The sequence below is a fragment of the Spirillospora sp. NPDC000708 genome (assembly GCF_040299565.1).
Taxonomy (GTDB): Bacteria; Actinomycetota; Actinomycetes; order Streptosporangiales; family Streptosporangiaceae; genus Spirillospora.
Genome location: NZ_JBEPCJ010000015.1, coordinates 55,662 through 113,332, shown reverse-complemented (window position 1 = coordinate 113,332; position 57,671 = coordinate 55,662). Strand labels below are relative to the sequence as shown.

Genomic DNA, 57,671 nt, shown 5'->3' with positions numbered 1-57,671 from the left:
CCCTGTGGGCGGAGCACACGCTGTCGTCGCTGCGCTCCCTTCTGCACCGCCTGCCCGAACCCCCGCCTCCGGCGGAATCGCACGCCCAGGACCCGCTCGACGAGCCTCCGGCCGTCCCGTCCCCCCGTCCCGCCGAACCGGCCGACGACGAGCCGGCTTCGGCCGCGGAGCCTTCGGCACCGGGTAGTGAACGTGCGTCATCCGCGCCTCCTGTGGTGTTCAGGTCACCTTCCGTGAACGAGCCTGCCGCGCCCCCGGCACCGGCGGCGGAGAAATCTCTTTCTGTGGATAACTCGCCGCCGACCGGCCCCGACGAGGCCGAGCCGGACCCGGAAGACGGCCCACGGGCTGCACGCGAGGACGCGTCGCGTGAGGAAGGTCCGGGGAGCGGCGGTGAGTGAGCTGTTCGAGGGCCTGCTGCGCGGCTATGACGAGCGGCGGCGGGCGGAGCTGGTCGCGGCGTACATGGCGGTGGAACACGCCGCCGAGCCGGTGCCGGAGGTGCGGTTCCCGGCGCTGCGGGAGCCGGCGCTGCGGCGGACGGTCGAGGAGATGCTGGCGCTGAGCGGCCGGACGCTGGTCCGGTCGGAGCAGACGTCGTGGATCTCGGGGTACCGGGACGACGTCGCGGCGGAGCTGGCGAAGGACGAGGAGTGCGTGCCGCCGCTGCAGGAGCGGGCGGTGCTGACGCTGGTGCTGATCCATTCGGTGGCGATCCCGCGCGCGGCGGGGCTGCTGGAGGACGACTCGTGGCTGTCGCCGTACCCGACGCCGGTGGAGGAGCTGAGGCGGCGGACGCAGCTGCCCGTCGGGGAGCTCGAGGCGGCGCTGCGGCGGCTGCGGCTGGCCGGGCTGGTGGCGCAGGTGAAGGCGGGCGCCGACCCGGCCGACCCGGCGCAGGCGGGCGGTTTCGTGCCGGGGCCGCAGTTCCACCGGCTGACGCCGGCGGCGCGCAGGCGGCTGCAGGAGGAGCTGATCCTGGCCGCGGGGCCGGACTCGCCGCTGGCGGCGGCGATCCGGGCGCGGCGGCGGGGGCGGGAACGCGAGCAGGGGGAGAGCGAATGACGGCCGTGCTGGAACCGCTGGTGCCGGGGCCCGTCCGGGACGCGGAGAACCTCGTCGGCGACCGGACGCTGGTGGCGGTGCAGGCGGTGAACATCTCGCGGCTGTCGACGCATCCGGTGCCGACCGTGCCGGGCACGCTGATCGTGGTGGCGGGGCAGGGCCCGAAGGACTCCAACGGGGCGGGCAAGTCGTCGTTCATCGCGGCGATCACGGCGCTGCTGGGCGACGAGCAGTGGCGGTTCGCGTCGGGTGCGCGGGCCGTGGCCGAGCTGCTGTTCAACGCGGAGCTGGCGGCGCAGGGCGACAGCCAGTGGGCGAGCGCGGACCACGGGTACATCGTGGGCGTCTTCGACTACGCCGAGGCCGCCGACCCGGACGGCCAGACCGAGGACGGCCAGGACGAGGACGGCCAGGACGGGGACGACGACCGCGAGACCGCGCTGACCGTGTGGCTGCGGGTGAACGTGGACGCGCCGCATCTGGAGATCCGCTGGCAGGAGGGCGTGTACCTGGCGTCGGCGCCGTCGGAGGCGGGACGGGTCGGGCTCGCGGACCGGCTGTGGGCGAGCCTGCCGCGCAGCGCCGGCCGCCGCGACCTGGTGGCGAAGGACCTGAGCCGCGTCCTGTACGGCGGGCAGGTGCGGTGCGTGTCGTTCCTGTCGACGTCGGTGCGGTCGAAGGTCGCGACGAACCTGCTGTCGCAGCCGCTGAACGAGATCAGCCCGGAGCGGATCTTCAGCGCGATCGCGGCGCTGACCGGCCTCGACCGGGAGCTGGAGGCCGAGCGCAAGTCGCGGGCGGAGGAGCACCGGGAGCGGGCGAAGGCGGCGGAGGCGGCGGACCGGCTCGCGGAGTGGGAGCGCGAGGCGGCGGCGCTGCTGAAGACGTTCGACCGGCGCGACCGGGCGCGCGAGGAGGTCGCGGCGGCGCTGCGGCACTGGCGGACGCGGCAGGCGCGGCTGCTCGGGGACGCGGCGGAGTCCGACGCGGCGCTCGCCGCCGAGCAGGAGGGGCTGCGGGCCGAGGCCGAGGAGCTGGCGGCGGCGGCGAAGGCGGCGGAGCGGGAGATCGAGCAGCTCACCGGCGGCGCGCTGGACGCGCGGCTCGGCGAGGCGAGCGCGGCGCTGGCCGAGCTGAAGGGGCAGGCCGACAAGCTCGGCGCGGACAAGGCGGTCGCCCGCAACCGCATGGAGGAGCTGCGGCGGCAGGTGTCGGCGCTGGAGGAGCGGCGGCGGGAGGCCGACGGGCGGGACGGCGCCGCCGCGAAGGCGGAGCTGGCGGACGCGGAGGCGCGGCGGGACGAGGCGCAGCAGGAGTTCGGGATGGCGCGCGGCGCCGTCGCGCGCGCGGAGCGGTCGCTGGCGGAGGCGGAGGCGGGCGAGAGCAGCGCGCCCGCGCAGATCCGGGCGCTGGCCGCCGCCGGGATCGCGGCGGTGGGGCTGCTGGACGCGGTGGAGCTGGCCGAGGACGTCCGCGACCGGTGGGAGGCCGCGCTGTGGCCGTACCGGGAGGCCGTCGTGGTCGGGACGTCCGATCTGGACGCGGCGGCGGACGCGCTGAAGGGGCTGCCCGGCTCGATGATCGTCCCGGCGGACGGGGAGCTGAACCCGGGCGGCGAGCCGGTGCCGGGGCACCCCGAGGGGGTCCGGTGCGCGCTGCCGCTGACGCGCTTCTTCGGCGCCTTCGACGGCGACGGGAAGGGCGTCGTGATCGTCGGCGGGTTCCCCGAGCCGGTGACGGGGCGGGTGGCGCGCGTGCAGGCGGCGCGGGCCGCTCTGGAGGCGGCGAAGGAGGCGCTGGAGAGCGCGCGGCAGGCGACGTCCGACGCCGCCGCCGACGTGGCGCGCGCGGGGCGCCGCCTCGCGGGCGCGCAGGCGGCGGACGAGCTGGACGCCGTGCACGAGCGCATGGCGGAGCTGCGGGCGCAGCTGGAGGAGCTGGCGAGCAGCGAGTCGAAGCTCGGTCCCCGGCTGGGGTCGGCGGAGCAGGCCGTGCGGCGGCTCCAGGCGAAGGCGGACACGCGCGCGCTGGAGGTGGACCGGCTGCGCGGGCGCAAGGAGGCGCACGACCGCGACCGCGACCGGGTGCGGCGCAAGGCGGCGGAGCTGGCGGACAAGCGCGCGGCGCTCGGCCTGGAGGAGCTGGAGAAGGAGTGGGGCGGCTCCCGGGACGGCGCCGCCGAGTGGCTGTCCGGCCTCGACGACGACGAGGCGACGTGGACGCCCGCCGAGTGGTGGCACACCGCCGAGAAGCATCTGTCGGAGGCGCTGCGACGCGTCTTCCCGGACGGCCCGTCCGATGAGGACATGCCGGAGGAGACGCGGTTCCTGCTGCGGGAGCGCGCCGAGGGCGAGGGCCGCCGCACCGACCGGGAGCAGGCCACGTTCCTGCGGCTGGCGAAGTCGCTGGAGGGCTACCTGCGCCGCCAGGAGGACTACGAGAAGCACCAGCGGCGGCAGATCGAGGTGCAGATGTCCGAGCGCCGCGCCGACCTGGAGAAGGCGCGCAAGGGCGCGACGGAGGCGGCGGGCGCCGCGGAGGCGCACCGGACGGCGCTGACGGCGGCGATCCGGGCGCGGCTCCAGCGGGTGTCGGAGGAGTTCGAGAAGCTGGACGTGACGTACGGCGGGTACGGCGCGACGCTGGAGTTCCCGACGCCGGAGCAGCCCGGCGACCCGGAGCAGGAGTGGCGCTGGCGGGTGACGCCGAAGTGGCGGCGCTCGGACGGCCAGCGGTACGTCCCGTACAACCGGCGCGCGAACACGGCGCTGATGGACGAGAAGGCGGTCAAGCTGGTGTGCGCGGCGGCGCTGGCCAGTTCCGGCGGCGGGCGGCTGTGCCTGGTGCTGGACGAGCTGGGCCGCAACCTGGGCAAGGAGCACCGCAAGGAGGCCGTGGCGCTGTTCCGCAAGATCGGCGAGACGCACGGCATCACGGTGATCGGCGCGTTGCAGGACGACATGGAGCCGTACGCGATCGACGCGTGCGGGCAGTACGTGAAGCTGCGCCGCTCCTCGGACACGATGCCGTACAACGAGCCGCCCGTCGTCGTGGGGTACGACGAGCACGAGCCGCGGGTCCGGAAGCTGGCGGAGGCGGTCACCCGGGCGCGGGCCGACGTGACCGGCGCGACCGACGCGACCGGCACGACCAGTACGACCGGGACGACCGCCGGTACCGGCGAAGCGCCGTAAATCATGTGAAGGCGGGCGGCGATTCCGGCAGGATGCCCGGCATGCGTGCTGACGAGCTCCTGACCGAGGTCGAACCGCTGCCGTTCGGGGAGCGCTGCCGGCGGCTGGCGGACCTGCGCGGACGCGCCGGCACGCCGGAGCTGGCTGCGCTGCTCGGCGAGCTGGCGGACGGCGGCCACTACGAGCGGTCCGTGGGGCTGTTCGTCGCGTCGGCCGTGCGGGACGAGGCGTCGCTCGCGCACATCGCGCGCGCCATGGGCGACGCCGACGCGGAGCTGGCGTGCCGCGCGATCCGGCTGTACGTGCAGCACGGGAACGGCCCGGAGCCGTTCCTCGCCGGGCTCGACGACGCGCCGGCGGCGATCCGGTCGGAGATCTACGACGCCGTCCGCAGGCGGCGGCGCGCGGATCTGGCGGACGCGCTCGTCGGGCCGGTCGCGGACCGCTGGGGCGTGGAGGAGGCCGCCGCGCTGCTGCCCGCCTGCAGCCCGCCGGTGGTGGCGGAGCGGATCGACGCGTTCGCGCGCGCCGTCCCGAACTGGGCGTCGCTCGGCGGCGCGCATCCCGGCGTCGTGCTGGACCATGCGGAGCGGCGGCTCGCGGAGGCGGCCGACTGGCTGCGCGCGGGGCTGTGGGGGCTGTACGGGCCCGGCGTCGCGGCGGCGGTGGGGCACGACCCAGGACGTGTCGTCGGATTGCTGGAGCGGTTCGGCGGCGACCCGGGGCTGCCGTTCGCTCTGGACTCGAAGACCGGTGTCCTGCTGGAGGCGGAGCCGGTCCGGATGATCCGGCTGCTGACCTCCGAGCGGTACGAGCGCTCGCTGCGCCGGGTGCTGTGGCGCAGGTCCGTCCGGGACCGGCTCGCGGCGCTCGGCGACGGCGACGTGGCGCGGGTGGCGCGGGCCGTCCGCGAGGACGACAGTGCGCTCCGCCTGCTGCTGAAGGCGTTTCCGCCGTCCCGTCGCGAGCACGTGTTCGGCGCCGCGATGGCCGGGGTGGACCTGTCGGCCGTCGAGCTGGACGAGTCGCTCCTCGACGTCCTCCCGCGCGCGCTCCGGGTGAGGGAGGCGCGGCGGATGCTGCGCCTGCGCCGGGTCGCCGAGACGCCCGCGCGCTACTGGAGCATCAGCGCGTTCCTTCCATACGAGGAAGGGATGCCGGTCCTGGAGGCGCTGACCCGCCGCCCGGACGCCGACGACCGCGCGACCGGCTACGCGCTGCTGATCGCGTGCGCGGGGCGCAGCCGCGATCCGGGCACGCTGACCGCGATGCTGGAGTCGCTCGTCCGGCTGCGCAACGAGCAGGATCCCGTCCGGTACTCGGCGCTGGACGCGCTCGCGAACGTCCCGGAGGGCCTGCTGCGCGCCGAGCACGCGGCGGCGGTGGCGCGGTTCGCCGACGATGCGCTGGCCGCCCGCGACTGCTCGTACATGACCCGGCAGGCGCTCGGGCGGATCGCCGCCGCGTTCTGCCGGCAGGGCGCGATCCGCGACGACGCCGACCTCGTCGTGTTCGGGCTGGAGCTGGTCGAGCGGCTCATCGGCCACGCCGGCGCGGTGTTCCTCGGCCGCCTCGACCGCGTGCTGCGGCACGGCCAGGAGTTCCGGCTCGCCGACACGCTCGCGCCCCACCTCGACGCGGCCGCGCGCCGCGACGACCACCGCCTCGCGCTGGTGCTCGTGCGGGCGCTGGGCCGCCGCGCGCACCGCGTCCCGCGCCTCCAGGACGCGCTGGAGGCCGCCCTCGACGCGCGCAGCGACGACGTCCTCAAGCAGGCCATCGGGCTGTGGCTCGCTCCCCCGGGCACCCGCGCCGAACGGGTCGGGCGGGTCGTCGCGAAGGACCCGTCGGCCGTCGCGGTCCCGGCCGTCCTGGCCGCGGTCGCCCGCGAGCGCACCGACCTGCTGCACCTGGTCCTCGGCGGGACGACTCCGCCCGGACGGTTCCAGCGCGCGGACGTCACCTACGTCCCGCACATGGCCACGGCGTGGATGCGCCGGTGGACGTCCCGGCAGCGCGACGCCTACCTCGGCCTGCTCGCCCGCGTGGCCGGGAACGAGGAGCAGCCGGGCGACGCGCGGGCGAGCGCGATCCGGACCATCGGCACGGTCCCCGGCGTGGACGCGGCCCGGCTGCGCCCCTACCTCGACTCCGACGACGACCGGATCCGCCGCACCGCGCTGACCGCGGTGGCGTGGACGGCGTCCCCCCAGGCCGTCCTGCCGGACCTGCTCGCGCACGCCGCCACGGACCACGCGCACGTCGCCATGTACGCGATGACCCGTGCGGCCCGTTTCGTCCGACCCTCGGAGCTGGCGGCGATCCTCGGTCCGGCGCTCCGGGAGGGCAAGATCACCGCGCGCAAGGAGGCGCTGCGGATCCTGCTGCACAACCGGGTGCCGGACGCCCTGGACCTGGTCGCCGCCGCCTGGGACGACCCCGGCCAGCACCGGGACGTGCGCGCCGCGATCGCCTCGGCGGTCCGCCCGTACCTGGCCGAACCGGTGGCGCGGCGGATCCTGGGCGAAGCGGCGGACGGCCCGCGCGACCTGGCCCGCCAGGTGCTCGGCACGCCGCCGCTGGCCGTCGAGGAGCGGTTCCGCGGCTTCTACGCGTCGCTGGTCCTGCGGGTGGCGGGTTCCGACGACACCGAGGCGCGCGCCGCCGCGCTGCCGAACGTCCCTCAGTGGGCGCAGTGGGCACCGGACGCTCCGGCGGTGGTGGCCGGTCTCGTCACCGACCTCGCCGTGACCGAGGGCTGGAGGCCCGCCCTGGACGCGCTGGTCGGCTGCGTCGTCGCCGGTTACGGCGCGGCGGAGCTCGGCGCGACCGCGGCCGGCCTGGCCGCCGCGCCCGACGAGCCGAGCGCCGGCGCCGAACGGGACCTGCCCGCGTTCCAGCGGCTGACGGCGCTGGTCGGCGCGGTGCGCAGCGCCGCGGACCGCGACCGCGACACGGCCGAGCGGGCCGTCGCCGCCCTGGACGGCCGCCTCCCCGGCGACCTCGCCCGCGAGCTGGCCGCCGCGACGCTCCGCTGGGACGGCCCCGGCACGGCCGCCGCGCTGGACGCGCTCGCGGACGGGTGCGCCGGCGGGGTCCTCGCGGCCCGGGAGGTCGCCGAGGCCCTCGTCGCCTGGGCGGACGAGAGGTGGCTCGCCTACCCGGAGTACGTCACCCTCCCCGCCGGCACGCCCGATCCCGAGGCGGTCCTCCCCCACGCGGAACGGCTGGCCGGACGCGGCGACCTCGCGGGCGGGCTGTTCGCCGCCGCGCTCACCGGCGTCCACGCGCGCCGCGCGGGCTGGCCCGCCCCCTGGCGCGCCCTCCTGCGCACCCTGCGCGCCAACGCCCACCCCGACGTGGCCTACACCGCCCGCCGCATGCGCACCGCCGAGGAGTGACCAACCTTCCCCCGGTATGCCGCATCACAATGGTGGACCGATCGGGACGAACCCAAGGGGTGGCCGGTGACGCAGTGGCGGGTTTCGGGATTCGAGGAGGTGCGCGAGCTCGGCCGCGGCGCGCAGGGGCGGGTGGCGCTGGCCCGGCACGGCGGGACCGGCGCGCCCGTCGCCATCAAGTACCTGCCCGCCGACGCCGATCCGCGGGCCAGGGACGCCTTCCGCAACGAGGCGCGGATGCTCGGCCGGGTCGACGACCCGCACGTGGCGCGGCTCTACCGGCTCGTCGAGACCGAGAACGGCACCGCGCTGATCATGGAGGCGGTCGAGGGCGTCTCGCTGAAGCGGGTCCTGGCCGAGCACGGCGCCCTCGGCCCCGAGGCGGCCCTGCTGGTCCTGAAGGGGTCGCTGCGCGGGCTCGCCGCCGCGCACGCCGCCGGGGTCGTGCACCGCGACTACAAGCCCGCCAACGTCGTCGTCCGCGCGGACGGCCTCAGCAAGCTCATCGACTTCGGCATCGCCGTGTGGACGGGCGAGGGCGACCGGTCGGGCACCCCGGCCTACATGGCGCCCGAGCAGTGGCGCGGCGAACCCGCCACCCCGGCCACCGACGTCTACGCCGCCACGTGCGTCTTCTACGAATGCGTGACCGGTGAGCGGCCCTACCGCGCGGACGACCGCATCGGGCTGATGGGGCAGCACTCGAACGCGCCCGTCCCGGCGGACGCGGTCCCCGAGCCGCTGCGCGCGCTCGTGCTGCAGGGGATGGCGAAGGACGCCGCGTACCGTCCGCCGAGCGCCGCGCACTTCGCCGGCGAACTCGACCGCATCGCCGTCAATGCCTACGGCCCCGACTGGGAGCAGCGGGGCGTGCGCGCCCTGGCCATCGCGGCCACCGCCTTCGCCGCGCTGTTCCCGCTCGCCGCCGCGGGCCTGCTGCCCGGCGGCGCGGGCGCGGCGGGAGCGGCGGGCGCCGGTACGGCGGGAGCGGCGGGGACGAGCGGGGCCGCGACGGGCTCCGGCGGGCTCCTGTCGGCGGTCGGCACCAAGGCGGGCGTCGCGATCGCGGGCGCCGCCGTCGCCGGCACCGCCGCGGTCGGAGCCGGCGTCTACGCCGCGACCCGCCCCGACCGCGACCACACCCCCGTCGCCGCCACGGCGACGGCCAAGGCGACGCCGTCCGGGCAGCGGATGTCGTTCGGCACGTTCACCCTCACCACCCCCGTGGACTGGAGGCTCTCGCCGCTGACCGACCTTCCGGGCCGTCCCAAGGGCAACTACTGGGTGAACTCCCCCGGCGCATGCTCCCCGTCCACGATCGGCGCCCCGAAGGACAAGAACCGGAAGGCCTACGACAACAACTGCCCCGGATTCGTGGTGATCGGCGAACCGTGGCGCAACGACCAGGAGAACGGCTGGAAGGGCTTCACCACCGACCGCCCCTGGGGGCCGGAGACCGAAGCCTTCCGCACCTGCCCGCACCGCGGCGACCTCAACGGCATCGGCACCGACGCCGACCGGGCCAAGCCCGTGCGCACGGGCACCGCGAAGGTCGGGACGCGGACGGCCCAGTACCGCGAATGGCGCATCCACTGCCTCGTCCTGCAGGGCGCCGACCAGTTCAAGCCCACCAGCGTGACGTACGTCCAGCGGTACTGGTACCTGACGGAGCCGCGCCTCCTCATCCTCGACGAGTTCGACACCCCGGGCCTCGACGAGATCCTCGCGAAGGCGACCTGGACCTGACGGGAGGGACGTCCCATGGCGCAGTGGCGTGTTCCGGAGTTCGACGAGGTGCGGGAGCTGGGACGGGGCGCGCAGGGCCGGGTCGTGCTGGCGCGGCACGCGGTCCGCGGCACACCGGTCGCGATCAAGTACCTCGCGGCCGGCGCCACCCCGGAGGCGCGGGACAGGTTCCGGGAGGAGGCGCGGATGCTCGGCCGGGTCGACGACCCCCACGTGGCCCGGCTCTACCGGCTCGTCGAGCACGGCGACGACCTCGCCATCGTGATGGAGGCGGTGGACGGCGTCCCGTTCCGGGAGATCCTGCGCAGGTACGGGGCGCTGGAGCCGGAGGCGGCGCTCAGCGCGCTGAAGGGGTCGCTCCTCGGGCTCGCCGCGGCGCACGCCGCCGGGGTCGTCCACCGCGACTACAAGCCCGCGAACGTGATCGTCCCGGCGGACGGCCGCAGCAGGCTCGTCGACTTCGGCATCGCGGTCGTGGCGGGCGGCGCCTCCGCCGCGGGGACGCCGCTGTACATGGCGCCGGAGCAGTGGCGCGGCGAGCCCGCCACCCCCGCGACCGACGTGTACGCGGCGACGTGCGTCTTCTACGAGGCCCTGACCGGCCGCCGCCCGTACACCGGGGACCGCGCGTCGATCATGGCGGGGCATCTCGACGGCGCCGTGCCGGCCGAGCACGTCCCGGAGCCGCTGCGCCCGCTCGTCGCGCGGGGCATGGCCAAGGACCCGGCGGACCGTCCGGTCAGCGCGTCGGCGTTCGTCGGGCGGCTCGACGAGGTCGCGGGCGGCGCCTACGGGCCGGACTGGGAGTCGCGGGGCGTCCGCGCCCTGGCGGGCGCCGCCGTCGCGCTCGCCGCGCTGTTCCCGCTGGCCGCCGCCGGGCTCGTCCCGGCCGGTGCGGCGGGCGCCGCCGGCGCGGGAGCCGCGGCCGGAGCCGGAGCCGGGACGGCGGGAGCCGCGGCGGGGTCCGGCGGAGTGCTCGCGGCCGTCGGCACCAAGGCGGCCGTGGCCGTCGCCGCGACCGCCGTCGCGGGCACCACGATCGGCGGAGCCGCCGCCTACCGCGCCGCCCAGCCCGACCCGGCGCCCCACCACACCGCCGCGGCGGCAAGTCCCACGCCGTCCGGTGTACTGCTGCGGATCGGACCGCTGACGGTGCGCGCGCCCGCCACGTGGAAGGCGCATCCGGTCCCCCACACGCCGTCAGAAACGCACCCCGGGCGCAAGCCCGACAGCTACTTCGTGAGCACCTGGACGAAGTGCGGGAAACCCAATGCGCTCGAAGCGTCGCTCGCCGCCAGCCAGGCGTGGTGCCCGGGCTTCCACCTCTTCGGCGCGAGCCTGCTCACCGACCCTTCGGAGTACATCGCCGGCCCCTACCAGCGGACCGACACCTACGCCTCGATGTTCAACCAGGACGAGGGGATGAACTGCCCCGACCACGACGAGCTGCGCGCCGTCGGCGTGGCGGACGGCGCCGTGAAGACCGCCGACCGGCTCGCGCCCGTCGGGACGCGCAAGGCGGAGTACCGCGAATGGCGCGTCCCGTGCTATACGCGCGACGATCCGGACGGGTTCGGCCCCACGCGCCGCACGTCCGTCTCCTACACGGAGCGGCTGTGGTACCTGCCGCAGTCGAAGATCTTGATCGTCGACCAGTGGAGCACTCCCGGCCTCGACCGCATCCTGGCCGACGCCACCTGGAGCTGACCGGCGCACGGCGGGCCGCTCGTCCCACGGCCCGCCGTTTTCCGGAATCAGTCGGTCTTGCGGAGGTGGTCCGCGCCCTCCGCCAGTTCCCTCGCGGCGCGGCTGCCCGAGGCGGACACGGCGGCGTCCAGCTCGTGCGCGAGTTCCTCCAGTTCGGCGCCGCCCGCCATGAGGGCGGTCAGCTCCTCGCGGCTGATGTCGTCCTTGGTGCGGTAGCCGATCGGGCGGCCGCGGTTGAGGATCAGGAAGCGGTCGCCGACCGGGTAGGCGTGGTGCGGGTTGTGGGTGATGAAGATGACCGCGAGGCCCCGCTCCCGCGCCTGGACGATGTACCGCAGGACGGTCCCGGCCTGCTTCACGCCGAGCGCGGCCGTCGGCTCGTCCAGGACCAGGGCCTTCGCGCCGAAGTAGACGGCGCGGGCGATCGCCACGCACTGCCGCTCGCCGCCGGACAGGGTGCCGATGGGCTGGTCGACGTCGCGCAGGTCGATGCCCATCGCCGCCAGCTCGTCCTTGGCGGTGCGGCGCATGAACGCGATGTCCATGCGGCCGAACCCCTTGCGCTTCTCCGAGCCGAGGAAGAAGTTCCGCCACACCGGCATCAGCGGGACGACCGCGAGGTCCTGGTAGACGGTCGCGATGCCGCGGTCGAGCGCGTCGCGCGGCGAGGAGAACGCCACCGGCTCGCCCTGCACCTCGTAGGTGCCGAGGTCGTGCCGGTGCAGCCCGGCGACGATCTTGATGAGGGTGGACTTGCCCGCGCCGTTGTCGCCGAGCACGCAGGTCACCTCGCCGGCGGACGCCTCGAGGTCCACGTCCCGCAGCGCGATGACGTTGCCGTAGTTCTTGCCGACGCCCGCCAGCCTGACCAGCGGCGGCGCCGCCGCGTCCGCCTTCTCCGCGCCCGCCTTCTCCGGTTCCGCCGTCATGTCGACCGCTCCACTCTGCGCCGCACGATCAGGTTGACCACGGTGGCGATGAGCAGCATCGCGCCGAGGAAGAACCGGAACCAGTCGGGGTTCCACTCGGCGTACACGATGCCCTTGTTCACCATGCCGAAGATGAACGCGCCGATCGCCGCGCCGATCGCCGACCCGTAGCCGCCGGTCAGCAGGCAGCCGCCGATGACCGCGCAGATGATGTAGTTGAACTCGTTGCCGACGCCCTCGCCCGACTGGACGGTGGCGAACGCGAACACCAGGTGCATCCCGGAGAACCAGCCGCAGAACGCCACGCCCATGAACAGGCCGATCTTCGTGCGGGCGACGGGGACGCCGACCGCGCGGGCGCTGCCGGCCGCGCCGCCCACCGCGAAGATCCAGTTGCCGGCGCGGGTGCGCAGCAGGATCCAGGTCGCGACCGCGACGAACAGCAGCCACCAGAACACGGTGATCTTGACGTTGACGCCGGCGATGTCGACGTCGGACGCGAACACCTTCCGCGCGCTCTCGAACCCGTCCATGTCCCGGACGGAGTCGGACGCGACGTTCCCGGTGACCGCCTTCGTCACGCCGAGGTTCGCCCCGGCGAGCATGAAGAAGGTGGCGAGGGTGACGATGAAGCTCGGCAGGCCCGTCCTGATGTAGAGCAGGCCGTTCAGCGCGCCGATCGCCAGCGTCACGACGAGCGAGATCGCGACGCCGACCCACAGGTTCAGCGTGAGCTGGTAGCTGACCAGCGTCGCGACGAGCGCCGCCGTCGTCACCGTGACCCCGGCGGACAGGTCGAACTCGCCGCCGATCATCAGCAGCGACACCCCGACCGCCATGATCCCAAACGTCGAGCTCGCGTACAGCACCGTCGAGAACGAGTCGGCCTGCAGGAACGCGTCGGCGACCAGCGAGAAGAACACGAACACCGCGACCGCGCCGAGCAGCGCGCCGAACTCGGGCCGGCGCAGCAGCCGCCGCACGGGCGACTGCCGCGCCAGCCGTTCGTCCGGTACGGCCGCGGGCGGCTCGGCGACCGCCTGCGTCACCGCGTCCCCCGTACGGCGAAGCCCTCCAGCGAGGCGGCGTTGTCCTTGGTGACGATCGCGGGCCCGGTCAGCACCGGACGTCCGCCGCCGAGCACGTTGCCGTTGGTCTTGTAGAGCCACAGCCCGTCCACGGCCTCGTAGCCCTGCAGGTAGGGCTGCTGGTCGACGGCGAACTGGATGTCACCGGACTTGATCGACGCGATCAGGTCCTTGTTCAGGTCGAACGTGGCGACCTTGGCCTTGCCGCCCGTCTCCTTGACCGAGTCGACGGCGGTCGCGGCGAACGGGGCGCCGAGCGTCAGGATCCCGTCGATGCCCTTGTCCGACTGGAGCTTGGCGGTGATCGACGACTTGACCTGCGGCATGTCGCTGCCCTGCACGTACAGGTTCTGCAGCTGCCCGGAGAAGGTCTTCTTCGCGCCGGCGCAGCGGCTCTCCAGGCCGACGTTGCCCTGCTCGTGCACCACGCACAGCGCCTTCTTCACGCCGATCTTCGCCAGCTCCTGGCCGGCCGCCTCCCCCGCGATCGACTCGTCCTGCCCGAAGTGCGCGAGCGCGCCGAGCTTCGCCGAGTCCTCCGCGCCGGAGTTGATCGACACGACGGGGATCTTCGCGGCCGTGGCGCGGGCCAGCACGTCCTTCATCGCGTCGGGCTTGGCGAGGGTGACGATGATGCCGTCGACCTTCTGGTCGATCGCGGTCTGGACGAGCTGCGCCTGCTTGCCCCCGTCCGGGTCGGCCGAGTACAGGAACTGGACGTTGTCCTTGGCGGCGGCGGCCTTGGCGCCCTTCTGGACGATGTCCCAGAAGGTGTCGCCGGGCGCCGAGTGGGTGACCATCGCGATCTTCAGCCGGGGGCCGCTCCCGCCGGTCGCCTTCTCCTCGCTCTTCTTGCCGCCGGAGCTGCTGCACGCGCCGAGCGCCAGCACCCCCGCCAGGGTCAGCGCCGCCAGGCGGGTGACGGGCGCGCGGCCCCTGCCGGGTGCACGGCCCTTGAACGACGTTCGCGCGAACACGCCTTTCATACGGACGCTCTCCGATCTCCCCCGAGAAAGTGAGCCGGGACAGAGAGTTGATCACAGATGGCGGCGGCGCGACCAGACCTCCTTCTCATAGCGTCCGCGGGCCTCGCGCGTGGAGTCGAGCGCGGAGACCTCGGCGACCGGAACGTCCCACCACGCCTCGCTGCCGGGGGCGTCCGAGAGCGGGTCGGTCTCGATGTGCACCACGGTCGTCCGGTCGCTCTCGCGGGCCCGGCGCAGCGCGTCGCGCAGGTCCGCGGCGCCGGTCGCGCGGAGGACGTCGGCGCCGAGGCTGGCGGCGTTGGCGGCCAGGTCGACGGGGAGCCGCTCGCCGTCGAGCCCGGTGCCGGTGCGGGCGCGGTAGCGGGTGCCGAACCGCTGCGCGCCGACCGACTCCGACAGGTTCCCGATCGAGGCGAACCCGTGGTTCTGGACGAGGACGACGACGAGCTTGATCCCCTCGGCGACGGCGGTGGCGAGCTCCTGCGCCATCATCAGGTAGGAGCCGTCGCCGACCATGACGAACACCTCGCGCGAGGGGTCGGCCATCTTCACGCCGAGGCCGCCGGCGATCTCGTAGCCCATGCAGGAGTAGCCGTACTCGACGTGGTAGCCCTTGGGGTCGCTCGCCCGCCACAGCTTGTGCAGGTCGCCCGGCATCGACCCGGCCGCGCAGACCACGACGTCGCGCGGGCCGCTCACCTCGTTGACGGCGCCGATGACCTCCGACTGGGCGGGAAGGGGGCGCTCCTGCGGGGCGTACGCCCCGTCGACCGCGGCGTTCCAGCGCGCCATGAGAGCGGTGGCCTCGTGCTTGTACGCGTCCGGCACGGCGTAGCCGTCGAGGGCGGCGTTCAGGCCCCGGATGCCTTCGCGGGCGTCCGCCACGACCATGGTGCCCGCGAGCTTGGCTGCGTCGAACCGCGCGACGTTGACGTTGACGAACCGGACGTCGGGGTTCTGGAAGAGGCTGTGCGACGCGGTGGTGAAGTCGCTGTAGCGGGTTCCTATGCCGATGACGACGTCGGCTTCGCGCGCCAAGGCGTTCGCGGCGGTCGTGCCGGTCGCGCCTATGGCGCCCACGGAGCACGGGTGGTTCCAGGGGAGGGCGCCCTTGCCCGCCTGCGTCTCCGCGACGGGGATGCCGGTGCGTTCGGCGAAGGCGCGCAGGTCGTCGGTGGCGCCGGAGTAGATGACGCCGCCGCCCGCGACAATGAGCGGACGTTCGGCCGCTTGGAGGAGCGCGCATGCCTCATCGAGCGCGGCCGATTCCGGAAGCGCGCGCGGGATGCGCCAGACGCGCCGCGTGAACAGCTCGTCCGGCCAGTCGTACGCCTCCGCTTGGACGTCCTGGGGCAGCGCCAAGGTGACGGCACCGGTTTCCGCAGGATCGGTGAGGACGCGCATGGCCGCCATCAGGGCGCTGGGGAGTTGCTCGGGGCGGTTGATGCGGTCCCAGTACTTCGACACCGGCTTGAAGCAGTCGTTGACCGACACGTCATGGGACCGCCCGTCCTCCAACTCCTGAAGGACGGGGTTGGCCGGACGGGTCGCGAAGATGTCCCCCGGCAGCAGCAGCACCGGCAGCCGGTTGATGGTCGCCAGCGCCGCGCCCGTGACCATGTTCGTCGCGCCCGGCCCGATCGAGGTCGTGCACGCCAGCGTCGACAAGCGGTCGTTCATCCGCGCGAAGCCCGACGCGGTGTGCACCATCGCCTGCTCGTTGCGGGCCATGTAGTACGGCATCTCCTCGCCGTACTCCAGCAGCGCCTGCCCGATCCCCGCCACGTTCCCGTGCCCGAAGATCCCGAAGCACCCCGGGAAGAACCGCTGCTCGCGCCCGTCGCGCTCCGACCACTGCGCCGCCAGGAAGCGCACCAGCGCCTGCCCGACCGTGAGCCTCATGACCGTCCCTTCGCCGAGGTGAGCGGCAGCCGCGGATCGACGGCCTGCCCGGACCAGGTGCCGCGGACCCACGCGTGCGCCGGATCGTCGCAGATCCGCCACGCGCGCTCCGGCGACGGCCCGGCCATCACGTTCAGGTAGTACAGGTCGTGGCCCGGCGCCGCCATCGACGGGCCGTGCCAGCCGTGCGGGATCAGCACGACGTCCCCGCCGCGCACCTCCGCCAGCACGTCGATCGGCCGCTCCGGCGTGCCGTAGACGCGCTGGTAGGCCATGCCGCCGTCGCCGGACACCTCGAAGTAGTAGATCTCCTCCAGGACCGCCTCGTCCGGCCCCTCCTCGTCGTGCTTGTGCGGCGGGAACGACGACCAGCAGCCGCCGGGCGTGAGCACCTCGCACGCGATCAGCTTCTCCGCGAACGGGAACCCCTCGGGCGTGCCGAAGTTGTTGACCTGGCGGCTCGCCGGGCCCGCGCCGCGCAGCTCGACGGGGACGTCCTCGGCGGGGCCGTAGCGGGGCTCCAGGCGCGCCTGGCAGCGGGCCGCGGCCAGCGCGAACCGGCCCCGCCCCCGCACCGTCACCCGCGCGTCGCGCGGCACGTACGCGAAGTCGCTGACCCGGCTGAAGACGTCGGCGCGGCCCTCCAGCTCGAACCGCTCGCCGTCGCACTCCACCGCGCACGACCCGGCCAGCGGCAGCACGATCATCTCGAAGTCACCGGTGCCGAAGGTGTGGCCTCCCGGGTCGGGCAGGTCGAGGACGCGCAGCGCCGTGTGCGCCCAGCCCGCCGACTCCGGCGTCACGACCACCCCATACGGCCCCTCCACGGCGGATCCCGCCGGCAGATGGTGCTTCATCCGGCCCTCCTCTCCGCCAGCAGCGCGTCCACCTCGGCCTCGGTCGGCATCGCGGCGGAGCAGGCGATGCGGGAGGCCACGATGGCCCCGGCCGCGCCCGCGAACGCGATGACCCGCTCCAGGTCCCAGCCGGCGAGCAGGCCGTGGCAGACCGCGCCGCCGAACGCGTCGCCCGCCCCGAGCCCGTTCGCCACGTCCACCTTGACCGCCGGCGCACGCACCGTCTCCTCGCGCGTCGCGGCGAGCACGCCGTCCGGCCCCATCTTCACGATGGCGAGCCCGGGACCACGGTCGAGGATCGCGCGGGCGGCCGCCTCCGGCTCCCGCTCCCCCACCGCGACCGCGCACTCCTCGAGGTTGCCGACCGCCACCGTCGCCCGCTCCAGGGCCCGGCCCGCCCAGTGCGGCGCCTCGCCCGGGTCGTCCCACAGCATCGGCCGGTAGTCGAGGTCGATGACGGCGTGGCCGGTGCGCGCGCCGAGCGCGAGCAGCGTCGCCTCCCGGCTGGGCTCCTGCGACAGCCCGGTCACCGTCGCCCACACGATCCGGGCCCGCCCGATCGCGTCGAGGTCCAGCTCGTCCGGACGTATCTCCAGGTCGGGGGCCTTCGGATAGCGGTAGAAGTACAGCGGGAAGTCGTCCGGCGGGAAGATCTCGCAGAACGCCAGCGGCGTCGGCAGGCCCGGCACGGGCGTGACGAACCGGTCGTCCACCCCGTACTCCTTGAGCGCCTTGTGGACGTACCGGCCGAACGGGTCGTCCCCGGTCCGGGTGATGACCGCGGCGCGGCGCCCGTACCGGGCCGCGGCGACCGCGACGTTCGTGGGGCTGCCGCCGAGGTACTTCCCGAACGACTCGACGTCCTCCAGCGGCCGGCCCACCTGGTCCGGGTAGATGTCGACGCTCACCCGCCCCATCGTGACCAGGTCGTGGGGCTCGGTCATGAGGCCGCCTTCGCGAGGTAGTCGAGGCTGCGCCGGACGTCGTCGTAGGGTCCGGCGCCCGCCGCCGGCTCCTCCGTGAGGACGGCGTCCTGCTCCAACACGTACCAGCCTCCGTATCCGGCGCCCTCCAGGGTCGCGATGATGCCGGAGATGTCGACGTCCCCCTCGCCGAGCGGCCGGTAGAGGCCGTCGCGCACCGCGTCGGAGTAGGCGACCTCGCCGCCGAGCACCCGCGCGGCGAGCGCGGCGTCGACGTCCTTGAGGTGGACGTGCGCGATCCGCGCGGCGGCGAACCGCGTCAGCCACGCCGGGTCGGTGCCGCCGACGAGCAGGTGACCGGTGTCCAGGCACAGCGGGACCCCGGATCCCGACAGCACCCGCTCGACGTCCGCGCGGGTCTCCACGACCGTCCCGACGTGCGGGTGCAGCGCCGCGAGCCGGCCGCGCCGGGACGCCCGCGCCGTGATCGCGTCGAGGTTGGACAGCAGCGTCGCCCAGGCCCGGGTGTCCAGCGCGGGCCGCCCGTCGTAGCCGGCCAGCCCGGTCGCGGCGGCCAGCACGAGGACGCCGCTCATGGCGTCCAGCGCCCGCTCGATCTCCGGCATCGGGTCGTGGTCCGGGTCGTGCAGGACGACCGGGACGAACGCCCCGACGAGCCCCAGCCCGTAGGACGACAGCAGCGCCTCCCGCTCCTCCCGCGCCGCCGGCAGGAACCCGTCCGGGCCGAGCTCGGTCGCGGCGAGCCCCAGGTCGCGCATCTCCGCGAGCACGCGCGCGGGCGCCATCTGGTGGCCCCAACCGGGCACCTCGCACACGCCCCACGAGATCGGCGCGCCGGCGATCCTCATCGCCGCACCTCCTCGGCCTCGACGACGCGGCCCTCGCGCATGGACAGCTCGCAGGCCTCGGCGAGGTAGAACGCCTCCAGGGCGTCCTCCGGCGGGCAGGGGTTGGCGCGCCGCCCGGCGACGACGTCGACGAAGGCGCGCAGCTCGGCGTCGTAGGCGTCGGAGAACCGTTCGAGGAACCCGGCGTAGGGGTCCCGGGGCCCGTCGCCGTGCTCGGGCACCGCCGTGACGGGCGTCCGCTCGTCCAGGCCGGCGACGATGCTGTCCTTGGAGCCGAACAGCTCCAGGCGCGCGTCGTACCCGGCGGCGTTGTAGCGGGTGGCCGACACCTGCGCGAGCGTCCCGTCGTCGAGGACGAGCAGCGCCGACCCGGTGTCGACGTCGCCGTTCTCGCGGAAGAAGTCCTCGCCGCGGTTGGCGCCGGACGCCATCACCCGGACGACGTCGCGGCCGGTGACGAACCGGATCAGGTCGAGGTCGTGGATGACGCAGTCGCGGAAGAGGCCGCCGGACGTCGGGACGTACTCGGGCGGCGGCGGCGCGGGGTCGAAGCTGCACGACCGGACGGTGTGCAGCCAGCCGAGCCGCCCGGACGCGAGGGCCTCGCGGGCCGCCGCGTTCCCCGCGTCGAAGCGGCGCTGGAACCCGACCTGCACCGGGACTCCGGCCTTCTTCGCGGACGCCACGATTTGGAACGTTCCATCAACATCGGACGCAAGGGGCTTCTCGCAGAAGACGGGCAATCCGGCCGCGAGCGCCCGCTCGACCAGATCGGCGTGCGCGTCCGTCGCGGCGGCCACGATGAGGCCGTCCAGCCCGGCGGAGAACAGGTCCGCCACCTGGTCGGCGGCCCGGACGTCCACGGCCCGGCCTTCCGGCGAGACCGGAGGGCGGTCGATCAGCGTCTCTGCGGGAGGACGACCCCCCGCACTCCCCGGCGAAGGCGGCCTGTCCGGCGCCTTACGCTCCGCCGGCGCTCCGCTCCAGGCGCCGGTCAGGCGGGCCGCCAGGGCCCGAGCGCGCGCGGCGTCCGCGTCGGCGACGACCAGCGCCTCCACCTCGGGCAGTTCACACAGGGCCGCGGCGTGGCGCGCACCGATGCGCCCCGCGCCGGCCAGTCCGATCCTCATGGAACCCCTCCCCGCTCGGCGGTCAGGTGAGTCCCGAGTGTGCTGGAGCGTTCCAGGGGCGTCAACGGCCGGGCGTGCGCGCCGCCGGGAAATGAGGTGTCCGAAACCCGGCGGACTAGGCTGGCGGCGGCACCGCCCCGGGCTGTCGCACCAGGAACACCAAGCGCTAGTTTGATGCCATGCGGGTCCTCGTCACCGGCGCCTCCGGGTTCGTCGGCTCTCACACCGTCCGCGCCCTGCTCGCCGCGGGCCACCGTCCGCGCGCGCTCGTCCGCGACCCCGGCAAGACCGCCAAGGTGCTCCAGGCCATCGGCGTCCAGGCGGAGGAGGTCGAGCTGCTCCCGGGCGACATGCTCGACGCCGCCGCCGTGGCCGGCGCGCTGGACGGCTGCGACGCCGCGATCCACGCCGCCGCCGCGATCGGCGTCACCGGCCCGCACCGCGACCTGGTCGAGGTCAACGTCACCGGCACCCGCAACGTGGTCGGCGGCGCGGTCGACCGCGGCCTGGCGTCCATCGTGCACGTGTCGACGATCGGGGTCTTCGTTCCGCCGTCCGGTCCGGTGATCACCGCCGACGCGCCGCTCGCGAGCCCCCGCACCGGCTACGGCCGGTCGAAGCTGGCCGCCGAGACCTACGTCCGCGGCCTCCAGGACGACGGCGCCCCCGTGACGATCGTCTACCCCGGCGGCGTCTGCGGGCCCGACCAGCCCCACCTCGACGCGCTGAACGAGGGCCTCGCCGCCGCGCTCGGCAAGCTGTGGCCGCTGCCCGGCGGGGGCGTGTCGGTCATCGACGTCCGCGACCTCGCCACCGCCCTGGCCCGTGCCGTCGAAGCAGGGCGGGGCCCGAGCCGCTGGGTGCTCGGCGGCCGCTACCTCACCTGGCCGCAGTACGCCGACCTCTGCGACGCGCTGACCGGCGTGAAGTGCCGCCGCGTCCGGGTGCCGAGCGGCGCGATGCTCGCGCTCGGCTCCGCCCTCGACGCCGCCAAGCGCGTCCGCCCGTTCGACTACCCGCTCACCCGCGACGCCGCCGAGTTCATGGTCACGCTCGTCCCGACCGACGACCGCCCGATCCTGGACGCGCTGGACCTCACCCTGCGCCCCGTCGAGGAGACCGTCGCGGACGCCCTGCGCTGGCTGGCCGAGAGCGGACACCTCAACCCCCGCCGGGCCGGCCGGCTCGTCACCGAGGAGCGGAAGATGGCCGAGCCGACCCTGATCCAGCGGACCCTGGGCCCGCTGTTCCAGCGCATCTCCGGCGCCCGCTGGTTCGCCAAGGTCGGCCCGAAGGTCGTGCCGCACGTGGACCGGGCCCTGCACAGGCTCACCGGTGGCAGGGCCATGCTCGGCCAGCTCCTCGTCCCGAGCCTCGTCCTCACCACCACCGGCGCCGTCAGCGGCCTGCGCCGGCAGACGCCCCTGGCGTGCCTGCCGGACGGCGACGGCTGGCTCGTCGTCGGCTCGAACTTCGGCCGCGAGAAGCACCCGGCCTGGACCGGGAACCTCATCAAGAACCCCGAGGCCGAGGTGAGCTTCCGCGGGGCGACCACCCCGGTCACCGCCCACCTGCTGGACGACGCCGAACGCGCCGAGGCGTGGCCGCGCCTCACCGCCGTCTGGCCCGTCTACGACCGCTACGTGGAACGCGCCGACCGCCAACTGAGGGTGTTCCGGCTCACTCCGCGCTGAACCCGCCGAGGTCCCCGGCGCCATTGAGAACGGCGCCGGCGGTGCCGCGGACACCGAATCCGGAATCGGCGGGCCATTGCGGCGTCATGCCCCGCGGAAGGTCCTCGACAGGCGGCGGCCCAGCAGAAAGTAAGCGATCACCACACCGGCGACATTGAGGATGACGTCGTCGACGTCGAAGGCGCGGCCCATCACGACCGCGCCCTGGACGGTCTCGATGATCAGCGAGAACACGCCGGTCAGGAGGGCGAGCCGGAGGGGGCCGCGCAGGGACGTCCACACGATCGGCAGCAGGACGCCGAGGGGCGCGAGCAGCGCGAGGTTCCCGCCGATCTGCAGGAAGGCCTCCTTCGTCGGCTGGTCCATGTAGAAGCGGAGCGAACGCCCGGGATGGAGGTTCCCGCTCGCCTGGCCGTTGTCGTGGACGGGCGTCAGCGTGAGCCGGAAGGCGAAATAGAAGAAGACGCCGAGAATGGCGAGCGCGATCGTCACCACGACCGCGCGGAGGACGAGCACATACCAGGACACCTTTTCGCCGCGCTCCGCAGGCTGCCACATTTCCACCAGCATCTCGCGCTGGTCCCCCGTTTCCCCGCGGGCTATGCGCGCCGCCGGATTACGGGCACCGCCCGCAGGACCGGTCGACGGTTTCCGGCATGTCCGAATCCTGCCGGGACCAGGGCGTTGACAGGACTGACCAAGCAAGCGCATGATTCGGCCGTGATCGGAGTCACATCCGATCGCGGGTGGCCGGCGCGAGGCCCCCTCACGGAATGCCATCAGTGAGAGAGGTTGCGTCATGGCCGGTCATGGGCGGCAGCATGCCGTGGATTCGGGGATCACCCGCCGCCGGTTCCTCACCGGGGCCGGGGTCGCGGCCGGAGCACTGCTCCTGCCCGCGTGGCGGACCGCCGCCGCGGCCGCGCCGGACAAGGCGATCGCGGACGGCGACCGGGTTCCCGCGCTGGTCATCGGCAGCGGCTACGGCGGCGCCGTCGCCGCGCTGCGGCTGACCCAGGCGGGCGTCCCGACCCACATCGTCGAGATGGGACAGAGCTGGACGGCGCCCGGCTCGGACGGGAAGGTCTTCAGCTCGCTGCTCAGTCCGGACGGGCGGTCCTACTGGTTCCGCACCCGGACCGACCAGCCCGTCGGGTACTTCCTCGGCGTCGACGCCAACAAGAACATCGACCGGTACGCGGGCGTCCTGGACTCCGAGGCGTTCGCCCACACGCGCGTCTACCAGGGCCGCGGCGTCGGCGGCGGCTCGCTGGTGAACGGCGGCATGGCCGTCACGCCCAAGCGCGCGTACTTCGAGGAGATCCTGCCGTCGGTCGACGCGAACGAGATGTACGGCACGTACTTCCCGCGCGCGAACGCCGCGCTCGGCGTCAACGCCATCGACACGTCCTGGTTCGAGTCCACGAAGTGGTACAAGTTCGCGCGCGTCGGCCGGGACAGCGCCCAGGCGGCCGGGTTCGGGACCACGTTCGTCCCCAACGTCTACGACTTCGGCTACATGAAGCAGGAGGACGCCGGCACCAAGCCCAAGTCGGCGCTCGCGCAGGAGGTCATCTACGGCAACAACTACGGCAAGCGCTCGCTGGACAAGACCTACCTCGCCGCGGCGGCGGCGACCGGGCGGCTCACCATCAGCCCGCTGCACACCGTCACCGGCGTCGCGCCCGCCTCGGGCGGCGGCTACACGGTGGAGATGACGCAGATCGACACGGCCGGCAACACCGTCGCGCGCAAGACCGTCACCGCGGACCGGGTGTTCTTCGCCGCGGGCAGCGTCGGCACGCCCAAGCTGCTGGTCGCGATGAAGGCGCAGGGGCGCCTGCCGAACCTGCCCGACGCGGTGGGCGACGGCTGGGGCAACAACGGGAACGTGATGGTCGCCCGCGCCAACCACATCTGGGACACCACCGGGGCCGACCAGTCCACGATCCCGGCGATGGGCATCGACAACTGGAGCGACCCGAACGGCCCGGTCTTCGCCGAGATCGCCCCGTTCCCGGCGGGCACGGAGCTGTGGGTCAGCCTGTACCTGGCGATCACGAAGAACCCGAACCGGGCGAGGTTCACCTTCAACTCGGGCACCGGCAAGGTCGACCTGTCGTGGCAGTCGTCGTGGACGCAGCCGTCCATCGACGCCGCCAAGCGCGTCTTCGACAAGATCAACAGCAAGGCGGTCACCGTCTACCGGTCGGACATGTTCGGCGTCAACAAGGTCTGGGGCGACGACTTCGTCTACCACCCGCTCGGCGGCTGCGTCCTCGGCAAGGCCACCGACGCCTACGGGCGGCTGCCCGGCCACCCCGGCCTCTACGTGGTCGACGGCTCGCTCGTCCCCGGCAGCACCGGCGTCAACCCGTTCGTCACCATCACCGCGCTGGCCGAGCGGAACATCGAGAAGATCATCAAGACCGACCTGGCCTGAGAACGCCGAACGCCCGCACCGGTGGATTCCGGTGCGGGCGTTCCGCGTTCGCCGGGTCAGACCGCCACGGGCGTGGTGGCCGGCTCCAGCGCCAGCTCCAGCACCTCGCGGACGTCGCTGACGGCGTGGACCGTCATGCTGTCCAGCACCTCGGCCGGGACGTCCTCGAGGTCCGGCTCGTTGCGCTTCGGCACGATCGCGGTGGTGATGCCGAGCCGGGACGCGGCCAGCAGCTTCTGCTTCAGGCCCCCGATCGGCAGCACCCGCCCGGTCAGCGACACCTCACCGGTCATCGCCACGTCCGACCGGACCGGCCGCCCCGACAGCAGGGACGCCAGCGCCGTCGTCATGGTGATGCCCGCGCTCGGGCCGTCCTTCGGGATCGCGCCGGCGGGCACGTGGACGTGCACGCCGCGGTCCTTCAGGTCGCCGACCGGCAGCTCCAGCTCCGCGCCGCGCGAGCGCAGGTAGCTGAGCGCGATCCGGGCCGACTCCTTCATGACGTCGCCGAGCTGCCCGGTCAGCGTCACGCCGGTGTCCCCGGTCTCCTTGTCGGCCAGCGACGCCTCGATGTAGAGGACGTCGCCGCCCGCGCCGGTGACCGCCAGGCCCGTCGCGACGCCCGGCACGCCCGTCCGCCGCTCCGACCTGCTGAGCTCGACCTCCGGGGTGAAGCGGGGCCGTCCCAGGTAGTCCTTCAGGTCGTCCGCGCCGATCGCGACCGGCAGCTCCGCCTTCTCCAGCGCGACGTTCGCGGCGACCTTCCGCAGCACCCGCGCGATCGACCGGTCCAGCGACCGGACGCCCGCCTCGCGGGTGTACTCGGCGGCCAGCAGGCGCAGCGCGTCGTCGCCGAACGTCACCTCCGACGGCTCCAGCCCGGCCTTGTCGAGCTGGCGCGGCAGCAGGTGGTCGCGGGCGATGGTGACCTTCTCGTGCTCGGTGTAGCCGTCCAGCTGGACGAGCTCCATCCGGTCGAGCAGCGGCCCGGGGATCGCCTCCACCACGTTCGCGGTCGCGAGGAACAGCACGTCGCTCAGGTCGAGCTCGACCTCCAGGTAGTGGTCCCGGAACGTGTGGTTCTGCTCGGGGTCGAGGACCTCCAGCAGCGCCGCCGTCGGGTCGCCCCGGTAGTCGGCGCCGACCTTGTCGACCTCGTCCAGCAGCACGACCGGGTTCATCGAGCCCGCCTCGCGGATCGCCCGGACGATCCGTCCCGGCAGCGCCCCCACGTAGGTGCGCCGGTGGCCGCGGATCTCCGCCTCGTCCCGCACGCCGCCGAGCGCGACGCGCACGAAGTTGCGCCCCATGGCCCGCGCGACCGACTCGCCCAGCGAGGTCTTGCCGACCCCGGGAGGACCGGTCAGCGCCAGGACGGCGCCGCTCCGGCGCCCGCCCACGACGCCGAGGCCGCGGTCCTCGCGGCGCTTGCGCACCGCCAGGTACTCGATGATGCGCTCCTTGACGTCGTCGAGGCCGGCGTGGTCGGCGTCCAGGATCTTCCGCGCGCCCGCGATGTCGTAGGCGTCCTCGGTCCGCTCGTTCCACGGGATGTCGAGGACGGTGTCCAGCCACGTGCGGATCCAGCCGCCCTCCGGCGAGGCGTCGGACGACCGCTCCAGCTTGTCGACCTCCTTCAGCGCCGCCTCGCGGACCTTCTCGGGGAGGTTCGCGGCCTCGATCCGGGCGCGGTAGTCGTCCTCCTCGCCGGCGGGGTCGCCGTTCAGCTCGGCCAGCTCCTTGCGGATGGCCTCCTGCTGCTGCCGCAGCAGGAACTCCCGCTGCGTCTTCTCCATGCCCTCCTGGACGTCCTTGCGGATCGTCTCCGCGACGTCCAGCTCGGCGAGGTGGTCGCGCGTCCAACCGATGACCAGCTCGAGCCGCTCGACGACGTCGACCGTCTCCAGCACCTCGACCTTCTGCTCGGTCGTCAGGTACGGCGCGTACCCGGCGTTGTCGGCCAGCGTCGAGGGGTCGTCGATCTGCTGCACCACGTCCACGACCTGCCACGCGCCGCGCTTCTGCAGGATCGCGCTGACCAGGCCCTTGTACTCCTTGGCCAGCTCCTGCGCGCGGCCGCTCGCCGGCGGGGTCTCGATCGCCGTGCCCTCGACCCACAGGGCCGCGCCCGGCCCGGTCGTCCCGGTCCCGATCCGCACCCGCTGCACGCCCCGGACGACCACCCCGGGCTCACCGCCCGGCAGCCGCCCCTCCTGCTCGATGACGCCGAGCGTGCCGACGGCGGCGTACTGCCCGTTCACCCGCGGGACCACCAGCACCCGCGGCTTGCCCGCCGACCGGATGCCGGGGCCCTTGGGCTGCGCCACCGCCTTGGCCGCTTCGACGGCCGCCCGCACCTCGCCGCTCTCGGACAGGTCGAGGGGCACCACCATGCCCGGCAGAACGGCCCCGTCGTCCAGGGGCAGCACCGGCAGCGTCAGGGTCTCGCTCATGCTCAGCTCCAAGTCCTTCGTCGCGGCCCCCTCGGGAGGGACCGTCCCGGTCGCCCGGGAACCCAACACCAAGTTGAGTCATACTCACTCAAGAAAACGGAGCAACTAATAATTTCCTCAGCAACGTTCGCTCTCAGCGATCACCGGCCCGGCCTACCCTGACCCCATGAGCCGGACCTTGGCGACGGACGCGAACGGCAACGCCCTGACCGCGTTCCTGCCTGCCGTATCCACGTCCAACGCGCCGGCCGACGCCCCGATGCCCGCCGCCTTGGCCGCCGTCCGCCACGGGACGTCCGTCCTCCTGGTCTTCGACCGCCACCGCCGCCAGCGGGAACTCCCGGGCGGCCGGATCGACCCCGGCGAGACGCCCTGGCAAGCGGCCGTCCGGGAACTCCGCGAGGAGACCGGCCTCGACCTCCCCGCCCTCGCCCTCGCCGGCCACGCCCGCTTCCGCCTCGTCGACCCGCCCCGCGACGAGTACGCCGCCGTCTACACGGGCCAGGTCACCGCCCGCCACCGGTTCGTCCCGAACGAAGAGATCAGCGCCGTCCATTGGTGGAACACCACCACCGCGCCTCCCCCGAACGCCCAGCCCCTCGACACGACCCTCGCCCTCCTCGCGACTTCCCCGAGCCCGGCCGGTGCGGTCAGGAGATCAGCTTGCCGACGGTGGCGGGGGTGTCGGGCCGGCCGGTGGCGCGGCGGGACTCGTCGGCCGCCCATTTGAAGACGCCGGTGGCCATGAGGGACGGCTCGGACTCGGCGCGGGCGGCGTAGACCTCGGCGCGGGCCTCGTGCAGGGACGCGTCGCCGGGGTCGGCCTGGACGGCCATCTCCGCGAGGTGGGCGGCGAGGCGCAGGTCGCCGCCGTCGGCGGCGCGGCGAGCGGCGTCGGCGACCTTGGCGGCGCCGCCGGCGAGGGCCGCGACGGCGCGGGCGAGGTCGGCGTCGCGGGCGGGCTTGAGGTGGGCGGGGTTGCCGTCGTACCAGCCGCCGTACATGCGCCACAGGTTCCGCACGATGAACTCGGGCTCGTCGTACTTGGCCTGAAGGTAGACGCGGTCGGACAGGTGCGCGGGCGGGGCGACGGCGTGGACGATGTCGTCGAGGCGGCGGCCCTCGTTCAGCATCGCGAGGGTCTGGTCGACGATGCTCTCGAGCCATTCGGCGGTCTCGGTGAGGGCCTGCGCGATGCGGTCCGCGCCGAAGACGGGGGCGCCGTGCGACGGCATCATGATCTCGGCGCCGAGGGCCGCCATGCGGCGCAGGGCGTGCGCCCATTCGCGCGGGTACCGCTGCACCTTCTGCGGGTTGCCGCAGTTGGGGGTGAGCCAGATGAACAGGTCGCCGGGCAGGAGCAGCCTGTACTCGGGGACGTAGGCGACGGTGGCGTCGTCGGTCTCGCCCTTGGCGTGGAAGAGGTCGAAGGTGAGGCCGGCGCGGGTGACGGTCAGCGCGTCGCGGTAGGTGACGTCGGGCTGCCGGTACTCGGTGGGCCAGCGCAGGCCGGGGGCCTGGAACTGGCGCTGGTTGATCACGGAGTTGTAGCCGGCGGTGAGGACGTAGCGGTCGAAGCGGTCGCGGACGAGCTCGTGCGCGACGACCTGGGGGCGCGGTCCGTCCTCGGCGTCGAACGGGCCCATGCCCATGACGTGGTCGATGTGGCCGTGCGAGTAGAACGCGAGCGTGAGCGGGTCGGACGTCCAGGCGCGGACGCGGTCGTGCAGCCTCGCGGCGGTCATCTGGTTGCCGGTGTCGAACAGCATCAGCTCGCCCCGGCCGCGGAAGGCGATGACGTTGCCGAAGCCGGGCTGCCAGCCGAGGCCGTCGGCGATCTCGATGACGCCGGAGCCGCCCATGCCCGTGTGGACGATGCTGTCGTCGGCGGCGCCGCGCCAGACCCGGTCCGCGTAGTCCTTGATGTCCGCGTGGTTCTCGATGTCCATGGCGGGGCTCCGTTCGGGCGGCGGGTGGTGGTACGGATCACCCTGCTGCGGGACGGTGCACCGCGACAACCGGCGCTTCTCCCGCGTTCGTCCGGTTCGGCTGTGACATGTCACAATCGGCGGCGGGGAGGTCGCCATCGAGAAGGACCGGGTGCGGCGGGTCGCGGCGGACCTGGCGGCGCGCTGCGAGGGCCAGGTGAACCGGCTCGCGCGGGAGCTGACGCAGCGGCGCTTCGCCGCGATCCCCGAGTACGCGGACCTCCCGGCGGACATGCGGGACGTGGAGATCGCGGCGACCGCGCGGCACGCGATCAGGCGGTTCCTGCGGTTGGCCGAGGGCGCGCCGGCGGACGAGGACGACCTGCGGCTTTTCCGCGAGCGCGCCGCGCAGCGCGCCGAGGAAGGCATGCCGCTCGCGAACCTGCTGGCCTCGTACTACATCGGCGCCGAGGTCGTCTGGGACGCGCTGGTCGCCGAGGCCCGCCCGGACGAGCTGGCCGCGCTGCCGATGCTGGCGCGGCTGCAGCTGCGCGGCACCAACCGGGTCGTCGGCGCGGTGACGGAGGCGTACCAGGCGGAGCGGGCGGCGATCCTGGACGAGCGCCGCGAGGCCGTCCGGGAGGTGGCGCGGGCGCTGCTCGCCGGGGAGCCGGCGCGCGCGACGGCGGACCGGTTCGGGATACCGCTCGCGGACGCCTACCTGGTGCTGCACCTGCGCTTCGCCGCCACGGGCGTGGGCGCGGGTGCCGCGGGCGCGGGCGCTGCCGCTGACGCGGGCGCTGCCGCGGGCGCGGGCGGCGCCGCAGGCGGCGCGGGCATCGCCGAGCGCCGCGTGCTGCGGCGGATCCGCGCGGGCCTCGAAGGGTTCGGCGAGGGGACGCCGCTGCTGCTGCGGGACGAGCGCGGCGTGCACGTCCTGCTGCCGTCGGCCGCGGCGGAACGCCTTCCCGAACTGGCACGGCTGCTCACCGGGGCGGGCACCGCGGCCGGGCCGGTAATCGCCGGCGCGGCCCGCTCCGAGGGCACGGCGGACGTCCCGGACGCGTCCCGGCGGGCGGCCCGGATCGCCGGCATCGCGGAGGCCGCCGGGCGCCTCGCGGGCGTGTACGAGCTGGGCGACGTGCTGCTCGACTACCACCTGACCGGTCCCGGCGACAGCGGCCCCGCCGTCGCCGCCGTCCTGGACCCGCTCGGCGCGCGCCCCGAGCTGCTGGACACGCTCCGCGCCTTCCTCGACGCGGACATGGACCGCCGCAGGGCGGCCGCCGCGCTCGCCGTGCACCCCAACACCGTCGACAACCGGCTCGCCCGCATCGCCCTCCTCACCGGAGCCGACCCGCGCACCACGCGCGGCGTGCTGCTGTGCGCCGCGGCGCTCACGCTCCGTGGCCGGGACCGCCGGGCGTAACGGATCATCCGGCTGTCACCGGGCAATGCCCCGGCAAAGTCCGCCGCGCGATCACGATTCTTTGCGCACCCCCGGTTTACGCCCTCATGACGTGCGGGTACTTACCGCAACGAGTTCGTGACACACGGTGAACGCCAAGCCCCTGGGACGGCAAAGTCCCAGGTCGGATCGGGGAGGTGGGCGATGAAGGGCACACAGCGTGAGCACCGCCCCGCCGGTCCCGCGCACCGTTCGCCGCACGGCCCGGCCGGAGCGGCCGAGGGCGTTCCCGTCACCGGCCGGCAGGGCACGCGGCGTCCCCCGACGCGCGCCCTGCCGGCCGGTCACGGCGACACACCTCGGGTCCTCGGCCGCCCCGGACCGGACCGGGCCTCCCGTCGCGACCGCCATCGGGCGCCGGTGCCGTACGCCCCCGCGGCGCCGGCGCCCCTCACCGCCGGGCCGGCGGCCCCGCCGACCTGCGCCGCCGGCCCGGCCCCAACGCCCCCGTTCGATCGGGCGCCCCTGCGGTGCCCGCCCCCTGAAGCCGGACGGGCCGTCACGCCCCCGTCCGGCCGGGCACGGAAGGGAGGTGGGAATCAGCCCCGATCCGAGCCGGCGCCATGCCGGTGCACCAGGCGGCCGGAACTCCGTCCGACCCCCGTCCCGGCCGCCCACACGCAGTAAGGGATCGCTGCGGAGCCGAGCCCGTGAAGGCAAGAGCGCCTTCACGGGCCTCGGTTCGTTCGCGGGGAGCCCTCGGAGATACGTGGAAAGCCCTCGTAGATTCGTGGGAAGCCCTCGGAAAGGGTCAGAGCTTCTTGCGCCAGACCTGGCCGTGCACCACGTCGCCGAAGCGGGCGACCGGCGGCTCCTCCTCTTCCAGGATGAACCCGGCCCGCTCGTAGATCCGGTGCGCGGGCCGCTGCAGCGCCGTCGTCCACAGCATGATCTCGCGGTATCCGGCGTCCGTGGCGAACCGGCAGCACTCCTCGACCAGCGCCGCGCCGACGCCCATGCCCCGCGTGACGGGCTCGACGTGCAGGAGCCGCAACTGGGCCACGTCCTCCTCGCGCCGGACGCAGAACACCGCGCCGACCCGCTCGCCGCCGGCCTCGGCGATCCAGGCGCACTCCCGCTCGGGGTCGTGGTCCTCGACGTAGCCGGCGACGACGCGGGCGACGAGCGCCTCGTAGGTGCGGTCCCAGCCGCACTCCTCGGCGTAGAGGGCGCCGTTGCGCTCCACGACCCACCCGAGGTCGCCGGGGCCCAGCGGCCGCAGGACGGCGCCGTCCGGGCGGGCGCGTTCACCGAGGATCCCCTGCACCGTGCGCATCGCGGCGAGGAGCCGGCGGCGGTCGTCCTCGGCGAGGCCGTCCAGCAGCGCGCGGATCTCGGCGCTGGACCGCTCGTCGAGCATCGCCTGCACCTCGCGGCCCCGGCCGGTGAGCCGGACGATCTGCCGGCGCGCGTCGCCGGGCGCGCGTTCGCGGACGACCAGGCCGTCGTTCTCGAAGCGGGTCAGCATCCGGCTGAGGTAGCCGGGGTCGAGGTCGAGGGTGCGCCGCAGGGCGAGCACCTCGGTGTCCTCCCGCTGCGCCAGCTCGAAGATCACCCGGGCCTCGGTGAGGGAGTAGGGCGAGCGCACCAGGCCCTCGCCGAGCACTCCGATCACTCCGGTGTAGAACCGGTTGAACGCGCGGACCGTGCCGACGTCCGCCGCCGTCGCCTCCATGCTCGCCCTCCCACGTTTGACTGAGTCAAACGCTACTCCCGGGCAGGCCCGCGGATCCAGCCCCCGGAGGGGGCCGGTGCGGGAAGGAGGGTCAGGCGCGGGTCGAGTCGGCGCCGGTCGGCTCGGGTTCGGCCGCCGCCGCGGGCCGCACCTCGCGCGCCTCGGTGACGATCTTGCGCTCGACCCAGAACGTCATCAGCGGCACGACGCCGCCGAGCACGATCAGCACCATCTTGGTCAGCGGCCAGTCCGCCCGTCGCCACACGTCGTAGGCGGCGACGAGGTAGACCATGTAGAACAGCCCGTGGACGGGCGCCACGATGCCCGCCAACGCGGGCATGTCGGTCGGACCGTACTTGAGGATCATGCCGATCACCAGCAGCACCAGGAGGCTGCCGACGAGCAGGGCGAGGATCCGGTACCGGGTCACCGCGCCTTCCACAGTTCACACCCTTTCATCGGCCGGCCGCTTCCGGCGGCCCGCACACCTCGGACGGCCCCGCGGCGGCCGGGGCGCCCGCCGGCGGCGCGGTCAGCCGCGCCGGTCGGTCTGGGAGTTGAGCCGCGCGAGGTAGCGGTTGTAGGCCGCCAGCGCGGGGTCCTCCTCCTCCTGCCGCCGGATGATCTCGCGCTTGACCGCGGCCTCCGCCGGCTCCTCGATCACCTTGGGCGCCGGGGTCACGCCGGCCTTCTCGTCGCGGATCATCTTGACCCACATCACGATCACGAAGATCGCGAAGATCGGCCATTCGAACGTGTACGCCCAGCTGCGGTCGTTGCCCTCCTGGGCGCGGTCGTACTGCCACCAGCCGAAGGCGATGAACGCGCCGCAGAGCACGACCGCGATCGCATGCAGGCCGAGCCAGGCCGGGGTGAGGAACCGTCGCACGTCAACGAGCGTACCCCCGGTCCCGCGCCGGCCGTGCACAACCCCCGGACGGCCGCGGGCACGGCGGTGGTCAGCGCGAACGCCCGGGCCGGCGCGGCGCGGAGGCGGCGTCCGGAAGCGGCGGCCCGGTGTAGACGGCGCGCGGGCGCAGCGGGTGCGCGCCGCCGTACTCCTCGATGGCGTGCGCGAGCCACCCGGCGGTGCGCGCGACCGCGAACACGGCCTCGCCCGCGCCCGGGACGAACCCGGCGACCGCGCCGAGCGCCGCCACCGCGAAGTCGATGTTCGCCGAGGGCAGCCGGCGCCGCTCCGCCTCGTCCAGGACGGCCTCGGCGGCGGCGAGCCGCGGGTGCCCCGGCGCCGCCGCGCGGACCAGGTCCAGCAGCAGCGTCGCGCGCCCGTCGCCCGACTTGTACACCACGTGCCCGAACCCGGGGACGCGCTCGCCGGCGCGCAGCCGCGCGCCGACCGCCTGGGCGGCCGACGCGGGGTCGGCCACCTCCGCGATCAGCCGTTCCGCCCCGTAGGACGCGCCGCCGTGCAGCGGCCCGCTGAGCACGCCGAGCCCGGACGCGACGACGGCGTACGGGTCGGCCCGCACGGACGCGGCGACCCGCGCGGCCAGCGTCGAGGCCGCCAGCTCGTGGTCGGCCAGCAGGATCAGCGCCGCCTCCAGCGCGCGCAGCGTCCCCGCCTCCGCCGGCCGCGGGCACAGCCGCCCCCACAGCCGAGCGGCCACCCCCTCCCCGCCGAGCGGCGGCGAGCCGCTCCCGTGGGCGCGGCCGGCGGGTGGGAGGGCGTCGACGAGGCCGGTGATGAGAGAGCGGGCGGTGGCGGTGACGCCCTCCGTGTCGAGGTGGTGGCGGAGGGGGTCGGTTGCGGCGAGCGCGGCGACGATCACCTGGAGGCGGTCCATCGGGAGCAGTTCCTCGGGCAGGCCGGACTGCGCGGCGACGGCCGCCGCGACGCCCTCGTCCCGCGCCCGCCACGGCACCTCCGCCGGCTCGTCGCGGCCCGTCCAGAGCCAGCCGGCGACCTGCTCGAACGACCCGTGCTCGGCCAGGCCGAGCACGTCGCGGCCCCGGTAGTAGGGGCGGTCCGCGCCGAGCGCCGTGATCGCCGACTCGATCGCCAGCTCCCCCGGGCCGGGCCCGCGGCGGGGCCTGCCGCGCCGGGCCAGCTCCTCGACCTGCGCGGCGTCGAACAGGCTGCGGCGGCCGTCGGGGGCGTGCCGGCGGCGCAGCACGCCGCGGCTCACGTAGGCGTACAACGTGGCGGGCTTCACACCGAGCCGTTCGGCGGCCGCCGCCGCGTCGATCCACCCGCCCACCTGGTCGTTCTCGCCCATGCCCGCTCCATCGACATTGATTTTCGTCAATATTGATACATATGGATCCCACTGTCAATCTGAGGGCATGCCACAGATTCACTTCCTCGACGTCACCAACCGCGACGGCGTCCAGACCGCCCGGACCGGGCTCTCGAAGTTCGGCAAGACGATGGTGAACTTCTACCTGGGACGGCTCGGTGTCGCGCAGTCCGAGATCGGCTTCCCGTTCCTGTTCCACGAGGTCCCCTACGTCCGGGCGCAGATCGCGCTGGCGGAGGCGGGCGCGTTCGGCGACCTGCGGCTGTCCGGCTGGTGCCGGGGCGTGCCTCAGGACGTGGAGAAGGCCGTCCAGGTCCGGGCGGGCGGCACCGGGCTCGCGCACTACAACCTGTCCATCTCCACCTCGGACTACATGCTCGCGAACAAGTTCCGCGGGAAGCTCGACCGCGACGCCGTCATCCGCGAGATGGCCGCGGCCGTCCGCGCGGCCAAGGCGGGCGGCGCGCGGACCGTCGGCGTCAACGCCGAGGACGGCTCCCGCACCGACGACGGGTTCCTCACCGAGTTCGCGCTCGCCGCGAAGGAGGCCGGCGCCGACCGGGTCCGCTACTGCGACACCATCGGCGGCGACACCCCCGACCGCATCCGCGAGCGCTTCGCCAAGCTCGCCTCCGCGATCGGCATCCCCGTCGAGACGCACTGCCACAACGACCTCGGCCTCGCCGTCGCCAACTCCATCCACGGCGCGCTCGGCGACCTGCAGGCCGGGCAGGACGCCTGGATCAACACGTGCGTCAACGGGATCGGCGAGCGGTCCGGCAACGCCGACCTGCTGTCGACCATCCTCGCGTTCCGGCACGCCTTCGACCCGCAGGTGACCGGCGCCGAGATCGGCGACCCGATCGACCTGTCCTGGGCGCGCCGCTTCGCGCTGTGGGCGAGCTACGCCTTCGGCCAGCCGCTCCCCTACAACCAGGTCGGCGTCGGGCGGAACGCGTTCGCGCACGAGTCCGGCATCCACGCCGACGGGGCGTTGAAGGACCACGGCAACTACGAGCTGTACGACGAGGAGACCCTCGGCCCGTTCCCCGACGACTGGCACGCGCGGCCCGGACGCGTCGTCCTGACCGGCGAGTACGGCGGCAAGGCCGGGTTCCGGCACGTCATGGACGGCCTCGGCGTGGAGCCCGCCGACGAGGAGCTGTCGTTCAGGCTCGTCCAGCTCTGCAACGCCCAGACGGGCCGCCCCCTCACCGACGACGAGCTCCGGCTCATCGCGCGGTACCCCCGCGAGCTGGCCCTTCTGTTCCCGGGGACCATCGAGTGATTCGCCGGTTCCGGCGCTTTTGTCGCTGGTGATCTCTACCTTGTGGAGGCATGGCGAGCAGCGCGACGGCGGCACAGGCGTACTCCTACACGCGTCCCTCCGGGCTGGACGGCGGCCTTCTCGGGCTGTCGACGTCCGGAGGGACGACGAGCGGCGGGCCGCAGGCCCACCCGCACTTCTTCAGCGGGGTGCTCACCCAGGCGGCGCCGGCCGCGGCGGGGCTGATCGCGCTGGCCGACGTGGCGCGGACCCGGTACTTCCAGCCGCGCCCCACCGGCTTCCGCGACCCGGTGGTCACCTGCAACGGCGACCGGCTGCGGATGGAGTCGTTCTCCGCGTGCGGCGGCGTGTACGCGCGGCTGGACGTGCTGGAGCCGGCGCTGGACGGCGACGTCCTGGCGCGCGGCACCACGAACGTGGACGTCAACGGGCCGCTGCGGGAGGCGCTCGCCCGCGTCGGCGGGTCGGACCCGCTGCACCTGGCGGTGGGCGCCGACGAGCTGGCGGTGACCACGCTGGACGGCGCGGTGGTGGAGAAGAAGGTGCCGCTGCCGGAGCGGTGGCTGCGGGGGTTCGCCGAGGTCCAGGTGATCACCGCCGGGTTCGACCCGCGGGCCGAGCTGCGGGGCCCGGACGCCGTGCGGTTCCTGCGGTCGCTGCCCGCCCGCTCGCGCGGGGCGCTGTGGGCGGCGCCGGCCGGCCGGACGCTGCGGCTGTCGTCGCGCCCGGCCCCGGGGGCGGTGTGCCTCGCCGGGCCCGACCGGCTGCGGACCATGCTGCCGCTGCTGCGGTTCGCCCGCGCGCTGCGCGCCTACGGGCCCCCGGCCACCGCCGCGAGCGGGCCCGCGGCGAGCGTGTGGGAGCTGGAGCTGCCCGGCATGCGCTACTTCCTGACGCTGTCGCCGGAGCCGTCGCGCGGCTTCTCCGGGGAGGGCGCCGTCCTCGGCGCCCTGGCGACCGACGAGGCCGCGGGCGACGCCGACCTGATCGGCGCGCTGCTGTCGTTCGAGCCGCGCGTGGACCCGGACCTGCTGTCCGAGCGCTCCGGGCTCCCGCCCGGCCGGACGAAGGCGGCGCTGACCCAGCTCGGGACGTCCGGCCGGGTCGGCTTCGACACCGCCGAGGCCGCCTTCTTCCACCGGGAGCTGCCCTACGACCCGGCGCTGGTGGCGGGGCTGAACCCGCGCCTGCGGTCGGCGCGGGCGCTGGTCGCGGACGGCGCCGTGAGGTTCACCGGCGACGCGGCGGCGGTCGTGACGACCGACGGCGGCGAGCGGCTCGTCCGGTTCGAGGAGGACCGTACCACCTGCACGTGCCCGTGGTGGTTCGATCACCGGGGCGAGCGCGGCCCGTGCAAGCACGTCCTCGCGGCCACGATCGTCCGGCGCGACGGCCGGACGGTGGCCGGCCTGGGCACCGCCGTGGACGCGGAGGCGGCGCGATGAGCTGGGACGGGATCCGGGCGGCGATCGACGCCAAGGACGCCGGCCGGGTGATCGCGCTGGTCTCCCGGCTGGACGCGGCGGGGCGCAAGGAGGTCGCCGGCCGGCTGCCCGGCAGGCTGAAGGAGATGCGCGACACGACCCGGTTCGGGGACCTGGAGAGGGGCTTCCACCGGCCGCTGATGCTGGCGGGCGCGGGCACGATCGGCGGGGCCGCCGCGGCGGCGGCATGGCTCTGCCGCCGCGAGTTCGACTCGTGGTGGCTGCGCTCCCAGGGCCCGCAGCTGCGCAAGGACCTGGACAAGGTCACCGCGGGCCGTCCCGCGGAGTGGCGCGCCGACGTCGGCCGCCGCATCGCCGAGCGCATCCGGGTGACGGACTTCGCGGAGGAGGTGCTCCCGCGGTGGCACATGGCGGCGGGCCTCACCCTGTCGGCGGGCGCGGAGCCGCCGGCGGCCGACGGGTTCGTCGTGATGTGGGCGAGCGGCGGCGCCGACACCCGGGCGCTCGCCGACGACCCGTTCCTCGACGCGCTCGTCCCCCGGCTGTTCGAGGCGGACGGCGTCGGCGCGGCCCTCGCGTTCGACCGGAGCGGCGCGGAGTGGGACCGGGAGCGCAGGACCTTGGCCGGCGCCCTGGCCGACCTGGCCGCCACCGGGCGGATCGCCCGCGAGACGCTGATCGACGGCTGCGTCCGGCGGTTCCTGCGCGGCGGCACGCCGCACGAGCTGCGCTGGTTCGTGCAGCTGCACGAGCTCCTGGAGCCCACGGACGACGAGGTGGTCGCGCGCGTGCGCGACTACGCCCGGCTGCTGCCGGCCGCGCCCTCGACGGTCGCGGACCTGGCGCTGCGGGCCGTCCGCCGGGCCGACGAGCTGGAGCGGGTCGACGGGCCGCTGTTCGAGGAGGCGGCGGGCGCGGTGCTGTTCCGGCCGGAGGCCAAGCTGGTCCGGGCCGGGCTGACCTGGGCCGACCGGACCGCGCGCAAGCGCGGCCGGGTGGACGCCACGCTCCGCGCGGTCACCGCCGTCTTCTCCTGCGACTCCCTCGACCTGCGGGAACGCGCCGTCAAGATCGCCGCCAAGCACGCGGGCAAGGCGTCCGCGGAGGCGGGCGAGGAGGTCCGCACCGCGGCCTCGGCGCTGCAAGGGCCGCTCCGCGAGACGATCGCCGCCGCGTACGGCGAGGTGGAGTCCGACGCCCCGGCGGTGCCCGGTCCCCCGCCGTTCGTGCCGCGCGAGACGCCCGCGCCGATCGCGTCCCCCGCCGAGATGGCGGCGGAGTTCGACGCCCTGCTGCGCACCGAGCATCCGGACTGGCTCGCGGTGGAACGCTTCCTGGCCGCGCTCGTCGCGTTCGCCCACGAAGACACCGACGCCGCCCGCGACGCCCTGCGCCCCGTGGTGGCCCCGATGCCGTGGCTGATCGACCCGGACGCCTCGTTCGGCGCTCACCACGAGGCGAACTGGCCGCTCTGGGCCGTCCGGTCCCTGTTCGTCGCGAAGGCGCCCAACCGGCTTGTCGAAGCGCTCGCCTCGTTCGTCAAGGGCTGGGCGCGCAAGGGGGCGACCGTCTTCGATCCGCAGATGGACCGGTTCCTCGCCCTGCGCGGCCGGGAGATCGCCGCGTCCGTGGGCAAGGCGCCCGTGCTGCTGGCGGCCCCGACCACCGCCGGCGGCCTGATCGATCCGGTGGTGCTCGTCGAGCGGCTCGAGAGGCTGGAGGCGGCGGGCGCCGAACCAGGGCGGGCGGAACTGGCGCAGGCGATGCTCCGCGTCCCGCGCGAGATCGACGCCGCGGCCGCCGCCCGGGCCGGGAATTTGCGGTCGCCGGCCGGGCGAGCGATGGCCGCCTGGCTCGCCGCGGGCCCGCCGGCCGACCCGGACGTGCGGTGCGAGGTGCTCGAGAAGCCGATCGCGACCGTCGGCGACCGCGAACTCCGCCTCCCGTCCCGGATCCTCTCCGTCGTCTCCATGCCCGGGGACTCCGACGTCGCGCGCCTGTGCGCCTTCCCCGAGGAGGGATGGCGGGACTTCGGGCGGCCGTCGTACCGCTCGTCCTTCGCGTGGTGGCCGGGCATCACGCCGTCGCATCGGGAGATCGCCGCGGCGCACCTCGCCCCCTACCAGGTGTGCCTGACCGATGAGAACCAGGCGCAGGGCGCGACGGTGCTCGCCCTCGCCGAGGCCGACGGGCCCGCCGGCGCCGCCACCGGGACGCTGCTCGCCCTGACGCTGGCCAACCGGCACGAGCGTCACCGCGCCGACGCGGTCGAGGCCCTCCTCGCGCTGAGCGCGCGCGGCGTCCTGCCCGCCGCGGAGGCCGGCGTCGCGGTCGGCCGGCTCGCGGCCTTCGACCGGATCAAGCTCGGCAGGGTGGTCAAGGCGCTCACCACCGCCGCGGACGCGGGCGCGCTCGCGGACGTCTGGACGCTGGTCACCACGGCGCTCCCCGAGCTGCTTCCCGCGCCCGGCGAGCGCGCCCCGGGCGGCCTTCCCGACCTGCTGGCGCTCGGGACCCGGACCGCCGAGACGATCGGCGCGCGCGGCACGGTCCCCGCGTTGGAGGCCGCCGCCGGGCGGGGCGGGTCCAGCCGGCTGGTGAAGGAGGCCGGCCGGCTGCACCGGACCCTCGCGGCCGCAACCTGACGGGCCGCCGCGGTGTTGATGAGAATGTCGGACTCGGATGGCAGGCTGGACGGACCGGAAGGGAGCGCCCGACGATGACCGAGACACTCGCGTTCGGCACGGTCGACACCGTGCTGGGACGGCTGCTCGTGAGCGAGACCGAGTCGGGGATCGTGTCGCTGGACTTCCGCGACACCCCGGCGGCGCGCGAGCGGGCCGCCCGCAAGACGGGCCTGCCGGTGGTGGACGCGCCCGGCCGGCTCGACCCGGCGCTCGCGGCGCTCCGCGACTACTTCGCCGGCGACCTGAAGACGTTCGAGCTGCCGATCGACTGGCGGCTCACGGGCGACGTCCAGCGGCAGGTGCTCACCACGCTGTACGAGACCGTCCCCTACGGGCGGACGATCACCTACGGCGAGCTGGGCGACCGCAGCGGCACCGGCGTGCACGCCCAGGTGATCGGGCAGGTGATGGGAAGCAACCCGATCCCGCTGATCGTGCCGTGCCACCGCGTGGTCGCCTCGAACGGGATCGGCGGCTACAGCGGCGGTTCCGGCGTCGAGGTCAAGCGCTGGCTGCTCACGCTCGAAGGCTCGATCCCCGCCACCCTCGACTGGGACATCGCCAGCCCGCCGCGCTAAGCCGAGGCCGCCGCGCTAAGCCGAGCCCGGAGCGCTAAGCAGAGGCCGGGGCGTACTCGACGCCGGTGAGGGCCTCGGAGACCCGCCAGAGCCGGTCGCCCAGGCCGGCCTTGGCGGCCTGCGGCGGCGTGAACACCTTGACGGGGCTGCCGCGGAACTGCAGGAGGCGCGGGCCGTAGCAGGCGCCGCCCTCGACGTCCGGCGCCGTCGCGGCGTACAGGGAGGGCAGCGCCCCGGCGGCGGCGGGCTGCGCCACCACGGCGTTACTGACGACCATCGCCTTCTCCATGACGGAGTTGCCGGCCATCTTCGGGCCGGCCTCCTGGAGGTTGGTGGCGGCGTAGCCGGGGTGGGCGGCGACGCTGGTGACCTCGGGGACGCGGCGGTCCAGCTCGCGGGCGAAGACGAGGTTGGCGAGCTTGGCCTGGCCGTAGGCGCCCCACTTGCTGTAGCGGCGCTCGCCGTGCAGGTCGTCGAAGCGGAACCGGCCGCTCCACGCGAATCCGGACGTCACCGTGACGACGCGGGCGGCCGCGGCGGCGCGCAGCGCGGGCAGCAGCAGGCCGGTGAGCGCGAAGTGGCCGAGGTGGTTGGTGCCGAACTGCATCTCGAAGCCGTCGGCGGTGGTGCGGCGCGGGAGCGCCATGACGCCCGCGTTGTTGACCAGGATGTCCAGCGGCGCCTCGCCGTGCCGGGCGGCGAACGCGCGGACCGACGCGAGGTCGGCGAGGTCGAGGGCGCCGAGGACGACGTCGGCGCCGGGCGCGGCGGCCCTGATCCGGTCGAAGGCGGCCTGGCCGCGTTCGGCGCTGCGGCAGGCCAGCACGACGGACGCGCCGTGCCGGGCGAGCTGCAGCGCCGTGTGGTAGCCGATGCCGCTGTTGGCCCCGGTGACGATCGCCCGCCGGCCCTGCAGATCGGGGATGTCGGCCGCCGTCCACCCGCTCATGCGCACCTCCACGTTCTGACGCGACCTCACAAGTTAGACGCCCCATGTAATAGCGACAACCCGTGTGGCGCGATTCACAGTGCCGGCGGCGGATCGGGATCGATGGGGCGCGGCCGGCGCCTCCGGGGGCGTCTCAGGCCGGAAGGTTCTTCTCGATGGCGGCGACGACGTCGGCGGACTCCGGCTCGGTCTGCGGCGCGAACCGGGCGGCGACCGCGCCGTCCGGGGCGATCAGGAACTTCTCGAAGTTCCACCGGATGTCGCCGGTGTGCCCCTCGGCGTCGGGGGTGCCGACGAGGCCCTCGTACAGCGCGTGCCTGCCGTCGCCGTTGACCTCGATCTTCTCGGTCATCGGGAAGGTGACCCCGTAGGTCGCCGAGCAGAACTCCGCGATCTCCTCGGCGCTACCCGGCTCCTGGCCCATGAACTGGTTGCAGGGGACGCCGAGGACGGTGAAGCCGCGCCCGGCGAACCGCTCCTGCAGCCGCTCCAGGCCGGCGTACTGCGGGGTCAGGCCGCACTTGGAGGCGACGTTGACGACGAGCACGGCCTTGCCCCGGTACTGTCCGAGGTCCGCGGAACCGCCCCGCAGACCCTCGATCTCCACGTCATAGAAGGACATGTGGCCGATCCTAGGCGATCACCCCCGGCCCGCACCGCCCGGATCGCATCCGCAGGCGGAGGGTCACGGGGACAGGTCCAGGCTGCTCACGAACGAGGAGACCTGATCACCCGCCCTTCCCAGCTGCGTGAACGCGTTGTTGACGAAGCCGGCCGCGTCCCGGGGTGAGCTCAGCAGGTAGAAGATGACGAAGGCGATGGCCACATAGCGGAGGTTCTTCTTCATCCGTACGCCGTCCCTGTTGTAGCGCAGCGACACATTGACCCGATCCAATGATGCCCAGCCGCGTCTGCTCGCAAAGCGGGATTTTACTGTGACGCGGGGGAGAGCGCTTGCTTGCCGCGCGCGAAAAAGCCCCGCACCCGCCGCGGGTACGGGGCCTGGGAGCGGTTCCTAGTTGGGTATCGCGCTCATGAACTGCGACAACGACTCGGCCGCGGTCCCCAACCCGCTCAGGGCGTTGTTCACCAGATTCGCCGCCCCCTCCGGCCTGCTGATGACATACCACGCAACGAAGGCGATAGAGGCCACCTTCAGATGTTTCTTGTTCACGTCAACCACCCTCTGCGATCGGATGCCTACGGAGTGTAGTTCCCAAGGGTGGCCGCACGGAGATCAAGGCAGGGCAAAGTCGGGGTCAGGTCCGCTTGACCGCGGACGCGGGCTCAGCCGCCGTGCTCGGTGAGGTACTCGATGTAGAAGGGCCGGAGGGCGTCGGCCATCTCGCCCTGCCCGGCGTGCGTGAACTCGCGCAGCAGCGACAGCCCGTGGAGGAGGTCGAACTCGGCGCGGTCGACCTCGCCGGTGGCTGCGGCGGCGGCCGGGATGGCGCGCAGCAGGTCCCACAGGAAGCCCACGTCGTGCCGCTCCTTGGCGCGTTCCATCGCCCGGTCGTGGAGCTCCTTGGACGACAGGGTCGACAGGTCGTCCTGCTTTCCGTCCTCAGACGTCACATCCGCCATGGACCGACTCTATGCCACGCCCGCGCCCGGTCGGGGCCCGCGGGCCCCGACCGGCGCGCGGCTCACTTCTGGACGAGGTCGGACGGGATGGGCTGCCCCTGCTTCAGCGCGCCGAACAGCTCGGACGCCTTGGTCCTGTCCCAGGTGATGTAGGCGCCGACGCTCGGCGAGGACCCGGTGCCGCCGATCGGGACGGTCGTCGTCACGCCGCCGTTGGACACGCCGCGCATCGCCCACATCATCCGCACCAGGTCGTACAGGTGGTCGCCGTCGTCCACGAGGAAGTTGCTGGTGGAGTGCAGGGCGAGCGGGACGCTGCGGAACGGGTTGAGGAGCGTCGCCGGGCTCGAACTCTTCTTCATCAGCGCGCCGAAGAACTGCCGCTGGTGCTCGACGCGCTCCAGGTCGGCGCGGGCGTAGTGGCGGCTGCGGACGTAGCCGAGCGCGTCGCTGCCCTTGAGGTTCTGGCAGCCGGCCTTCAGGTCGATCCCGGCCTTGGGGTCCTTGAGGTCCTCCTTGACGCAGATGTTGACGCCGCCGACGGCGTCCACCACGCCCACGAACCCGTTGAACCCGATCTCCGCGTAGTGGTCGATGTGCACGCCCGTCGCCTTCTCCACCGTCTGCGCCAGCAGCTTCGGCCCGCCGAACGCGAACGCCGCGTTCAGCTTGTTGGAGCCGTGCCCCGGGATGGGGACGTAGGAGTCGCGCGGGAGGCTGACGAGGGACGTGCCGCCCGCGCCGTAGTGCAGCAGCATCATCGAGTCGGTGCGCCGCCCGGCCGCGTAGCCGGTGTGGAGCTTCTTCTGGGCCGCCTTGTCCAGGCCCTTGCGGCTGTCGGAGCCGACGATCAGCCAGTTGGTGCCGGGGGTGTCGGCGACCCGTCCCGGGTAGTCGACGAGGACCGACTCCCGTTCCAGCCGCGAGTCGAGGTAGAAGTAGCCGCCGACGATCAGCAGGACGAGCACGGCGGCGATCACGCCGAGGATCCGGGGCCAGCGGCGCCGCCTGCGGCGGCGCGCCGGCGGGCCGCCCGCCGGCCCGTCGGGGTACACCCGGCCTCCGGCGAGCTGGTCGCCCGCGTACGGATCGTCGTACGGGTCGCCGTACGCCTCCCGCCCGTAGGCGGCGTGCTGGTGCTCCGCGCGTACGGAGTCGTGCCTGTCGCGGGCCACGCCGTCGTCCTTCCTCCGTGTCCGGCCACCGGGCCCGGCCGCCGGTCATGCCGTAGACCCTAGACAAACGCGCGGAGTGCCGCGTCCATCCGGCGCATGATTGTCCACACCTCCAAATCACCGCGTTATGTGACATGTGAAGCGGACAGCGTCCCCCTTAAGGCGCACACTGCCCTTCGATGGCACAAACGCGCGGAGGGCGGCGCATGGGTGCGAGGCTGCGCATCGCCCGGAGGTTCCCGCTGCTCGCACGCCGGCGGCGCCGGCCGGATCCGACCGGCGCCGGACCCGACGACCTGTCCGAGTCGCAGCTGCCGGAGCTGTCGGCGCACGTGTGGCACGCCAAGGACGGCGAGCTCGCCGAGACCGGGATGGGCACCATGGCCCGACGGCTCCCCGCGGTGATCGCCCAGGCGGCCGGGCTGGCCTGGCGCGCGAGCCGCGCCGACACGGCCGCGACGATCTCCCTCAACCTCGCGGCCGGGCTGTTCACCGCGTTCGGGCTGCTGGCCACGACCGGCGTGCTCACCGCCCTGTTCGCCGCCGGGCCGACGCCGGGCCGGGTCCGCGACGCGCTGCCGTCGCTGGCGCTCGTCGCGGGCTCGGTGGCGCTGCGGTCGGGCCTGCAGGCCGCCGCCGGCTGGACGCAGGCCCGCCTCCAGCCGCAGGTGCAGCGGCTGGTCGAGCTGCGGCTGTACGAGGCGACCACGGCCGCGGACCTGACCGCCCTCGACGACTCGGCGTTCCTGGACGACCTGCAGCGCGCCGAGACCCGCGGGATGAGCGCGGCGCCCCAGGTCGTCCAGCACGCCGTGGACGTGCTGACCGGCGCCGTCGGGATGGTCGCGGCCGCCGGGACGCTCGGCGTGCTGCACCCGCTGCTGCTGCCGCTGCTCCTGCTCACCGCGGTCCCGGAGGGCTGGGCGTCGGTGCGCAGCGCCCGGATGCGGTACGAGACGATGCTCGCGCTGGTCGGCGTCGCCCGGCGCAAGTGGATCCTGTCCGACCTGATGACCGAGCGGCGGCACGCCGCCGAGGTCCGCGCCTTCACCATGCGGCCGTTCCTGCTCGGCGAGTACGACCGGTTCGCCGCCTACCAGCGCCGCGTCGAGCTCGGCCTGGCCCGGCGGCAGACCTACGTGAAGATCACCGGGGACGCGCTGAAGGGCGTCGCGACCGCCGGCGTCTACGTCGCGCTCGGGGTCATGCTGTGGCAGGGGTGGGTGCCGCTGGCCGTCGCCGGCACGGCCGTCCTGGCGATCAGGAGCGGGCAGACGTCCCTGGCGAACCTCGTGTTCGCGGTCAACCAGTGCTACGAGGAGGGCCTGTACTTCGGCGACTACCTCGCCTTCTGCGACGCGGCGGAGGCCCTGATCCCGCGCCGCGCCCTCGCGGCGCCGCCCGGCCCCGGCCCCCGGGCCGAGCGGCCCGTCCTGCCCGCCGCGTTCGACCGGATCCGGGTCCGGGACGTCACCTTCACCTATCCCGGCTCCGACGCCCCGTCGCTCAACGGCGTCTCGCTGGAGATGCGCCGCGGCGAGGTCGTCGCGCTCGTCGGCGAGAACGGGTCCGGCAAGACCACCCTCTCCCGGATCATGGCCGGGCTCTACGACCCCGACGGCGGCGAGGTCCGCTGGGACGACGTGTCCCTCGCCGACGTCCCCCAGGACGAGGTGTGGAGCCGCGTCGCCGTCATCGCGCAGGAGTACACGCACTGGCCGATGACCGCCCGGCAGAACATCACCATGGGCCGCGGCCCCGACCGCCGCCCCGGCGAGCCGGAGGACCCCGCCGTGCTGGCCGCCGCCCGCGCGTCCGGCGCCGAGGAGGTCGTCGCGGACCTCGCCCGCGGCTACGACACGCTCCTGGACCGCCGCTTCCGGGGCGGCGCCGAGCTGTCCGGCGGGCAGTGGCAGCGGCTCGCCGTGGCCCGCGGCTTCTACCGGGACGCGCCGCTGCTGATCTGCGACGAGCCCACCGCCAGCCTCGACGCCCGCGCCGAGCACCTGCTGTTCGACAGGATCCGCGACCACGCCGCCGGACGCACCGTCCTGCTCATCACCCACCGGCTCGCCAGCGTCCGCTACGCCGACCGGATCTACGTGCTGGAGCACGGCAAGATCACCGAGGAGGGGGACCACGCGGCCCTGATGGCGGCCGGCGGGCTCTATGCCGACCTCTACGGCCTGCAAGCCGCCGCCTACCGGGTGGAGGACGTCTGACCTCGGCCTCCGCCCGGCGCCGGACCGGAGTATCTGATCTTGGTCCCGCGGGCCGTCCGGCGTCATTAGGATCCTCCGGTGATCATCAGACGACCCCTCGCCGGCGGCTGCCTGCTCGCCCTCGCGGCCGCCTTGACGATGTCCGGGGCGCCCCCCGTCGCCGCCGACGACGGCGGCACCGCGGAGCCGCCCAAGGTGGAGCTCGTGCTCGACGTGAGCGGCTCCATGCGCGCCCGGGACATCGACGGGCTCAGCCGCATCGCCGTCGCCCAGCGGTCCTTCGGCGAGGTGGTCGACGCCCTGCCCGCCGAGACGCAGCTCGGCATCCGGGTGCTCGGCTCGCAGTACCGCTTCCCCGGCAGCCCCAAGTCCGTCGGATGCCGCGACACCCGGCAGATCGCCCCGGTCGGGCCGGTGAACAAGGTCGAGGCGAAGGCCGCGATCGCGACGCTGCGCCCCACCGGCTGGACACCGATCGGGCTCGCGCTCCGCGCGGCGGCCAGGGACCTCGGAACCGGCGAGACGACGCGGCGGATCGTCCTCATCACCGACGGCGAGGACACCTGCTCGCCGCCCGACCCCTGCGACGTGGCCCGCGAGCTGGCCGCCCAGGGGACGCACCTGGTCGTGGACACCCTCGGGCTCACCCTGGACGCCAAGGTCCGGCAGCAGCTCACCTGCATCGCCGACGCCACCGGCGGGACGTACACGGCCGTCCGGCACCAGCAGGACCTGACCGGCCGGCTCAACCAGCTCGTCCAGCGGGCCGGCACGACCTACAAGCGGACCCCGCGCGCGGTCGACGGGGGCGCGGGGTGCGCCGACGCCCCGGTGCTCTCGCCCGGCGTCTACACCGACCGGGAGAGGTTCGGCGAGCACCGCTGGTACCGCGTGGTGGTGGCGCCGGGTCAGGAGCTGCGCGCCTCCGTGAGCGTCTCGCTCGACCGCCGGCTCAACCCCGACTACGGGGTGCTGCTGCGCGCGGTGTCCCAGGACGGGCAGGAACTCGTCCGCGGCACCGACGCGGGCAGCGGGCGCACCGACGTGCTCTCCACCGGCCTGCGCTGGTCGGACCAGAAGAAGGACGGGGCGGACGCGTCCGCGTCCCCCTCGCCGGACGGCGGGACCGGCGGGGACCCGGTCTGCATGGTGGTCAGCAACTCCTTCTCCGCTCCCGGCGCGGTGCGGGCGGCGGCGCCCGGCATGCCGGTGGAGCTGACCGTCGACCTGGTGCCGTCCTCGGACGCCCCGGGCGGCCCCGACCTCGGCCGCGGCTGGCTCCTCCTTGTCGTGCTCACCGTGACCGGCCTCGCCGCCGGTCTGATCATCGGATGGCTCGCCCGCTGGCGGATCGCCGTCTGGAAGGAGAACTGACCGTGCGCGCCACCCCCCGCCTCGCCGGATCCCTGCTCGCCGGCTCCGCCGCCGGCGGCCTCCTCCTTCTCCTCGCCGCCGGGCCGGCCGCCGCCGGCGGAGGCTCGCCCAGCCCCCGCCCGACGGTCGGCACGGCCGGGACGTCCTTCCTGACGGCCACCGTCGTGGAACCGGGACAGCCGGTCCGGGTGTCCGCGTCGACCGGCGACCACCTGTACTGGTCGTTCGCGGCCTCCGCCGGGCAGACCGACCGCGTCACCGTGACCGTCACGCTGCCGCCCGCAGCGAGCCGGCACGGCGCCGCGACGTACACGGCCGACGTCTTCGACGGACTGCGCCGCCGCCAGGCGTGCACGGCCGGTCCGCAGAACGCGACCGCCGCCGCGGGCGCGGCGAGCGTCCGGCTCCGCTGCACGCTGCGGCAGATCCGCGCGTGGGCCGAGCCGTGGTCGGACGACCCGCTGCCCGGCACCTACTACCTGCGCCTGTCGGCGACCAGCCTGCCCGAGCAGGACCTCGGGCAGCGGATCCAGGCGGACGTGAGGATCAGCGCGCGGAACGGCGACGCGCAGCCGGCCGGGGCGAAGCTGAAGTCGCCGCTGTCCCCGGCCGTCAACCCGGGGGCGACCCTCCCGCCGGGCGCCGCGCCGGAGGCGTCGCCGTCCGCGGCCAGTTCGGCGCCGAAGCCGTCCGAGCGCGTCAAGGGCTGGTTCTCCTGGCCGTCCAGCCGGTGGTGGTGGACGCTCGGCGGCGGGGTCCTGGCCGCCGTCGCCGCCGTCGGGGGGTACAACCTGACCCGCCACCCGCGCCACTGGTTCTCCCCGCGGCGCTCCCCCGCGGGGCCGGGCCGGAACGGTCAGATGTAGGGGCCGAAGGCGTTGGCGCCCGTGTCCTCCGGGGGCGTCTCGGGGAGGTCTTCCGGGCGCAGGAGGCGGACCTCGGCGGGGTCGATGGCGGCGGGGTCCGCGTCGTGGGCGGCGGTGATGCGCTGCGCCTGCCGGGACACCGCCGCGTCCAGCAGGTTCCGGACGAGGCGGGCGTTGCCGAACGAGGAGCCGCGCGGCTGGGCGGCGACGATCCGGCGCAGCGCGCCCGGGACCCCGGGGTCCAGCGTGAGGCCGGCCGTCGCCGCCATCAGCTCGAAGATCGTGACGAGCTCGTCGTCGGAGTAGTCGGGGAAGCGCAGGACCTGCGGGAAGCGCGACTCCAGGCCCGGGTTGGACTTCAGGAAGCGCTCCATCTCCGCGTCGTAGCCCGCGACGATGACCACCAGGTCGGCGCGGTGCTCCTCCATCAGCCGCAGCAGCTCGGCGATCGCCTCGTGGCCGAAGTCGCGCTGGTCGCCGCCGCCCGCCGAGGTCAGCGCGTACGCCTCGTCGATGAACAGCACGCCGCCGAGGGCCCGCTCGACCGCGCTCCGCACCCGGGGCGCGGTCTGCCCGATGAACTCGGCGACGAGGTCGGCGCGGGTCACCTCGACCAGGTGCCCGGACGACAGCAGGCCGAGCCGGGCGTACACGGCCGCGATCAGCCGCGCGATGGTCGTCTTCGCGGTGCCCGGGTTGCCCATGAACACCATGTGCCGGGTCGGGGCGGTCAGCGGCACGCCGGCGTCGCGGCGCATCTGCTCGGCGCGGGCCTCGGCGACCAGCGCGTCCACCTGCCGCTTGATCTCCTTGAGCCCGATGAGCCGGGCGATCTCGCCGAGCGGGTCGGAGGAGACGTCGCCGCCGGCGCGGGCGAGGGCGTCGGGGACGTCCTCCAGGAGGATCTCGTCGAGCGACTCGGTCTCGTCGACGACGCCGTCGGCGAGCACCCGGCGGCCCTGCATCGCGACCGCCCGGTCCAGCAGGTTGATCATGATGCGGGCGTTGCCGAAGCCGTTGTCGCGCGGCGCGGCCTGGGCGAGCGAGCGGACCTTGTCGAGGACGCCGGGGGCGAGCGCGAACCCGCCGTCGGCGGCCTTGCCCGCGAACACCTGCACCAGCTCGTCGTCGGTGAGGTCGGGGAAGTGGACGGTGCGGGGGAACAGCGCGGCGAGGTCGGGATGGGACTTCAGCAGCCCGTTCATCTCCGCCTGCGGCCCGGTCAGCACGACCACCAGGTCGTCGGCGTGCGCCTGGACGGTCGTGAGGAGCACGTCCAGGACCTCGCGGCCCCGAACGGCGTCCACCGCCGCCGCCGCGACGAACGCGTGCGCGTCCCGGACGACCAGGACCCCGCCGAGCGCCTGCTCGACGGCGCGGCGCACCCGCAGCACGCTCTCGGTGGCGTACTCGCCGAGCAGGTCGGCGCGCTCCACCTCCACCATGTGCCCGGACGACAGCACGCCGAGCCCGGCGTAGATCCGGCCGAGGATCCGCGCGACCTTGGTCTTGCCGGTGCCGGGGTTGCCGGTGAACACCAGGTGCCGGGGGCGCGCGGCGAGCGCCATGCCCGCCTCGCGGCGCAGCCGGGCCGCCTTGGCCTCGGCGACCAGCGCGTCCACCTCCCGCTTGACCGGCGCGATGCCGGCGCAGGCGGCGAGCTCGGCGAACGGGTCGGTCTCGGCGGGCCGGCCCGGGATGAGCCGCTGCGGCAGGTCGGCGGCGGTCACCTCCGGGACGTCCCGGTCCCCGCGGGCCCGCGCGGACGCGACGCACTGCGCCGCGGTGTGCTCCGCCAGCCGCGCGCCGCGCAGGTTCAGCAGCGGCGGCGTCCGGCTGAGCAGCACACCGGCGGTCGCGGCGACCTCGTCCGGCACCACGGCGCCCCGCGCGCGCACGGCGCGGGTGAACAGCTCGGCGAAGTCGTCCTCGGCGAAGTCGTGCGTGCGGGCCACGTCGAACGCCCGGACGAGCGCCGGGTTGGCGTCGAACAGCCGCCGGTCGCCCCCGGGGCGGCACAGCGCGACGACGTCCAGGCGCGGTGAGCGCGCCATGAGCCGGCGCAGCTCCTCGACCGCCGCGGCGCCGCAGCGCTCATAGGAGACCAGCCGCTCCAGGTCGTCGACGACCAGCAGCATCCGGCCCTCGACGCAGTCGCGGACGCGGGCCTGCAGCCACAGCGCCGCGTCGCTCACGCCGAGCGAGGCGAACACCTGGTCGGAGACCCACAGCGCCTCGCGGACGGCGCCGCCCGCGGCCAGCCGCCGCTCCAGCAGCTCGACGGCAGTGCCCTTGCCGGTGCCCTCCGGGCCGGCGATCAGCAGCCGGACGGGCCGCTCCCCCGCCAGCCGCGCCGCCAGCGCGTCCCGGACGGCCCGCGCCAGCTCGGGCTGCCCGACCAGCTCGTCGCCCGGCTCGTCCTGCGCCGGGCCGTCCTGGGCGCCCTCGCCCCGCCCGGACGGATCTTCCGGGCGGGCCTCGCCCGGCGCCTCCGGGGAGAGCAGGCCGACCAGCGGGTTGACGACGCGGCGCGCCGCGAACAGCCTTCGCAGATCGGACTGGAACGGGCGCACCGGGACGCGGCAGCGCGGGCTCGTCGGCGCGTCCGGCAGGCCCTGCACGGCACCGGTGACGCGGACCGCCATGTCCAGCCAGGCCCGCGCCGCGTCCGCCTCCCCCGCGACCAGCCCGCGCGCCAGCCAGCCGCGCACGTCCTGCTGCCACGCCTCGACGGAGAACCCGGCGCGGACCGCGCGGAACCGCTCCTGAAGGTTCTCGTAGCGGTCGGCCCCGAGCGCGACCGCGAACTCCGCCGGGACGGCCGCCGCCTCGGCCGCCAGCAGCAGCTTCGCCAGCGCCGCGTCCGCGCCGTCGCCGTCCAGGACGGCCTCCGACAGCCGCGCGTGCGCCGCGTCGAGCCCGTCGCACGCCCAGCCGAGGTACCCGACGGGCCCGGCCAGCTCGGGCAGGACCGCCAGCTCCTCGTCGGTCAGCCCGGCCGTCCACACCTCCTCAAGCCGCTCCTGCGGGACCGTCAGGTCCAGCTCCCGCAGCTCCGGGTCGGCGGCCCGCCGGTCGAACAGGCCCGCGAGCGCCCGCCGGCGCCGCTCCAGCGGCTCCAGGCCGTCGAAGACGTCCAGGCCGTCGCGCGCCAGCTCCAGCATCACCGTCCGCAGCTCGCGGTCGTCTCCGGCCGGCTCGGGCAGCCACAGGCCCGGCGGGCGCCACCGCCCGCCCTGGGTGAACCACGCGACCGGCTCGCGGACGGCCGGCTCCGGCGTCGCCAGGAAGTCCGACAGCAGCTCGTAGTCGACGTCGCCGCGGGACCCGCCGCGCACCGCGGACGCGCCCAGCAGGAACGTCAGCAGCGACCACTGCTCGGCGCCCGCCGCGCTCGTCCCCTCCCCGTAGAAGTCGCTCAGCCGGCGCGGGAGCAGCGCCGCCCGGGGGTCGGCGTTGTAGGCGACCGCCCGCTCCCGCATGCGCTCGTAGAGCCCGTCGGGCACGCGCCACGGCCCGTGGGCGTACACGTCGAGCACGGGCTCCTCGGTGAGCAGCAGTTCGAGATGGTCCGGCAGCCGGGGGGAACGCACCTGGTCCTTCTCCTATGCGGCGGGGCGGGGACGTCACGTCTGGCAAGCACCCTACGACCCGGCGCGATCACGCACATCCCGTCGCGCCGGGTTGGCACACGGCCGCTCCTCGGCGATAGTTGTCATACGGAAAATAACCGCCGGGCGCCGCGCCCGGCGGCGCCCGGCCCCCGAGGAGGCGGAAACCCCCGTGCCACCGCTCGAAGTGACCGCCCGCTCGCACGCCGGACGCGCCGTCGTGCGCCTGCGCGGCGAACTCGACATCGCCGGCTCGGACGAGCTGCGCCGGCACCTGGAGGCCGCCCGCCGCGAGCACGGCGACCACCTCATCCTCGACCTCGCCGAGCTGGACTTCATGGACTCCCAGGGCCTGTCGGTCATCGTCGGCTGCTACAAGGCCGCCACCGCCGCCGGCGGCAGCCTCACCCTCGCCGGCCCGCGTCCGGTCGTCCGCCGCGCCCTGGAGATCACCGGCCTGCACCGCCGCATCCCCGTCCAGGCGTCGCTGGAGGCGGCCCTGTCCGCGCACGGAACCGCCGCCCCCAACCCCCCGCGCGGCGCCGCCGGCGGTGACGGCGAGCCCCCGGCCCCGTCGGGCGCGGCGCACGAGGCCCCCCGCGCCTAGCGCGCCCGCCCGGGAAACGTGGCCCTCGGGTCAGCCCGCCGTCTCCCGCGACCGCAGCTCCGTCGGGAGCGGCCGCTTCGGGCCGCGCCCGTCGCCGGACGAGCGCCCCGTCGCGCGGCGGCCGATCCACGGCAGCAGGTAGGCGCGGGCCCAGTGCAGGTCCTCGCGGCGCGAGGTGAGCCAGTCCACCGGGTCCAGCGGGGGCCACGGCTCGCGCCAGTCGTCCTTCACCGGGACGCCGACGACGCCCGCGACGACCAGCGCCATGCGGCGGTGCCCCTCGGGCGACAGGTGCAGCCGGTCCTCGTACCAGGCGCGCGGGTCGTTGAAGATCCGCAGCGACCACAGGTCGACGACCGAGCAGCCGCGGCGGTCGGCGATGGCGCGCAGATGCATGTTGTAGGTGGCGGCCTTGCCGCGGATGCGCGAGCCGCTGCGCAGCCCGCGGGTGTCGAACCCGGTGAAGATCACCACGCGGGAGCCGGTGGCGCGCAGCCGCCGGACCGCGTCGTCGAACACCACCGCGAGCGCGTCGGGGTCGGCGCCGGGGCGGATCATGTCGTTGCCGCCCGCACAGAACGTCACCAGGTCGGGGTTCAGCTCGACGGCGCGGGGCACCTGGTCGTCCACGATCTGCCGGACGAGCTTGCCGCGCACCGCGAGGTTCGCGTAGCGCAGGCCGGGGGTGTGCTCGGCGAGGTGCTCGGCGAGCCGGTCGGCCCAGCCGCGGAAGCGGTCGTCCTCGCCGGGGTAGGGGTCGTTCAAGCCCTCGGTGAAGCTGTCGCCGATGGCCACGTAGGTACGGATCTTCTCCGGTTCGTCCATCGCGGGCCCTGGCACTGGTTCAAAGTCGGTCACGTCAGACAATCATGCATCGTGCACACAATCTACGCGACCGTAACCATCCGGGATGTGGGACAGCCGACACCGGCCGGGCCCGCGGGTCGCGAGGCGCCGGATCCGGTCCGGGATCCGGCCCCGCGTCAGGTCCAGCTCGGCGACGCCGAGCCGAGCTGCCCGCCGGACGCGGCGGGCGGCGCGGGGGCGCCCGCCGGGGCGCCCGCGGCGTGCACCGACATCGCGTGCTGCACGAGCGTGATCAGCACCTGCTTCGTCGACTCGCGGCTGCGCGCGTCGCACTGCACGATCGGCACGTGGCCGCTGATCGACAGCGCCTCGCGGATGTCCTCGATCGCGTACTGGAACTCGCCGTGGAACCCGTTGACGCCCACGACGAACGGCAGGCCGAGCTCCTCGAAGTAGTCGACCGCCGCGAAGCAGTCCTCCAGCCGCCGGGTGTCGACCAGCACGACGGCGCCGATCGCGCCGCGGACCAGGTCGTCCCACATGAACCAGAAGCGGTGCTGGCCGGGGGTGCCGAACAGGTACAGGATCAGCTCGCTGTCCAGCGACACGCGGCCGAAGTCCATCGCGACCGTGGTGGTCGTCTTGTCCGGGACGGCCGACAGGTCGTCCACGTCGGCGCTGGCCGCGGTCATCACCGCCTCGGTGGTGAGCGGCATGATCTCCGAGACCGATCCGACGAAGGTGGTCTTGCCGACGCCGAACCCGCCGCCGACGACGATCTTCACCGAGGTCAGCTCCGCCTCGGGTCCGTGCGGCCCCGGGGGCGGGACCTGGTCAGAGCTTCCGAAGGCCACTGAGCACCCTTTCTAGCAAGCGGAGGTCCGGCTGGCCGCCGGCCGTCGTGGGGGTCGACTGGTGCAGGCGCAGCAGCCCTTCCATGGCCATGTCCGCGACGAGGACCCGGGCCACCCCGAGCGGCATCCGCAGCAGCGCGGACACCTCGGCCACCGAGCGGGCCGACCGGCACAGGTCCATGATCGCCCGGTACTCCGGGGTCAGCATGGCGACGTCGCGCGGCGGGTACGGCGCAGCCGTCACCAGGGCCTCGATCGCCAGGTCGTACCGCGGCTTGGTGCGCCCGCCGGTCACCGCGTAGGGGCGCACCAGCGAGCTGCTGTCCCCCTCGTCCCGCCCTCCGGGCCGGTCCTGCACCGAGCGCGGATCACCGGGCCAGCGCCCGGGACCTCCCGGACCGCCTCCGAAGGGACTGCCTCGATCCATGTCGCCGACCTCCGTCAGAGTCAGTCACGGTCAAAAGCGGGCGGGGCCGGCGCCCATCTCGGTCACCGAGGGGCCGCCGTACGGCTGCTGCTGCTGCTCCTGCGCGCGCAGCGCCGGCGTCAGCACCCGGCCCACCCGCTCGACCAGCAGCGTCATCTCGTAGGCCACGAGCCCGAGGTCGCAGTCGGGCGCCGCGAGCACCGCGAACACCGACCCGTTCGCGATGGACATCACGAACAGCAGGCCGCGGTCCATCTCCACGACCGTCTGGTTCACGCCACCCGCGTCGAAGATCTTCGCCGCGCCCTGGGTCAGGCTCATCAACCCCGAGGCGATCGCCGACAGCTGGTCCGCCCGCTCGGGCGGGAAGCCCGCGGAGTAGGCCATCGGCAATCCGTCGGAGGAGACCACGACGGCGTGCGCGACCTTCGCGACACGGTCCGCGAAGTTCGTCACCAACCAGTTGAGATCCTGCCCGCTCACCGGGTGCCTCCCGTCTCGCCGTCACCCTGTGACGGCACCTCACCTGACGTGCCCCCGCCACGAGCCTCGTTGCGGCCCCGATGGACGCCGCGCTGCAGGCTCGCGAAACGGTTGCGCACGACGTCGGCCGACTGGCCGGACGACTGCTGGTCCTGCACGGGCGCCCCCGGACGCGGCACCGGCTGCGTCCGGCCGCCGCCCGCGGGCGGCGCCGCCTGGGGCTGCTGCCCGCCCCCCGCGGCCGGCCGGTTGCCGACCGCCCCGGGGATGCGGTTCTTGCCGGGGACGCGCTTGGGCAGCCCGACCTGCGTGCGGCTGCCCGCGACGGGTTCGCGGATCGCCTCGGCGGCGCGGAAGCCCTCGTCCGCGGGGGACTCCCAGCCCTTGCCCGGATCCTCGGCCACGTCCCCTCCCGTCCGGCGCTGGAACCATTCCGACTGCATCGCATCGAAGATCGGCGAACGCTCGGGCACCCGCGGCGGCGGCTTCGCTCCGGCCGGCGCCGGCGGCTGATGCGCGGAGGGAGCGGGTTGATCATAACCGTTCCGCTCGTAGCCGTTCCGCTCGTAGCCGTTCTGCTCGTAACCCGACGGTTCGGGGACGCGGGGCTCCGGGACGGGCTCGCGGCGCCGCGGGTCCGCGGCGCGGCCACGGGCCGGCGCCCCGTTGCGGGAGCCGTCGGCGTACGGGCCCTCCCCGGCGACCTGCTCCAGCGGCCCGGTCTCCCAGGGGATCTGCTGGCGCCGGGAGCCCGGCTCGGGCACCACGGGCTGGGCCTCGGGCACCACGGGCTGCGGCCCGGTGTGCCGTCCGCCCCCGTCGCGGAACCCGTTGGCCGCGTCCGGGTAGCCGCCGCCCGCGTCCTGGTAGCCGTTGGGGGCGTCCTGGTAGCCGTTGGCGGCGTTCCGCGCCCGCTCGCTGGGCGGCTGGAAGACGTTGTCCTGCCGGCCGGCCTCGGCCTGCCGGCCGCGCAGCTGCGCGCCGGGACGGCGGACGGGCAGCTCGCCCGGCGGGCGCGAGCCCGGCGCCTCGCCGGCGCCGTACGGGTCGTTCGGCGGCGCGCCGTCCGCGGGCCGCGGCATGTCCGGCGGGACGACCGGCAGCGGGCCGGTGCCCGGGGCGGCGTGCGCTCCGGTGCCGGCGGCCGGGGTCAGCGGGCCCGTCGTCAGGGGCGACTGCGGTCCGGTGCCGTCGCCCGCGTGGAGGGGGCCGCCCATCATCGGCTGCGGCCCGGTGGCGCCGCGCAGCGGGCGCAGCGGGCCGGTGTGGCCGACCATCGGGTTGCCGCCGGTGCCCGCGCCGAATCCCGCGGCGGGCCCGAAGTCGTCCTGGCGGAAGCCTCCGCCGGCGGCGGGCGGCTCGGCGGCGGTGGTCGTGAGCGCGGCGAGCTGGCCCTGGCCACCGGTGTCGCGGGAGCCGAGGCCGCGGGCGCCGACGCCGGCGGGCTCGCCAGGGGTGACCGCGACGTCCGGCAGCACGACGAACGCGGTGAGCCCGCCGCCCTGCGCGGCCCGCAGCTCGACGCGGATGCCGTGCCGGACGGCCAGGCGGCCGACCACGAACAGGCCCATGCGGCGCGCGGCGGAGAAGTCGATGACGGGCGGGTTCGCCAGCCGCCAGTTGGCCTGCTCCAGCTCCTCGGGCGACATCCCGACGCCGTTGTCGGTGATCTGCAGCATGGAGCCGCCGCCGCTGAGCAGCTGCCCGGAGACGGTGACCTTGGTGTTCTCGGAGGAGAACACCAGCGCGTTCTCCACCAGCTCGGCGAGCAGGTGGACGAGGTCGTTGACGACGGGCCCGGCGACGGTCATGTCGCCCTGGACGCGCAGCGCGACCCGCTCGTACTGCTCGACCTCCGACAGCGAGGCGCGCACGACGTCGATCAGCGGGACCGGCTTGTTCCACCGGCGGGCCTGCTCCTGGCCGCCGAGGACCAGCAGGTTCTCGCAGTTGCGGCGCATGCGGGTGGCGAGGTGGTCCAGCCGGAACAGGCTGGACAGCTGCTCCTCGTCGCGCTCGCTCTGCTCCAGCTCCTCGATGAGCCGCAGCTGCCGCTCGATCAGCGACTGGCTGCGCCGCGACAGGTTGACGAACATCGCGTTGATGTTGCCGCGCAGGACGGCCTCGTCCGCCGCCAGCCGGACCGCCTCGCGGTGGACCTCGTCGAAGGCGCGGGCGACCTGGCCGATCTCGTCGGTGGAGTCGATCTCGATCGGCGCGACCTCGATGCCGCCGGCGGCCGCCTCGGGGTCGCGGAGCCGGTCGACCAGGCCGGGCAGCCGGCTGCTGGCGACCTCCAGGGCGCCGGTCTGCAGCCGGCGCAGCGGCCGCACCAGCGACCGCGCCACGATGATCAGCAGCACGAGGACGACGGCGAGGACGAGGAACAGCAGCGACCCGTCGCGGATCGCGGCGGTCCGCGCGTCGCTCTCGGCCGTGCCCGCCGAGCCGGCGAGGTCGGTGGCGATCTTCTGCTCGACGGTCCGCATCCGGTCGACCCGGACGCCGGCGTCGGACGTCCAGCCGCGCGCCGTGCGGGTGCTGAGCGGAACCTTCAGCTGCGAGCTCGCGTCGGCGAGGGCGAGCGTCTCCAGCCGGGTGACCTCGGCGCGGTCGAGCTCGGGGCCGGTGACGGTGTCCTCGTAGAGCCGCAGCTGGGCGGGGGTGGCGGAGCTGCGGAACGCGGTGATGCTGGTGTTCATCTCCGCGCGGGCGTCGTCGACGGCCGTGCGGTCGAGCGGCTCGAACCGGCCCGCCCACAGGGCGGAGGCGATGAGCGCGCGCTCGCGCGACGCGGCGTCCTTGGCGCGGGCGAGGTCGGCGAGCGCCAGGGCGCTCTGCGCGAGCTCGGGCGTCGGCGCGTCCTGCGAGACCAGCAGGTGGAAGTTGGCGAAGTCGTCGATGAACTCGGTGTACTTGTCGATGACCGGGCCGGGCGCCAGCCGGATCGCCAGGGTGCGCAGCGAGGCCAGCTCGTCGACGCGGTTGACGACATTGC

The 57,671-nt window shown here is 74.6% G+C and carries 45 protein-coding genes (2 of these 45 cut by a window edge); 18 read left to right on the top strand and 27 right to left on the bottom strand.

The genetic code is table 11. From position 1 onward, the window contains the following. The 6 genes from ABT299_RS13970 to ABT299_RS13945 form a co-directional block, all read left to right on the top strand. Positions 1–401 carry the final stretch of a hypothetical protein gene (locus ABT299_RS13970; protein ID WP_500250987.1) on the top strand. 451 nt of this gene lie to the left of the window's left edge, so only the last 401 of its 852 coding nucleotides appear in the window; the start codon falls outside the window, past its left edge; it ends in the stop codon at positions 399–401. Beyond that, positions 394–1,065, top strand: a complete 672-nt coding sequence (locus ABT299_RS13965) for a DprA-like winged helix domain-containing protein (RefSeq protein ID WP_500250986.1) — start codon at positions 394–396, stop codon at positions 1,063–1,065. Before ABT299_RS13970 ends, ABT299_RS13965 begins: the two co-directional genes overlap by 8 nt. After that, positions 1,062–4,259, top strand: a complete 3,198-nt coding sequence (locus ABT299_RS13960; protein ID WP_500250985.1) for a coiled-coil domain-containing protein — start codon at positions 1,062–1,064, stop codon at positions 4,257–4,259. The genes ABT299_RS13965 and ABT299_RS13960 overlap by 4 nt, the downstream gene beginning before the upstream one ends. A gap of 41 nt (positions 4,260–4,300) precedes the next feature. Next, on the top strand, positions 4,301–7,660 hold the full coding sequence (locus tag ABT299_RS13955) for a HEAT repeat domain-containing protein (protein ID WP_500250984.1): 3,360 nt from the start codon (positions 4,301–4,303) through the stop codon (positions 7,658–7,660). A gap of 66 nt (positions 7,661–7,726) precedes the next feature. Then, positions 7,727–9,406 (top strand): serine/threonine-protein kinase, encoded by a 1,680-nt coding sequence (locus tag ABT299_RS13950; RefSeq protein WP_500250983.1) that lies wholly within the window; start codon positions 7,727–7,729, stop codon positions 9,404–9,406. A gap of 15 nt (positions 9,407–9,421) precedes the next feature. Continuing rightward, positions 9,422–11,113 carry a serine/threonine-protein kinase gene (locus ABT299_RS13945; RefSeq protein WP_500250982.1) on the top strand — a complete coding sequence of 564 codons (1,692 nt, stop codon included), beginning with the start codon at positions 9,422–9,424 and terminating at the stop codon, positions 11,111–11,113. Positions 11,114–11,160: 47 nt separating this feature from the next. Here the strand turns inward: ABT299_RS13945 and ABT299_RS13940 are convergent, their stop codons facing one another. Genes ABT299_RS13940 through ABT299_RS13905 form a run of 8 tightly spaced genes read right to left on the bottom strand, consistent with a single transcriptional unit; the run spans position 11,161 to position 19,797 of the window. Next, entirely contained in the window at positions 11,161–12,042 is an 882-nt protein-coding gene (locus tag ABT299_RS13940) for an ATP-binding cassette domain-containing protein (protein WP_500250981.1), read from the bottom strand. Further along, positions 12,039–13,091: an ABC transporter permease gene (locus ABT299_RS13935; RefSeq protein ID WP_500250980.1), complete on the bottom strand. Its 1,053-nt coding sequence runs from the start codon at positions 13,089–13,091 to the stop codon at positions 12,039–12,041. The genes ABT299_RS13940 and ABT299_RS13935 overlap by 4 nt, the downstream gene beginning before the upstream one ends. Beyond that, positions 13,088–14,107, bottom strand: coding sequence for a sugar ABC transporter substrate-binding protein (locus ABT299_RS13930; RefSeq protein ID WP_347257162.1), 1,020 nt, complete (start codon positions 14,105–14,107; stop codon positions 13,088–13,090). The genes ABT299_RS13935 and ABT299_RS13930 overlap by 4 nt, the downstream gene beginning before the upstream one ends. A gap of 60 nt (positions 14,108–14,167) precedes the next feature. Then, positions 14,168–16,018 carry a 3D-(3,5/4)-trihydroxycyclohexane-1,2-dione acylhydrolase (decyclizing) gene (gene iolD, locus ABT299_RS13925; RefSeq protein ID WP_500250979.1) on the bottom strand — a complete coding sequence of 617 codons (1,851 nt, stop codon included), beginning with the start codon at positions 16,016–16,018 and terminating at the stop codon, positions 14,168–14,170. Next, the gene (gene iolB, locus ABT299_RS13920) at positions 16,015–16,875 is read right to left on the bottom strand and encodes a 5-deoxy-glucuronate isomerase (RefSeq protein ID WP_500250978.1); all 861 of its coding nucleotides are present in this window, start codon (positions 16,873–16,875) and stop codon (positions 16,015–16,017) included. Before iolB ends, iolD begins: the two co-directional genes overlap by 4 nt. Then, positions 16,872–17,819, bottom strand: coding sequence for a 5-dehydro-2-deoxygluconokinase (gene iolC, locus ABT299_RS13915; RefSeq protein WP_500250977.1), 948 nt, complete (start codon positions 17,817–17,819; stop codon positions 16,872–16,874). Before iolC ends, iolB begins: the two co-directional genes overlap by 4 nt. Beyond that, a complete protein-coding gene (locus ABT299_RS13910) occupies positions 17,816–18,667 on the bottom strand; it encodes a TIM barrel protein (protein WP_190868544.1) in 852 nt (283 codons plus the stop codon). The genes iolC and ABT299_RS13910 overlap by 4 nt, the downstream gene beginning before the upstream one ends. Next, positions 18,664–19,797, bottom strand: a complete 1,134-nt coding sequence (locus ABT299_RS13905) for a Gfo/Idh/MocA family protein (protein WP_500250976.1) — start codon at positions 19,795–19,797, stop codon at positions 18,664–18,666. Before ABT299_RS13905 ends, ABT299_RS13910 begins: the two co-directional genes overlap by 4 nt. Positions 19,798–19,976: 179 nt before the next feature. Here ABT299_RS13905 and ABT299_RS13900 point away from each other — a divergent pair, with 179 nt between their 5' ends. Next, positions 19,977–21,491: a nitroreductase/quinone reductase family protein gene (locus tag ABT299_RS13900; RefSeq protein WP_387023743.1), complete on the top strand. Its 1,515-nt coding sequence runs from the start codon at positions 19,977–19,979 to the stop codon at positions 21,489–21,491. An 84-nt stretch (positions 21,492–21,575) separates the two neighbouring features. Here the strand turns inward: ABT299_RS13900 and ABT299_RS13895 are convergent, their stop codons facing one another. After that, on the bottom strand, positions 21,576–22,049 hold the full coding sequence (locus ABT299_RS13895) for a VanZ family protein (protein ID WP_241756592.1): 474 nt from the start codon (positions 22,047–22,049) through the stop codon (positions 21,576–21,578). 241 nt (positions 22,050–22,290) lie between these two features. Between ABT299_RS13895 and ABT299_RS13890 the strand changes: the two genes are divergently transcribed. Continuing rightward, positions 22,291–23,934, top strand: a complete 1,644-nt coding sequence (locus tag ABT299_RS13890) for a GMC oxidoreductase (protein ID WP_500250975.1) — start codon at positions 22,291–22,293, stop codon at positions 23,932–23,934. A 56-nt stretch (positions 23,935–23,990) separates the two neighbouring features. Here ABT299_RS13890 and lon read toward each other — a convergent pair whose 3' ends face one another. Next, the gene (gene lon / locus ABT299_RS13885; RefSeq protein ID WP_190868548.1) at positions 23,991–26,387 is read right to left on the bottom strand and encodes an endopeptidase La; all 2,397 of its coding nucleotides are present in this window, start codon (positions 26,385–26,387) and stop codon (positions 23,991–23,993) included. Positions 26,388–26,553: 166 nt separating this feature from the next. Between lon and ABT299_RS13880 the strand changes: the two genes are divergently transcribed. After that, a complete protein-coding gene (locus tag ABT299_RS13880; RefSeq protein ID WP_500250974.1) occupies positions 26,554–27,117 on the top strand; it encodes an NUDIX hydrolase in 564 nt (187 codons plus the stop codon). On the opposite strand, the gene ABT299_RS13875 is transcribed toward ABT299_RS13880, so the two are convergent. Beyond that, complete coding sequence (locus ABT299_RS13875) at positions 27,038–28,336, bottom strand: alkyl sulfatase dimerization domain-containing protein (RefSeq protein WP_500250973.1); 1,299 nt, start codon at positions 28,334–28,336, stop codon at positions 27,038–27,040. The two genes, ABT299_RS13880 and ABT299_RS13875, sit on opposite strands and share 80 nt — an antisense overlap. Positions 28,337–28,487: 151 nt before the next feature. Here ABT299_RS13875 and ABT299_RS13870 point away from each other — a divergent pair, with 151 nt between their 5' ends. Next, positions 28,488–29,744 carry an RsbRD N-terminal domain-containing protein gene (locus ABT299_RS13870; protein WP_500250972.1) on the top strand — a complete coding sequence of 419 codons (1,257 nt, stop codon included), beginning with the start codon at positions 28,488–28,490 and terminating at the stop codon, positions 29,742–29,744. Positions 29,745–30,534: 790 nt separating this feature from the next. Here the strand turns inward: ABT299_RS13870 and ABT299_RS13865 are convergent. The 4 genes from ABT299_RS13865 to ABT299_RS13850 form a co-directional block, all read right to left on the bottom strand. Next, positions 30,535–31,458, bottom strand: a complete 924-nt coding sequence (locus ABT299_RS13865) for a bifunctional helix-turn-helix transcriptional regulator/GNAT family N-acetyltransferase (RefSeq protein ID WP_387023755.1) — start codon at positions 31,456–31,458, stop codon at positions 30,535–30,537. A 91-nt stretch (positions 31,459–31,549) separates the two neighbouring features. After that, on the bottom strand, positions 31,550–31,900 hold the full coding sequence (locus tag ABT299_RS13860; RefSeq protein WP_500250971.1) for a DUF3817 domain-containing protein: 351 nt from the start codon (positions 31,898–31,900) through the stop codon (positions 31,550–31,552). A gap of 90 nt (positions 31,901–31,990) precedes the next feature. After that, positions 31,991–32,347 carry a hypothetical protein gene (locus tag ABT299_RS13855; RefSeq protein ID WP_500250970.1) on the bottom strand — a complete coding sequence of 119 codons (357 nt, stop codon included), beginning with the start codon at positions 32,345–32,347 and terminating at the stop codon, positions 31,991–31,993. Positions 32,348–32,417: 70 nt separating this feature from the next. Continuing rightward, on the bottom strand, positions 32,418–33,695 hold the full coding sequence (locus ABT299_RS13850) for a citrate/2-methylcitrate synthase (protein WP_500250969.1): 1,278 nt from the start codon (positions 33,693–33,695) through the stop codon (positions 32,418–32,420). 67 nt (positions 33,696–33,762) lie between these two features. Here ABT299_RS13850 and ABT299_RS13845 point away from each other — a divergent pair, with 67 nt between their 5' ends. The 4 genes from ABT299_RS13845 (at position 33,763) to ABT299_RS13830 (ending at position 39,714) form a co-directional block, all read left to right on the top strand. Beyond that, positions 33,763–35,004 (top strand): hydroxymethylglutaryl-CoA lyase-like TIM-barrel protein, encoded by a 1,242-nt coding sequence (locus tag ABT299_RS13845; RefSeq protein ID WP_500250968.1) that lies wholly within the window; start codon positions 33,763–33,765, stop codon positions 35,002–35,004. A 50-nt stretch (positions 35,005–35,054) separates the two neighbouring features. Next, positions 35,055–36,449 (top strand): SWIM zinc finger family protein, encoded by a 1,395-nt coding sequence (locus tag ABT299_RS13840; RefSeq protein ID WP_500250967.1) that lies wholly within the window; start codon positions 35,055–35,057, stop codon positions 36,447–36,449. Further along, on the top strand, positions 36,446–39,094 hold the full coding sequence (locus tag ABT299_RS13835; protein ID WP_500250966.1) for a hypothetical protein: 2,649 nt from the start codon (positions 36,446–36,448) through the stop codon (positions 39,092–39,094). Before ABT299_RS13840 ends, ABT299_RS13835 begins: the two co-directional genes overlap by 4 nt. A gap of 74 nt (positions 39,095–39,168) precedes the next feature. Beyond that, positions 39,169–39,714 (top strand): methylated-DNA--[protein]-cysteine S-methyltransferase, encoded by a 546-nt coding sequence (locus tag ABT299_RS13830; protein ID WP_190865313.1) that lies wholly within the window; start codon positions 39,169–39,171, stop codon positions 39,712–39,714. Positions 39,715–39,748: 34 nt separating this feature from the next. Here the strand turns inward: ABT299_RS13830 and ABT299_RS13825 are convergent, their stop codons facing one another. From ABT299_RS13825 to ABT299_RS13800, 6 genes are all read right to left on the bottom strand, one after another. Further along, the gene (locus ABT299_RS13825) at positions 39,749–40,663 is read right to left on the bottom strand and encodes an oxidoreductase (RefSeq protein WP_190865315.1); all 915 of its coding nucleotides are present in this window, start codon (positions 40,661–40,663) and stop codon (positions 39,749–39,751) included. Between the two features lie 133 nt (positions 40,664–40,796). After that, the gene (locus ABT299_RS13820) at positions 40,797–41,285 is read right to left on the bottom strand and encodes a glutathione peroxidase (protein WP_190865317.1); all 489 of its coding nucleotides are present in this window, start codon (positions 41,283–41,285) and stop codon (positions 40,797–40,799) included. Positions 41,286–41,348: 63 nt separating this feature from the next. After that, a complete protein-coding gene (locus ABT299_RS13815) occupies positions 41,349–41,510 on the bottom strand; it encodes a hypothetical protein (RefSeq protein WP_190865319.1) in 162 nt (53 codons plus the stop codon). A 168-nt stretch (positions 41,511–41,678) separates the two neighbouring features. Next, positions 41,679–41,837, bottom strand: a complete 159-nt coding sequence (locus ABT299_RS13810) for a hypothetical protein (RefSeq protein WP_190865321.1) — start codon at positions 41,835–41,837, stop codon at positions 41,679–41,681. Positions 41,838–41,950: 113 nt separating this feature from the next. Next, complete coding sequence (locus ABT299_RS13805) at positions 41,951–42,247, bottom strand: hypothetical protein (protein WP_190865323.1); 297 nt, start codon at positions 42,245–42,247, stop codon at positions 41,951–41,953. Positions 42,248–42,309: 62 nt separating this feature from the next. After that, positions 42,310–43,422 carry an LCP family protein gene (locus ABT299_RS13800; protein ID WP_387023772.1) on the bottom strand — a complete coding sequence of 371 codons (1,113 nt, stop codon included), beginning with the start codon at positions 43,420–43,422 and terminating at the stop codon, positions 42,310–42,312. Positions 43,423–43,628: 206 nt separating this feature from the next. On the opposite strand from ABT299_RS13800, the gene ABT299_RS13795 reads away from it, so the two are divergent. The 3 genes from ABT299_RS13795 to ABT299_RS13785 all read left to right on the top strand — a co-directional run bounded on the left by ABT299_RS13795 (position 43,629) and on the right by ABT299_RS13785 (position 47,884). Further along, positions 43,629–45,644 carry an ABC transporter ATP-binding protein gene (locus ABT299_RS13795; protein ID WP_500250965.1) on the top strand — a complete coding sequence of 672 codons (2,016 nt, stop codon included), beginning with the start codon at positions 43,629–43,631 and terminating at the stop codon, positions 45,642–45,644. Positions 45,645–45,722: 78 nt separating this feature from the next. Beyond that, a complete protein-coding gene (locus ABT299_RS13790) occupies positions 45,723–47,018 on the top strand; it encodes a VWA domain-containing protein (RefSeq protein WP_500250964.1) in 1,296 nt (431 codons plus the stop codon). Between the two features lie 2 nt (positions 47,019–47,020). Beyond that, complete coding sequence (locus ABT299_RS13785; RefSeq protein ID WP_500250963.1) at positions 47,021–47,884, top strand: hypothetical protein; 864 nt, start codon at positions 47,021–47,023, stop codon at positions 47,882–47,884. On the opposite strand, the gene ABT299_RS13780 is transcribed toward ABT299_RS13785, so the two are convergent. Continuing rightward, positions 47,875–51,477, bottom strand: a complete 3,603-nt coding sequence (locus tag ABT299_RS13780) for an AAA family ATPase (RefSeq protein WP_500250962.1) — start codon at positions 51,475–51,477, stop codon at positions 47,875–47,877. The genes ABT299_RS13785 and ABT299_RS13780 overlap by 10 nt on opposite strands. 190 nt (positions 51,478–51,667) lie before the next feature. Here ABT299_RS13780 and ABT299_RS13775 point away from each other — a divergent pair, with 190 nt between their 5' ends. After that, the gene (locus tag ABT299_RS13775; RefSeq protein ID WP_190865333.1) at positions 51,668–52,102 is read left to right on the top strand and encodes an anti-sigma factor antagonist; all 435 of its coding nucleotides are present in this window, start codon (positions 51,668–51,670) and stop codon (positions 52,100–52,102) included. 30 nt (positions 52,103–52,132) lie between these two features. Here the strand turns inward: ABT299_RS13775 and ABT299_RS13770 are convergent, their stop codons facing one another. The 5 genes from ABT299_RS13770 to ABT299_RS13750 form a co-directional block, all read right to left on the bottom strand. Then, on the bottom strand, positions 52,133–52,927 hold the full coding sequence (locus tag ABT299_RS13770) for an SGNH/GDSL hydrolase family protein (RefSeq protein WP_387023783.1): 795 nt from the start codon (positions 52,925–52,927) through the stop codon (positions 52,133–52,135). A gap of 158 nt (positions 52,928–53,085) precedes the next feature. Then, a complete protein-coding gene (locus tag ABT299_RS13765) occupies positions 53,086–53,703 on the bottom strand; it encodes a GTP-binding protein (RefSeq protein ID WP_190865387.1) in 618 nt (205 codons plus the stop codon). Positions 53,704–53,743: 40 nt separating this feature from the next. Further along, positions 53,744–54,190: a DUF742 domain-containing protein gene (locus ABT299_RS13760; RefSeq protein WP_190865335.1), complete on the bottom strand. Its 447-nt coding sequence runs from the start codon at positions 54,188–54,190 to the stop codon at positions 53,744–53,746. A 30-nt stretch (positions 54,191–54,220) separates the two neighbouring features. Continuing rightward, complete coding sequence (locus ABT299_RS13755; RefSeq protein ID WP_151544491.1) at positions 54,221–54,673, bottom strand: roadblock/LC7 domain-containing protein; 453 nt, start codon at positions 54,671–54,673, stop codon at positions 54,221–54,223. After that, a protein-coding gene (locus ABT299_RS13750) for a nitrate- and nitrite sensing domain-containing protein (RefSeq protein WP_500250961.1) crosses the window boundary here: on the bottom strand, positions 54,670–57,671 show its 3' portion. The gene runs 346 nt beyond the window's last position; the window shows 3,002 of its 3,348 coding nt (coding positions 347–3,348); its start codon lies beyond the right edge, outside the window; it ends in the stop codon at positions 54,670–54,672. The genes ABT299_RS13755 and ABT299_RS13750 overlap by 4 nt, the downstream gene beginning before the upstream one ends.

Coding starts and splice junctions, on each gene's coding strand:
- ABT299_RS13960 (WP_500250985.1), top strand. CDS start 1,062: ATGACGGCCGTGCTGGAACCGCTGGTGCCGGGGCCCGTCCGGGACGCG.
- ABT299_RS13955 (WP_500250984.1), top strand. CDS start 4,301: ATGCGTGCTGACGAGCTCCTGACCGAGGTCGAACCGCTGCCGTTCGGG.
- ABT299_RS13945 (WP_500250982.1), top strand. CDS start 9,422: ATGGCGCAGTGGCGTGTTCCGGAGTTCGACGAGGTGCGGGAGCTGGGA.
- ABT299_RS13940 (WP_500250981.1), bottom strand. CDS start 12,042: ATGACGGCGGAACCGGAGAAGGCGGGCGCGGAGAAGGCGGACGCGGCG.
- iolD (WP_500250979.1), bottom strand. CDS start 16,018: ATGAGGCTCACGGTCGGGCAGGCGCTGGTGCGCTTCCTGGCGGCGCAG.
- iolB (WP_500250978.1), bottom strand. CDS start 16,875: ATGAAGCACCATCTGCCGGCGGGATCCGCCGTGGAGGGGCCGTATGGG.
- iolC (WP_500250977.1), bottom strand. CDS start 17,819: ATGACCGAGCCCCACGACCTGGTCACGATGGGGCGGGTGAGCGTCGAC.
- ABT299_RS13910 (WP_190868544.1), bottom strand. CDS start 18,667: ATGAGGATCGCCGGCGCGCCGATCTCGTGGGGCGTGTGCGAGGTGCCC.
- ABT299_RS13905 (WP_500250976.1), bottom strand. CDS start 19,797: ATGAGGATCGGACTGGCCGGCGCGGGGCGCATCGGTGCGCGCCACGCC.
- ABT299_RS13900 (WP_387023743.1), top strand. CDS start 19,977: ATGCGGGTCCTCGTCACCGGCGCCTCCGGGTTCGTCGGCTCTCACACC.
- ABT299_RS13895 (WP_241756592.1), bottom strand. CDS start 22,049: ATGTGGCAGCCTGCGGAGCGCGGCGAAAAGGTGTCCTGGTATGTGCTC.
- ABT299_RS13890 (WP_500250975.1), top strand. CDS start 22,291: ATGGCCGGTCATGGGCGGCAGCATGCCGTGGATTCGGGGATCACCCGC.
- lon (WP_190868548.1), bottom strand. CDS start 26,387: ATGAGCGAGACCCTGACGCTGCCGGTGCTGCCCCTGGACGACGGGGCC.
- ABT299_RS13880 (WP_500250974.1), top strand. CDS start 26,554: ATGAGCCGGACCTTGGCGACGGACGCGAACGGCAACGCCCTGACCGCG.
- ABT299_RS13875 (WP_500250973.1), bottom strand. CDS start 28,336: ATGGACATCGAGAACCACGCGGACATCAAGGACTACGCGGACCGGGTC.
- ABT299_RS13865 (WP_387023755.1), bottom strand. CDS start 31,458: ATGGAGGCGACGGCGGCGGACGTCGGCACGGTCCGCGCGTTCAACCGG.
- ABT299_RS13850 (WP_500250969.1), bottom strand. CDS start 33,695: ATGGGCGAGAACGACCAGGTGGGCGGGTGGATCGACGCGGCGGCGGCC.
- ABT299_RS13845 (WP_500250968.1), top strand. CDS start 33,763: ATGCCACAGATTCACTTCCTCGACGTCACCAACCGCGACGGCGTCCAG.
- ABT299_RS13840 (WP_500250967.1), top strand. CDS start 35,055: ATGGCGAGCAGCGCGACGGCGGCACAGGCGTACTCCTACACGCGTCCC.
- ABT299_RS13835 (WP_500250966.1), top strand. CDS start 36,446: ATGAGCTGGGACGGGATCCGGGCGGCGATCGACGCCAAGGACGCCGGC.
- ABT299_RS13830 (WP_190865313.1), top strand. CDS start 39,169: ATGACCGAGACACTCGCGTTCGGCACGGTCGACACCGTGCTGGGACGG.
- ABT299_RS13825 (WP_190865315.1), bottom strand. CDS start 40,663: ATGAGCGGGTGGACGGCGGCCGACATCCCCGATCTGCAGGGCCGGCGG.
- ABT299_RS13820 (WP_190865317.1), bottom strand. CDS start 41,285: ATGTCCTTCTATGACGTGGAGATCGAGGGTCTGCGGGGCGGTTCCGCG.
- ABT299_RS13815 (WP_190865319.1), bottom strand. CDS start 41,510: ATGAAGAAGAACCTCCGCTATGTGGCCATCGCCTTCGTCATCTTCTAC.
- ABT299_RS13805 (WP_190865323.1), bottom strand. CDS start 42,247: ATGGCGGATGTGACGTCTGAGGACGGAAAGCAGGACGACCTGTCGACC.
- ABT299_RS13795 (WP_500250965.1), top strand. CDS start 43,629: ATGGGTGCGAGGCTGCGCATCGCCCGGAGGTTCCCGCTGCTCGCACGC.
- ABT299_RS13770 (WP_387023783.1), bottom strand. CDS start 52,927: ATGGACGAACCGGAGAAGATCCGTACCTACGTGGCCATCGGCGACAGC.
- ABT299_RS13760 (WP_190865335.1), bottom strand. CDS start 54,190: ATGGATCGAGGCAGTCCCTTCGGAGGCGGTCCGGGAGGTCCCGGGCGC.